Source organism: Actinocrispum sp. NPDC049592 (assembly GCF_040675465.1).
Lineage (GTDB): Bacteria > Actinomycetota > Actinomycetes > Mycobacteriales > Pseudonocardiaceae > Kibdelosporangium.
Window position 1 is genome coordinate 57,672 of the sequence record NZ_JBFAPA010000009.1, and the last position, 57,483, is coordinate 115,154.

At 65.7% G+C, this 57,483-nt stretch carries 52 protein-coding genes and 1 pseudogene (2 of these 53 running past the window's edge); 28 read left to right on the forward strand and 25 right to left on the reverse strand.

Annotated features, from left to right (window positions below; translation table 11 throughout):
• The 9 genes in view from drmD to AB0J95_RS23285 are tightly spaced (at most 60 nt apart) and all read left to right on the forward strand, a layout consistent with a single transcriptional unit that may run on beyond the window.
• A protein-coding gene (gene drmD / locus AB0J95_RS23245) for a DISARM system SNF2-like helicase DrmD (protein WP_364761277.1) crosses the window boundary here: on the forward strand, positions 1–2,695 show its 3' portion. 452 nt of this gene lie to the left of the window's left edge; only the last 2,695 of its 3,147 coding nucleotides appear in the window; its start codon lies off the left edge, out of view; the stop codon is at positions 2,693–2,695.
• Positions 2,692–6,753 (forward strand): DNA methyltransferase, encoded by a 4,062-nt coding sequence (locus AB0J95_RS23250; RefSeq protein WP_364761280.1) that lies wholly within the window; start codon positions 2,692–2,694, stop codon positions 6,751–6,753. The genes drmD and AB0J95_RS23250 overlap by 4 nt, the downstream gene beginning before the upstream one ends.
• A 52-nt stretch (positions 6,754–6,805) precedes the next feature.
• Positions 6,806–10,666, forward strand: a complete 3,861-nt coding sequence (gene drmA, locus AB0J95_RS23255) for a DISARM system helicase DrmA (protein ID WP_364761283.1) — start codon at positions 6,806–6,808, stop codon at positions 10,664–10,666.
• Positions 10,663–12,573, forward strand: coding sequence for a DUF1998 domain-containing protein (locus tag AB0J95_RS23260; protein WP_364761286.1), 1,911 nt, complete (start codon positions 10,663–10,665; stop codon positions 12,571–12,573). The genes drmA and AB0J95_RS23260 overlap by 4 nt, the downstream gene beginning before the upstream one ends.
• Positions 12,570–13,343, forward strand: a complete 774-nt coding sequence (gene drmC, locus AB0J95_RS23265) for a DISARM system phospholipase D-like protein DrmC (RefSeq protein ID WP_364761289.1) — start codon at positions 12,570–12,572, stop codon at positions 13,341–13,343. The genes AB0J95_RS23260 and drmC overlap by 4 nt, the downstream gene beginning before the upstream one ends.
• Before the next feature lie 37 nt (positions 13,344–13,380).
• On the forward strand, positions 13,381–14,961 hold the full coding sequence (locus tag AB0J95_RS23270; RefSeq protein WP_364761294.1) for a serine/threonine-protein kinase: 1,581 nt from the start codon (positions 13,381–13,383) through the stop codon (positions 14,959–14,961).
• Positions 14,962–14,971: 10 nt separating this feature from the next.
• Positions 14,972–17,062: a UvrD-helicase domain-containing protein gene (locus tag AB0J95_RS23275; RefSeq protein WP_364761299.1), complete on the forward strand. Its 2,091-nt coding sequence runs from the start codon at positions 14,972–14,974 to the stop codon at positions 17,060–17,062.
• A gap of 60 nt (positions 17,063–17,122) precedes the next feature.
• Positions 17,123–18,190 carry a hypothetical protein gene (locus AB0J95_RS23280; RefSeq protein ID WP_364761302.1) on the forward strand — a complete coding sequence of 356 codons (1,068 nt, stop codon included), beginning with the start codon at positions 17,123–17,125 and terminating at the stop codon, positions 18,188–18,190.
• Positions 18,153–19,388: a hypothetical protein gene (locus AB0J95_RS23285; protein ID WP_364761305.1), complete on the forward strand. Its 1,236-nt coding sequence runs from the start codon at positions 18,153–18,155 to the stop codon at positions 19,386–19,388. The genes AB0J95_RS23280 and AB0J95_RS23285 overlap by 38 nt, the downstream gene beginning before the upstream one ends.
• 37 nt (positions 19,389–19,425) lie before the next feature.
• On the opposite strand, the gene AB0J95_RS23290 is transcribed toward AB0J95_RS23285, so the two are convergent.
• The 4 genes from AB0J95_RS23290 to AB0J95_RS23305 form a co-directional block, all read right to left on the reverse strand.
• Positions 19,426–20,982 carry a hypothetical protein gene (locus AB0J95_RS23290; protein WP_364761308.1) on the reverse strand — a complete coding sequence of 519 codons (1,557 nt, stop codon included), beginning with the start codon at positions 20,980–20,982 and terminating at the stop codon, positions 19,426–19,428.
• On the reverse strand, positions 20,979–21,311 hold the full coding sequence (gene mobC / locus AB0J95_RS23295) for a plasmid mobilization relaxosome protein MobC (protein WP_364761311.1): 333 nt from the start codon (positions 21,309–21,311) through the stop codon (positions 20,979–20,981). The genes AB0J95_RS23290 and mobC overlap by 4 nt, the downstream gene beginning before the upstream one ends.
• Positions 21,312–21,641: 330 nt before the next feature.
• Positions 21,642–22,259, reverse strand: coding sequence for a hypothetical protein (locus AB0J95_RS23300; RefSeq protein ID WP_364761314.1), 618 nt, complete (start codon positions 22,257–22,259; stop codon positions 21,642–21,644).
• A 19-nt stretch (positions 22,260–22,278) separates the two neighbouring features.
• Positions 22,279–23,754 (reverse strand): recombinase family protein, encoded by a 1,476-nt coding sequence (locus AB0J95_RS23305; RefSeq protein ID WP_364761317.1) that lies wholly within the window; start codon positions 23,752–23,754, stop codon positions 22,279–22,281.
• Between the two features lie 34 nt (positions 23,755–23,788).
• On the opposite strand from AB0J95_RS23305, the pseudogene AB0J95_RS23310 reads away from it, so the two are divergent.
• Positions 23,789–23,980: pseudogene (locus tag AB0J95_RS23310) on the forward strand (MBL fold metallo-hydrolase); the annotation flags it as partial.
• Positions 23,981–24,018: 38 nt separating this feature from the next.
• On the opposite strand, the gene AB0J95_RS23315 reads toward AB0J95_RS23310, so the two are convergent.
• The gene (locus AB0J95_RS23315) at positions 24,019–24,273 is read right to left on the reverse strand and encodes a hypothetical protein (protein ID WP_364761320.1); all 255 of its coding nucleotides are present in this window, start codon (positions 24,271–24,273) and stop codon (positions 24,019–24,021) included.
• 29 nt (positions 24,274–24,302) lie between these two features.
• Here AB0J95_RS23315 and AB0J95_RS23320 point away from each other — a divergent pair, with 29 nt between their 5' ends.
• Positions 24,303–24,638: a hypothetical protein gene (locus AB0J95_RS23320; RefSeq protein WP_364761323.1), complete on the forward strand. Its 336-nt coding sequence runs from the start codon at positions 24,303–24,305 to the stop codon at positions 24,636–24,638.
• Between the two features lie 144 nt (positions 24,639–24,782).
• Here the strand turns inward: AB0J95_RS23320 and AB0J95_RS23325 are convergent, their stop codons facing one another.
• Positions 24,783–26,663, reverse strand: coding sequence for a Xaa-Pro dipeptidyl-peptidase (locus AB0J95_RS23325; protein ID WP_364761326.1), 1,881 nt, complete (start codon positions 26,661–26,663; stop codon positions 24,783–24,785).
• A gap of 467 nt (positions 26,664–27,130) precedes the next feature.
• Between AB0J95_RS23325 and AB0J95_RS23330 the strand changes: the two genes are divergently transcribed.
• Positions 27,131–27,334: a cold-shock protein gene (locus AB0J95_RS23330; RefSeq protein ID WP_033390714.1), complete on the forward strand. Its 204-nt coding sequence runs from the start codon at positions 27,131–27,133 to the stop codon at positions 27,332–27,334.
• Between the two features lie 219 nt (positions 27,335–27,553).
• On the forward strand, positions 27,554–28,735 hold the full coding sequence (locus AB0J95_RS23335) for a cytochrome P450 (RefSeq protein ID WP_364761329.1): 1,182 nt from the start codon (positions 27,554–27,556) through the stop codon (positions 28,733–28,735).
• Positions 28,736–29,135: 400 nt separating this feature from the next.
• On the opposite strand, the gene AB0J95_RS23340 is transcribed toward AB0J95_RS23335, so the two are convergent.
• The 5 genes from AB0J95_RS23340 to AB0J95_RS23360 all read right to left on the reverse strand — a co-directional run bounded on the left by AB0J95_RS23340 (position 29,136) and on the right by AB0J95_RS23360 (position 32,463).
• Positions 29,136–29,561: a MarR family transcriptional regulator gene (locus AB0J95_RS23340; RefSeq protein ID WP_364761332.1), complete on the reverse strand. Its 426-nt coding sequence runs from the start codon at positions 29,559–29,561 to the stop codon at positions 29,136–29,138.
• The gene (locus AB0J95_RS23345; RefSeq protein WP_364761335.1) at positions 29,558–29,971 is read right to left on the reverse strand and encodes an SRPBCC family protein; all 414 of its coding nucleotides are present in this window, start codon (positions 29,969–29,971) and stop codon (positions 29,558–29,560) included. Before AB0J95_RS23345 ends, AB0J95_RS23340 begins: the two co-directional genes overlap by 4 nt.
• A gap of 59 nt (positions 29,972–30,030) precedes the next feature.
• Positions 30,031–30,870 carry an MBL fold metallo-hydrolase gene (locus tag AB0J95_RS23350; protein WP_364761338.1) on the reverse strand — a complete coding sequence of 280 codons (840 nt, stop codon included), beginning with the start codon at positions 30,868–30,870 and terminating at the stop codon, positions 30,031–30,033.
• 65 nt (positions 30,871–30,935) lie between these two features.
• The gene (locus AB0J95_RS23355) at positions 30,936–31,367 is read right to left on the reverse strand and encodes an Rrf2 family transcriptional regulator (RefSeq protein ID WP_364761341.1); all 432 of its coding nucleotides are present in this window, start codon (positions 31,365–31,367) and stop codon (positions 30,936–30,938) included.
• Between the two features lie 28 nt (positions 31,368–31,395).
• Complete coding sequence (locus AB0J95_RS23360) at positions 31,396–32,463, reverse strand: ROK family transcriptional regulator (RefSeq protein WP_364761344.1); 1,068 nt, start codon at positions 32,461–32,463, stop codon at positions 31,396–31,398.
• Positions 32,464–32,518: 55 nt separating this feature from the next.
• On the opposite strand from AB0J95_RS23360, the gene AB0J95_RS23365 reads away from it, so the two are divergent.
• Positions 32,519–33,550 (forward strand): Gfo/Idh/MocA family oxidoreductase, encoded by a 1,032-nt coding sequence (locus tag AB0J95_RS23365; protein WP_364761347.1) that lies wholly within the window; start codon positions 32,519–32,521, stop codon positions 33,548–33,550.
• A complete protein-coding gene (locus AB0J95_RS23370) occupies positions 33,547–34,014 on the forward strand; it encodes a heme-degrading domain-containing protein (protein ID WP_364761350.1) in 468 nt (155 codons plus the stop codon). Before AB0J95_RS23365 ends, AB0J95_RS23370 begins: the two co-directional genes overlap by 4 nt.
• Here AB0J95_RS23370 and AB0J95_RS23375 read toward each other — a convergent pair whose 3' ends face one another.
• A complete protein-coding gene (locus AB0J95_RS23375) occupies positions 34,015–34,383 on the reverse strand; it encodes an excisionase (protein WP_364761353.1) in 369 nt (122 codons plus the stop codon).
• 79 nt (positions 34,384–34,462) lie between these two features.
• Between AB0J95_RS23375 and AB0J95_RS23380 the strand changes: the two genes are divergently transcribed.
• Complete coding sequence (locus AB0J95_RS23380; protein WP_364761356.1) at positions 34,463–35,440, forward strand: Clp protease N-terminal domain-containing protein; 978 nt, start codon at positions 34,463–34,465, stop codon at positions 35,438–35,440.
• On the opposite strand, the gene AB0J95_RS23385 is transcribed toward AB0J95_RS23380, so the two are convergent.
• Positions 35,437–36,024, reverse strand: coding sequence for a hypothetical protein (locus tag AB0J95_RS23385; protein WP_364761359.1), 588 nt, complete (start codon positions 36,022–36,024; stop codon positions 35,437–35,439). The two genes, AB0J95_RS23380 and AB0J95_RS23385, sit on opposite strands and share 4 nt — an antisense overlap.
• Before the next feature lie 62 nt (positions 36,025–36,086).
• Here AB0J95_RS23385 and AB0J95_RS23390 point away from each other — a divergent pair, with 62 nt between their 5' ends.
• Together AB0J95_RS23390 and AB0J95_RS23395 are read left to right on the forward strand one after the other, a co-directional pair.
• The gene (locus tag AB0J95_RS23390) at positions 36,087–36,638 is read left to right on the forward strand and encodes a hypothetical protein (protein ID WP_364761362.1); all 552 of its coding nucleotides are present in this window, start codon (positions 36,087–36,089) and stop codon (positions 36,636–36,638) included.
• Positions 36,639–36,865: 227 nt separating this feature from the next.
• Positions 36,866–37,378 carry a hypothetical protein gene (locus AB0J95_RS23395; protein ID WP_364761365.1) on the forward strand — a complete coding sequence of 171 codons (513 nt, stop codon included), beginning with the start codon at positions 36,866–36,868 and terminating at the stop codon, positions 37,376–37,378.
• A gap of 6 nt (positions 37,379–37,384) precedes the next feature.
• On the opposite strand, the gene AB0J95_RS23400 is transcribed toward AB0J95_RS23395, so the two are convergent.
• Together AB0J95_RS23400 and AB0J95_RS23405 are read right to left on the reverse strand one after the other, a co-directional pair.
• On the reverse strand, positions 37,385–37,918 hold the full coding sequence (locus AB0J95_RS23400) for a YdeI/OmpD-associated family protein (protein WP_364761368.1): 534 nt from the start codon (positions 37,916–37,918) through the stop codon (positions 37,385–37,387).
• Positions 37,915–38,310, reverse strand: coding sequence for a VOC family protein (locus AB0J95_RS23405; protein ID WP_364761371.1), 396 nt, complete (start codon positions 38,308–38,310; stop codon positions 37,915–37,917). The genes AB0J95_RS23400 and AB0J95_RS23405 overlap by 4 nt, the downstream gene beginning before the upstream one ends.
• A 256-nt stretch (positions 38,311–38,566) precedes the next feature.
• Between AB0J95_RS23405 and AB0J95_RS23410 the strand changes: the two genes are divergently transcribed.
• Positions 38,567–39,802: an MFS transporter gene (locus AB0J95_RS23410; RefSeq protein WP_364761374.1), complete on the forward strand. Its 1,236-nt coding sequence runs from the start codon at positions 38,567–38,569 to the stop codon at positions 39,800–39,802.
• Positions 39,799–41,148, forward strand: a complete 1,350-nt coding sequence (locus AB0J95_RS23415; protein ID WP_364761377.1) for an amidohydrolase family protein — start codon at positions 39,799–39,801, stop codon at positions 41,146–41,148. The genes AB0J95_RS23410 and AB0J95_RS23415 overlap by 4 nt, the downstream gene beginning before the upstream one ends.
• Here AB0J95_RS23415 and AB0J95_RS23420 read toward each other — a convergent pair.
• Positions 41,078–42,085 carry an LLM class flavin-dependent oxidoreductase gene (locus tag AB0J95_RS23420; protein WP_364761380.1) on the reverse strand — a complete coding sequence of 336 codons (1,008 nt, stop codon included), beginning with the start codon at positions 42,083–42,085 and terminating at the stop codon, positions 41,078–41,080. The two genes, AB0J95_RS23415 and AB0J95_RS23420, sit on opposite strands and share 71 nt — an antisense overlap.
• Positions 42,086–42,160: 75 nt before the next feature.
• On the opposite strand from AB0J95_RS23420, the gene AB0J95_RS23425 reads away from it, so the two are divergent.
• Together AB0J95_RS23425 and AB0J95_RS23430 are read left to right on the forward strand one after the other, a co-directional pair.
• A complete protein-coding gene (locus tag AB0J95_RS23425) occupies positions 42,161–42,508 on the forward strand; it encodes a PPOX class F420-dependent oxidoreductase (protein ID WP_364761383.1) in 348 nt (115 codons plus the stop codon).
• A gap of 289 nt (positions 42,509–42,797) precedes the next feature.
• Positions 42,798–43,985, forward strand: coding sequence for a glycoside hydrolase family 64 protein (locus AB0J95_RS23430; protein WP_364761386.1), 1,188 nt, complete (start codon positions 42,798–42,800; stop codon positions 43,983–43,985).
• Here the strand turns inward: AB0J95_RS23430 and AB0J95_RS23435 are convergent.
• Positions 43,978–46,719: an AAA domain-containing protein gene (locus AB0J95_RS23435; RefSeq protein WP_364761388.1), complete on the reverse strand. Its 2,742-nt coding sequence runs from the start codon at positions 46,717–46,719 to the stop codon at positions 43,978–43,980. The two genes, AB0J95_RS23430 and AB0J95_RS23435, sit on opposite strands and share 8 nt — an antisense overlap.
• Positions 46,720–46,812: 93 nt before the next feature.
• Here AB0J95_RS23435 and AB0J95_RS23440 point away from each other — a divergent pair, with 93 nt between their 5' ends.
• Complete coding sequence (locus AB0J95_RS23440; RefSeq protein WP_364761391.1) at positions 46,813–47,727, forward strand: aldo/keto reductase; 915 nt, start codon at positions 46,813–46,815, stop codon at positions 47,725–47,727.
• A gap of 79 nt (positions 47,728–47,806) precedes the next feature.
• On the forward strand, positions 47,807–48,169 hold the full coding sequence (locus tag AB0J95_RS23445; RefSeq protein ID WP_364761394.1) for a VOC family protein: 363 nt from the start codon (positions 47,807–47,809) through the stop codon (positions 48,167–48,169).
• On the opposite strand, the gene AB0J95_RS23450 is transcribed toward AB0J95_RS23445, so the two are convergent.
• The 7 genes from AB0J95_RS23450 to AB0J95_RS23480 all read right to left on the reverse strand — a co-directional run bounded on the left by AB0J95_RS23450 (position 48,156) and on the right by AB0J95_RS23480 (position 54,110).
• On the reverse strand, positions 48,156–50,333 hold the full coding sequence (locus tag AB0J95_RS23450; RefSeq protein WP_364762140.1) for a germacradienol/geosmin synthase: 2,178 nt from the start codon (positions 50,331–50,333) through the stop codon (positions 48,156–48,158). The genes AB0J95_RS23445 and AB0J95_RS23450 overlap by 14 nt on opposite strands.
• Before the next feature lie 108 nt (positions 50,334–50,441).
• On the reverse strand, positions 50,442–50,858 hold the full coding sequence (locus AB0J95_RS23455; protein WP_364761397.1) for an SRPBCC domain-containing protein: 417 nt from the start codon (positions 50,856–50,858) through the stop codon (positions 50,442–50,444).
• Complete coding sequence (locus tag AB0J95_RS23460; protein ID WP_364761400.1) at positions 50,855–51,175, reverse strand: metalloregulator ArsR/SmtB family transcription factor; 321 nt, start codon at positions 51,173–51,175, stop codon at positions 50,855–50,857. The genes AB0J95_RS23455 and AB0J95_RS23460 overlap by 4 nt, the downstream gene beginning before the upstream one ends.
• Positions 51,172–51,549, reverse strand: coding sequence for a VOC family protein (locus AB0J95_RS23465; RefSeq protein ID WP_364761403.1), 378 nt, complete (start codon positions 51,547–51,549; stop codon positions 51,172–51,174). The genes AB0J95_RS23460 and AB0J95_RS23465 overlap by 4 nt, the downstream gene beginning before the upstream one ends.
• Before the next feature lie 26 nt (positions 51,550–51,575).
• Positions 51,576–51,947 (reverse strand): VOC family protein, encoded by a 372-nt coding sequence (locus tag AB0J95_RS23470; RefSeq protein WP_364761406.1) that lies wholly within the window; start codon positions 51,945–51,947, stop codon positions 51,576–51,578.
• Between the two features lie 429 nt (positions 51,948–52,376).
• Positions 52,377–53,024 (reverse strand): SPFH domain-containing protein, encoded by a 648-nt coding sequence (locus AB0J95_RS23475; RefSeq protein ID WP_364761409.1) that lies wholly within the window; start codon positions 53,022–53,024, stop codon positions 52,377–52,379.
• Positions 53,025–53,276: 252 nt separating this feature from the next.
• Positions 53,277–54,110 (reverse strand): hypothetical protein, encoded by an 834-nt coding sequence (locus tag AB0J95_RS23480; protein WP_364761412.1) that lies wholly within the window; start codon positions 54,108–54,110, stop codon positions 53,277–53,279.
• A 78-nt stretch (positions 54,111–54,188) separates the two neighbouring features.
• Between AB0J95_RS23480 and AB0J95_RS23485 the strand changes: the two genes are divergently transcribed.
• From AB0J95_RS23485 to AB0J95_RS23495, 3 genes are read left to right on the forward strand one after another with little or no spacing between them, the layout of a single operon-like run.
• Positions 54,189–54,776: a TetR/AcrR family transcriptional regulator gene (locus tag AB0J95_RS23485; RefSeq protein WP_364761415.1), complete on the forward strand. Its 588-nt coding sequence runs from the start codon at positions 54,189–54,191 to the stop codon at positions 54,774–54,776.
• Positions 54,769–55,668 carry an RNA polymerase subunit sigma-70 gene (locus AB0J95_RS23490; protein WP_364761418.1) on the forward strand — a complete coding sequence of 300 codons (900 nt, stop codon included), beginning with the start codon at positions 54,769–54,771 and terminating at the stop codon, positions 55,666–55,668. Before AB0J95_RS23485 ends, AB0J95_RS23490 begins: the two co-directional genes overlap by 8 nt.
• 55 nt (positions 55,669–55,723) lie before the next feature.
• Positions 55,724–56,494 carry an alpha/beta hydrolase gene (locus AB0J95_RS23495; RefSeq protein ID WP_364761421.1) on the forward strand — a complete coding sequence of 257 codons (771 nt, stop codon included), beginning with the start codon at positions 55,724–55,726 and terminating at the stop codon, positions 56,492–56,494.
• Here the strand turns inward: AB0J95_RS23495 and AB0J95_RS23500 are convergent.
• Positions 56,390–57,274, reverse strand: coding sequence for a LysR family transcriptional regulator (locus AB0J95_RS23500; RefSeq protein WP_364761424.1), 885 nt, complete (start codon positions 57,272–57,274; stop codon positions 56,390–56,392). The two genes, AB0J95_RS23495 and AB0J95_RS23500, sit on opposite strands and share 105 nt — an antisense overlap.
• 70 nt (positions 57,275–57,344) lie before the next feature.
• Between AB0J95_RS23500 and AB0J95_RS23505 the strand changes: the two genes are divergently transcribed.
• Positions 57,345–57,483, forward strand: partial view of an SDR family oxidoreductase gene (locus tag AB0J95_RS23505; protein WP_364761427.1) — the start only. 569 nt of this gene lie beyond the right edge of the window; the window shows 139 of its 708 coding nt (coding positions 1–139); the start codon lies at positions 57,345–57,347; its stop codon lies beyond the right edge, outside the window.

Sequence of the window (57,483 nt, forward strand, 5' to 3'; positions counted from 1 at the left end):
GCTGCTGCTCCGCCACCGCACCCAGCGAATCATGGTTGTGTGCCCGGCTGGACTCGTCACGAAGTGGCAGGACGAGATGGCCGAGAAGTTCGGCCTGGATTTCACCATCATCGACTCAGAGCGGTGCGCGCAGGTCCGTCGTGACTTCGGCAGCGCAGCCAACCCGTTCAACGTCTATCCACGCACCATCATCAGCCTGCCATGGCTGCGCGGCGCCAAGGCCCAGCGTCTCTTGGACGAGGTATTGCCAGCCGACGGCCCTTCTTACCCTCGCGCATTCGACCTGCTCATCCTCGATGAGGCCCACCACGTCGCCCCAGCTGCGCCCAAACAGGTCTACGCCGTGGACTCTCAGCAGACCAAGTTGATGCGCAGGCTCGCACCGCACTTCACTCACCGGCTGTTCGTCTCTGCCACGCCGCATAACGGCTACCAGGCCTCCTTCACCGCTTTGCTGGAGATGCTGGACGACCAGCGCTTCGCTCGCGGGGTCGAACCTGGCAAGGAAGCGGTTGCCGAGACCGTGGTGCGCCGGCTCAAGGCGGACATCACGGACGCGGATGGCAATCCGCGGTTCGCGCAGCGGAAGGCCAGTGCCATTTCGGTGCTCTATCCGGAGTCCGAGCGCGAGATCCACAGTGTGCTCACCCGGTTCGCGGCACTCCGCCGTAAGAAGCTCACCACCCGTCGCGGGCAGAAGGCCACCGACCTAGTGACGCTGCTATTGAAGAAGCGCTTGTTCTCCAGCCCTGCCGCCCTGGCACACACAATCGACGTGTATCTGACAACGCTGCGCAACAGAGGCGGCGCTCCCGCGTCGGCGGAGGACGACATTCCGGAATGGATGGAAGACTTCTTCGACGACATCGCCACATACGACGATGAACGGCTGGCGGAAGCGGAGGACGATGCTCTCGACCGCGCCCGTCCGATGCAGCCGGATGCTGACGATGACGAGGTCTCCCTGCTGCAGAGCATGAGCGAGTGGGCTCTGGCGCATGAAGCGGAGCCTGACGCCAAGGCACGAGAACTGATCAAGTACCTGACAGCGGTGTGCCGGCCGGACGGCAAGCGCTGGACAAACGAGCGCGTGGTGGTGTTTACCGAGTATCGCGATACCCAGCTGTGGCTGGCCAACCTGCTGCGGCAGGAAGGCCTGGCCGGTGACCGGCTGGCAGAGCTGCATGGCGGCATCAGCCCAGACAACCGCGAGCAGCTGCGTCTCGCATTTCAGAAGCACCCCACCGAGCACCCCGTGCGCATCCTGCTCGCTACGGACGCCGCCAGCGAAGGCATCGACCTGCAACGGCACTGCCACCGGCTGGTGAACTACGACATCCCGTTCAATCCGAACAAGCTGGAGCAACGCATCGGCCGCATCGACCGCTACGGCCAAACCGAGACCCCGGACATCCGCCACTTCGTCGGCACAGGCTGGGAGGGCGCGGTTGGCACTTACGAGGCGGACCTGGAGTTCCTCTCCCGGGTCGCGAAGAAGGTCTCAGACATGGAGGCAGACCTCGGGTCAGTGAACGCTGTGCTCGCAGCCGAGGTACAGCGGCGAATGCTCGGCCTGCCACCCACGGTCGATGTTGACGCCGCAGGCCAAACCGCACAGAAGCTGGCGGCAGAGTCGAACGTGCGCGACCAGGTGCGAAGACTGCGTGCTCATCTCGACGATACGGTTCGCGAGCTGGGCATCACGCCGACCCGGGTGAAGCGCGTAGTAGACACGGCACTAAATCTCGCCAGACAGCAACCGCTGCGTTCACACCTGGACGAGAAACACTTCGCCGAGGGGCTTTACGACGTGCCGACGCTGACAGGTTCATGGGTTCGCGCGAGTGACGGGTTGTTCGAGAAGTTCCAGGGCACGAGCCAGGACAGCAGGCGCAAGCGCCACGTCGAACCCCGCCAACTACCGGTGACGTTCGATCAGGAGGTGGCGCGTGGCCGTGACGACGTCGTGCTCGCTCACCTCAACCATCCGCTGGTTGCTATGTCCACCCGACTGCTGCGAGCGGCGGTGTCCAACGACGACGTCGGCCTGCGCCGCGTCACGGCCGTGGTGAGCGACGACCCAGCGCTGGAGGACGTGCTGGTCGGTGCCTACTCTCGATTCGTGTTGGTCGGCGCGGACGGCGTGCGACTGCATGAAGAAGTGCTGTATGCGGGCGGCTGGGCGCCAGAGACTGGCCGCTTCCGAAGGCTGGAGAACCTGACCACTCTGGGCGGCATATTGGATCGAGCGCTCACCTCCGGGACACCGGCGTCCGATCCGGTATGGCGGCGCGTCGCCGCACGCTGGCCGCGCATTTCTGAAGGTCTGGTCAACGCGATCGACTGGCGCACCAAAACTCGGCTCGAGTCGCTGAAGAATCGACTAGCCCAGCGGGAGCAGGAAGAGCGCGCTCGCATCAACCATGTCATCGACCAGTTCTCTGCCACCTTGCGCGCGAAACTGACCGAAGAAGACGAGGAAGGCGTTCTGTTCAGGGAGATAGACGCCAAGTCGGCCGAGGAACTCACCCAGTACCGACGGGATCGGCAGATGTGGCAACAACGCCTAGACAGTCTGTCGGACGAACGTGACCGTGAGCTTCACGCGATCACCGCTCGCTACAGCCAGCAGGAACCGCATCGATTCCCGGTCGCTGTTGTGTTCGTCGTGCCGAAGCGGGAGGCCACCCGATGAACTCCCAGTCGATTGGCCGCGGACGTCGCCGCTCACACGCCCCGGACAGCGCCGAGCAGCACCGGGACTGGCTGAACCTGATCGAGGTCAGCGGTCCATTCCTGTCCATGCCCGTGTTGCGCAACGCCTGGCCAGCCCTGGATGCCTTGGAGAACAAACCCGCGTTGCGGTCAGCGCACGCCAACTGGCTGGCTGACCCCGTTAGCGGTCAGCGGTTGTGGGTCGAGTACGTGCTCGGTGACCTGCTCGGCTGGACGAGCGGCCCCGAACCCGCCCTGGTTTGGAACGACATATCCGACCTGGACGCCCTCTCTATGGATGTGGCCGAGCACGACGCCCGTGTGGTGCCCGACTTCGCTTTGGTTCGGCCTGGTGAGGACGCCAAGCCGGGCACCACTGAACTGCTGGGATTGTTGTGCCCACCAGGCTCATCGCCGACCGCGCGGATCAGCGGCGAGTCATGGGCGGCCACGCCTGCGGACCGCTTGGCACGGTTGTGCCGCCACCATGAGGTAGAACTCGGCCTCGCCACCGACGGACGCTGGTGGACCATGGTGTGGGCGCCGCGCAGCAAGGTCACCACCACCGCCACGTTCGACGCGGTCTCCTGGCCAGAGAAGGCCGAGGAATACGTCGTACGCGCATTCCTGTCGCTGTTGCGCCGTGAGCGATTCTTTGGGGTGCCCGACAACGAGAAGCTCGTCAACCTGTTGAAGGACAGCGAGGATTCGCAGGAGGAGATCACCGAGGCCCTCGGCGTGCAAGTGCGCCAGGCCGTCGAACTGCTAGTTGCCGCGATCGGACGCGCAGACACCACGCTCCAGGCGCGCGGTGAGCCTGGACTGTCCTACGAGGACGCACACGACGTGTACCGTGGTGCGGTCTCGGTAATGATGCGCATCGTCTTCGCGCTCTTCGCCGAAGAGCGCGGCCTGCTTCCCGCCGACAACGAGCTGTACACCAACTCGTACTCCGCCGGCCGCCTGTGTGCCTTGCTGGAACAGCAGGTGCGCGAAGGCAGTGAGGACGACCTCGAGCACAGCTCGCAGTACTGGAACAGGCTGCTCGCCCTGTTCGACGCGGTCTACTGCGGCGTCGAGCACCCCCGGCTCACGATGCACCCGCACGACGGATCGCTGTTCGACCCCATGCGGTTCCCGTGGCTGCCGAGCACCATCGACGACCGCACCGTGTTGCACATGCTGCGTGCGGTGCAGTACGTCGAGATCGGCAGCGGCAAGAGCAAGGAGCGGCGGAAGCTGTCGTTCCGCGAGCTGGACGTCGAGCAGATCGGCTACGTCTACGAGGGCTTGCTCTCCTACGACGGCTTCCGTGCAGACGAGGTGGTCGTCGGCCTCATCGGCAAGGCCGGTGAGGAAAAGGAGGTCAACCTGCGTGAGCTGGAGGGCTTCACCGCTCGCTGTGCCGATGTCCCCACGCTGGCCAAGGCCATAGCCGAGGCGTACAAGGACCACAAAATCGGCTCGGCCAAGGGCTTGGAGAGGGCACTCAAACCGCTGGCTGGCAACGACAAAGAGGAAGCCCGACGCAAACTGCTTGCCGCCTGTGGGGGTGATGCCACACTTACCGACCGGCTGCTGTCGTTCTACGGCGTGATCCGTCAGGACCTGCGCGAGCTACCGGTTGTGATCATGCCCGGTCAGTTGTACGTGACCGATTCGCCGCTGCGCAAGAACACCGGCACCCACTACACACCTCGGGACCTCGCCGAGGAGGTCGTCGAGGGGGCCCTTGAACCGGTGGTATACGAGCCAGGTCCACTTCAGACAGCGGATAAGAGTCAGTGGAAGCTGAAGTCCAGCAAGGACATTCTGTCGCTCAAGGTCGCCGACATCGCCATGGGCTCAGCCGCCTTCCTGGTTGCGGCGTCCCGCTACCTCGGCGGCAAGCTCATCGAAGCCTGGACCGAGGAAGGCGACCCACGGGCCAGCGAGTACACGTCAGCCGAGCCGCCCGGCGACACCGACGTGGACCCGGTGGTGATCGAGGCTCGTCGGCAGATCATTGAGCACTGCCTCTACGGCGCAGACATCAACGAGATGGCTGTAGAGATGGCCAAGCTGTCGCTATGGCTGGTGTCCATGGACCCCAACCGTCCATTCACATTCCTAGACGACCGCCTCGTAACGGGCGACTCACTGCTCGGCATCACCTCGCTCGACCAGCTCGCGTACCTGCACTTGGACCCGAAGAAGGGCCGCGAGATCCACGAGGCAACACTGTTCGACGAAACGGACAAGATCCGAGCACTTTTGTCGGAAGTCGCGAACCTACGCCGCGGACTCGCCGACATCGATGGGTCTACTCTGGACGGCCTCGCCCGCAAGCGCAAACTTCTCGACAGATCCGGGCACATGACCGCTCGTGCGCGTGTCTTCGCCGATCTTGTCGTCGGTGCGGCGTTGGCGCACGCGAGCCGAGGGGAGCGTGGCCTGCGCGACGGCTCTATCCTCGCCGCCGACTACGCCAAGCGCCTCAGCATCGTCGAGGCAGAGGTGCACGAGAAGGTACGCGAGTGGCTGGATAGCGACCTGCCCGTCGGGGCTTTCCGCCGAGAGACCTTGCACTGGCCGCTCGTATTTCCAGAGGTCTTCGAACAAGGCGGATTCGATGCTGTAATCGGAAACCCACCCTTTCTCGGCGGATCGAAGATAAGCGGTTCGAGCGGATCATCCTATCGCGAATACCTAATGCAAGCGATCGCCAGGGGAGTCAAGGGAAATGCGGACCTTATTGCATACTTCGCCATTCGGGTCCACAATCTCATAAGCTCACACGGGCAGAGCGGAATCATTGCAACCAACACGCTAGCTCAAGGTGACACACGAATGGTAGCCCTGGATCAGCTCGTGTCAGCTGGCATAACCATACGTCTCGCCATCAAGTCCAAGCCTTGGCCATCAAGGAGTGCAACACTCGAGTTCTGCGTTATTTGCGCAAGCCGATCGGTTGTCTCGATCGACTCCGCGAAATACCTAGATGGACAACGAGTCTCTGGAATTACTTCTAGCCTGGATCCAGTATCACGTACAACTGGTACGCCGCATCAGCTTAGGGCGAGCAAGGGAATCGCGATATACGGCACATACGTACTCGGCATGGGATTCACGATGAAACCCAGCCAGGCGCAGGATATGATCCAGCGCGATAGCCGCAACAGGGAGGTGTTGTTTCCATATCTCAACGGAGAGGACGCCAATTCCTCGCCGCGCTGTAGCGCCAGTAGATGGATAATAAACTTCCACGATTGGCCAATGTGTCGCGCACAGGAATATTCTGACTGCTTCGACCATGTTGTTCGATTTGTAAAGCCGGAGCGCAGCCAGAACAATAATGAACAAGTTCGCAGGAATTGGTGGCAATACAAGCGTCCAACGGTCGACCTATATCGATCCATTGCCGGGCTTACTCGGGTTATTGTACTCACATTGATAAGCAAGACTATGATGCCGGTAATGGTGTCGACTGGCCAGGTTTTCGCCCACAAGCTTGCAGTATTTGCGACCGATGACACGGCCATGCTGGCATTGCTGTCAAGCGCCCCTCATTACTGGTGGACTGTTCGTCGCAGTTCAACGATGAAGACGGACATCAACTACTCACCGTCGGATGTGTTTGAGACGTTTGCGATGCCGGAGTTGAACCGGGAGCTTCGGGAATTGGGTGATGCGCTCGACAAGTTTCGGCGGGATGTGATGCTGTCGCGGGATTCGGGTTTGACGAAGACCTACAACCTGGTGTTCGAGCCGGATTGTCGTGACACTGACATCGAAGAGCTGCGGCGGATTCATCGAGAGATCGACGAGGCTACTATTCGCGCTTACCATTGGGAGAATCGTATCGAGAAGGTCGGCGGGCTGAACCACGGGTTCCATAAGGTTGGACGCGAGACCCGATACACGATTGGCCCGGCTGCGCAGCAAGAGATCCTCGACAGCTTGTTGGAGCTGAACCACGAGAGCTACGCCAAGGAATTGACCAAAGGCTTGCACGACAAGAAAAGGCGCAAGGCAACCGAAGAAGGAACGCTGTTCTGATGCTCGGCCACCCTGAACTGCGATCACGCCTCTACCCTGGACAGGGGCCGTCATGACGGACAGCGATGCTCTATTTCCCAACCCGAACGGCGAGCAAGCCGCGCTGGACGTAACCGCGTCCAAAGAACCCGAACGGCCAGACACGTTCGCTGTACTGGATAGGCCACAGACGTTTCCGGAGGTTAGCTCGTATCAAGTCCGGGACCAGTTCCAGGAGCTAGTCGAGCGTGACCTACTTGGGCCGTGGGGTGACGAGCGCGAGGAGTTTCGGCCACGCGCCAGTGGTCCGCGCGACCGGTACCTCGTGGGCATGCTTGGGCCGAAACATGAGCCACGTGACATCCGGAAGGCTGCAGACTCTGTGGTAGACACGGAGTCCGGTGTGCAGGGTGAGGGCGCCGATAGCGACCTCCCCGAAGTATTGACGCCGCAAAACTTGGGGCGGATCTGGGCGTCCTCGATGGGCCTATCGTGTTGCGTGGACGGTGAAACCGACGTCGTAGCAGTCACCGCCGAATGGGGTTCGTACGGCAAGCGTGACAGCACCGATGACGACGGCAACAAGCGCACTGTATGGGCGCGTGAGCCCGTGTCGCACACGCTGGAGGTTCGACTCACTGATCGGCCTGACACCCGTATCCCACTAACCGCGGCGACCGTCGACGAGCCGGGCGTGCAACTGGCGGTGTCGGTCCGCGATCGCGGGGGCAAGCGCACCGTTGAGGTGACGCTCGTCAATGCGCAAGTTGCGCCAGATTCCTACGTCGACACGGCATGGCTGTTTCAGGCCAAGCTCACCGTCCTCGCCATGGACGGGCAGAGCCCGATTTTCCATCCCATTGATGATCCGCTGGACAGCGAGCAGTCTATTGAGGACACAGAGGAAGCGCACCTGCGACTGCTCTATCGCAATCAGCTGAAATACGCGACCGGGCACAATGTCGCCGTCCACGTGCACGTCGAGACCAACTCTCGCCGAGCGCACAAGCTGGAGACAACGTGGCTGCCGGTCTATAACGTGGCAGCCACTGTAGCGCCCAGCGGTTCCAGCACCGGGCTGGCCGGCACCGAGCTCTCCATGGATGCGCTCGCCAGCGCAAGGCCGGAGGACTTGCGAGCTGGCCTCGCACCACTCGCCAACGGATATGCCGCCTGGCTCGATAAGCGTGAAGCCGAGATCGGCGAGCTGCCCGAGAGCCTGCGATCAACCGCCGAGTCGGCTGTGTTCACCGCGCGCCGAGCATGCGAGCGCATTCGAGCAGGCATAACGCTGCTCACCGACCCGACGACAAGGGGACATGCTGACGCGCTGCGAGCGTTCCAGTTCGCCAATCAGGCCATGGCCGCCCAGCGTCGGCATACCGAGATCGGGCGCCTGCGCGAAAATCCCGACATCAGTTACGCCGAGGCGAAGGCAAAGGTAGAGGCTCGCGGTGCCGCCTCTGCGTCGTGGCGGCCATTCCAGTTGGCGTTCGTGCTGCTGAACCTGCCGTCGCTGGCCGATCCTGACCACCCTGAGCGCGCTGCTAGCAGCAACGCGATCGTTGACCTGCTGTTCTTCCCTACCGGAGGCGGCAAGACCGAGGCCTATCTCGGCCTGACCGCATTCACCTTCGCTATCCGCCGCCTGCAAGGCATCGTGGGCACCGGGGAACAGTCCCGCAACGGCGCGGCAGGCGTTGCGGTACTCATGCGCTACACCTTGCGTTTGCTTACCGCGCAGCAATTCCAGCGCGCGGCGACGTTGGTGTGCGCGGCCGAGGTGCTACGGCGAGAAGACGAGATCACCTGGGGTCGTGAGCCATTCCGCATCGGTTTGTGGGTTGGCGGCGGTGTCTCGCCCAACTGGTACGAGCAAGCTGCTGGACAAGTCGCCGAAGCTCGCGAGGCTGGCGGCCGCATCCGGGTGAACGTGCTGCAGACCCTGTCCTGCCCGTGGTGCGGTGCCGCGCTACTGGCGCATCGTGACATGCATACCGACGCCGACGCCCACCGCATCTATCTCTATTGCCCCAATGCCGAGGGCGCACAGGCATGCCCATTCTCACGAACGCAGTCCGCCGAAGGGCTGCCGATCTTCACGGTGGACGAGGAGATCTACCGCTACGCGCCCAGCCTGGTGATCGCGACGGTGGACAAACTTGCACAGCTTCCGTGGAAGGGCTACGCAGGCATGCTGTTCGGCCGCGTGCATCAGTACTGCCCACGGCACGGGTTCCGACACGAGGATCTAGACCCCAAGGTCGACTGTCGGAGCAAGCACAACAAAAAGGCCAAACACCCTGCCGTCACTAGCCAGCCGATCGTCCAGCTCCGCCCACCGGATCTGATCATCCAGGACGAGCTGCACCTCATCTCCGGCTCGCTCGGTACCACCGTGGGCCTGTTCGAGGCTGCTGTGGACGAGTTGTGCACCTGGACCACGCCTTCCGGCATTCGGGCCGCACCGAAGATCGTGGCGTCCACCGCTACTACCAAGCGGGCGGCAGAGCAGGTTCGCGGCATCTTCGCCCGCGACCTGGCAATCTTCCCGCCACAGGTCACCGACGTGGCCAACACATTCTTCTCCCGTCAGGTTCCGGTGACCGAAAAGAATCCAGGCCGCCGTTACCTCGGTCTCTGTGCCCACGGCGTGCGGCTGAAGTCTGCCGAGATCCGGCTCGCGGAGATCCTGCTGCTGGCAGGGCAGACTGTGTTCGACACCTACGGCGAGCCGGCTGACCCGTACATGACGGTCGTCGGCTACTTCAATGCCACCCGCGAGCTCGCTGGTATGCGCCGCTACCTCGACGACGACGTCACCACCCGCGTTCGCAGGCACGGCTGGATCCGGGATATCTCCAACCGTCTGATCGGCGCGGCCTCGATGCTCACGATCCAGGAGCTGACCTCTCGAATTTCCTCGGGCGAGATCAGTGACGTGCTCAAACACCTCGAGATCGGCTTCGACCCTGAGTTGGACACTTCGGCTCGGCGCCGCGCCATCGCCGACAACTGGCGTGAAGTGCTCGACGCCAATCGAGGCAAGTCGCTGCACAGCGCAAGCCGGCTGAAGGAACATCGGCTGGCCGATCGTGCCGCCGGGCGGAACAAGAGCGGCCGAACGCCTGCCGACACCGTCCTAGCGACATCAATGCTGCAGGTCGGTGTCGACGTTTCCCGGTTCGGTCTGATGGTGGTGACTGGTCAGCCTAAGAACACCGCCGAATACATCCAGGCGTCATCCCGCGTCGGCCGTGACTCCCGCCGTCCGGGGTTGGTGGTGATGCTGTACAACTGGACCCGGCCGCGGGATCTCGCGCACTACGAGGACTTCGAGCATTATCACGCGACGTTCTACCGGCAGGTCGAGGCATTGTCGGTGACGCCTTACACGCGTCGTGCGCTGGACAAAGGCACGGCTGCAACCTTCATCGCCGCCGTGCGCAACGCGGTGGAATCGAACTCACGCAACCGAGATGCCCAACAGGTCGATCTGGACGGGCCGCTTGTGCGACGCATCATCGATCGAATGCTCGCTCGCGCTGAGACCGTGTATGGCGAGCGCGGCCGCGACTACCTCAGCGAGCGACTCGCCAGGCTCATCGACGTATGGAAGCAACGAAAAGTCGGCTCCACACAGCTTGGCTATGAGAAGCAAGTCACCAAGCAACAACTGCTCACCCCGCTGCTGCGTGCGCCGAGCGAGGGAGCATGGCAGGAAACCACTGTCGGACGATCGATGCGCGAGACCGAGAACGAGATCAACCTGCTCGTTCCTGGTGGTGAGGAACTCTACGCGCCCATATATGGCGCTCCAGAGTGGACATTTGCACCACCCGACTCCATTTCGGACTCCGACGATCATGATTCTGGTGACGAGTTTGGCGAGACAGCGTGGAGCGAGCCAGTGAGAACCAGGAGCGGCCGATGAGCGCACACCACCGCCGCCGCGTTGGCTCAGTACGTCCCAGCCACTTGATGTTCACCAGTGGCGTGGGCGCACTGGTCGACATGCCGAACTTCTCCGTGCTGATCCGTGGCCTAGACGACTGGAACTTCGATCCGGTGAAGGGTCGGGAGGACTGGGGCCCAATCGACGAGCCTCGCCTGCTCGGCGCGGTACGTGCCATCGCGGGCATGAGGGTCAATGAGTTGCTGCCCGCACCGTGGCTGGACGGCATCGACAGCGACCCTGCCGGGCCTGCATCCCGCGTTGGAGTGCCGACCATGCCATTCCCGGCGTGGCTGCGCTGCACGGCGTGCAACGAACTCGCCGCCGTCGATTCACAGATTTTCTGTTTCGAGAACGACAAGGCACGGCGGCCACACGACGCCCGGTTCTTCCACGACAGCTGCACTAGAAAGAAATCCGGCCGGCGCCCTCTCGCCGTACCCGCTCGGTTCGTGCTGGCGTGCACGGCTGGGCACCTGGACGACTTCCCGTACCGGGAGTTCGTGCACCGCGGCGATGCCTGCCCGAAGGCGCCTCAGCCACGTATGCAGATGGACGATCGCGGCGGCAACCTCGGGGCAAACGTTCAGATCCGCTGCATCAGTTGCGGGCAGCAGCGCAACATGCGCGAAGCCATGGGGCAGCGAGGCGAGCAGAACCTGCCTCGTTGCCGGGCCCGCCATCCACACCTCGGGACGTTTGAGACAAGCGGATGCAGCTCGCCGCTACCTCCGAAGGTGCTGGTGACCGGCGCATCCAACCAGTGGTTCGCACAGACACTGTCCGCCCTCTCGGTACCTGCCAGTTCAGGCAGTGAGCTGGACACCCTGGTTGAGAAGCACTGGGGCGCTATCTCCCCGTTGCCAAGAGGGATGTATATGTACGCGCGGGAGCAAGTGGCTGCGTTCCGCCTGCTCGGCAAGTGGAGCGACGACCAGATCGAAGAATCAGTCCAACGCGTCCGCTCCGCTAAGGAGAAGACCGAGCAAGAACCTGACATGGGGTATCCGGACCTGCGCACGGCTGAATGGCAAGCGTTCACCGCTGCGGAGTGGAGCGAGCCGAACGATGACTTCACCCTGTACCGCGCGATAGAAGGCGTGCCTTTGCCGCTAAAGGGATACTTCGAGGATGTCATCCAGGTCGAGCGGCTGCGGGAAGTCCGTGCCCTCGTAGGTTTCACACGTCTCGATGCGCCGGATCCTGACGACCCCGACCTAATCACCGTCGCACCACTGTCTAGAGACCACCCAAGTTGGGTTCCCAGCAGCGAGGTGCGTGGTGAAGGGATCTTCCTCCGGCTTCCCGACAACCTGCTGAACCGCTGGGTCGAGCGGGTGAGCGACACAGACGCCATGCACAAGCACCGGGACGCCTACGCACAGTTCCGCAAGAACCGGTATTCAGATCGAGTGCAGGGTCCGTTCGATCCGATGATGCACTGGCCCGGAGAGCGCTACATCGCCCTGCACACGGTGTCACACTTGCTGATTCGCACCATCGCGCTGGAATGCGGCTACAGCTCTGCCAGCCTGTCCGAGCGCATATATGCAGGTACCGATGACGATCCGCGCAGCGGAATCCTGATCTACACGGCCGTCCCCGATGCCGAGGGCACTCTCGGCGGCTTGGTCTCGCAGGCTGAGCCGGAACGACTGGTCCGGCTCACCCGGCGGGCCTTGCAGGATGCCCTGCGCTGCTCGTCTGACCCTTTGTGTGCAGAGCGGCTGCCCCAGCCGCCAGCCGACTTCCTGCACGGTGCCGCGTGCCACGTCTGCCTGTTCGTGTCCGAGACGACCTGTGAACGAGGAAACCGCTTTCTTGACCGGCGGTTCGTCGTCCCCGTGGACGAGCCCGAGCTGGCGCTCTTCCCCGGAGCACCATGAGGGCGTTCGAGGCTGCTGCTACCGCAGCGGCACCCACGCTGGGTGCAGCAGGGTTACGCGCGCTCGCCGACCGGATCAGTGCGGGCTGGCCCGAAAACGCGGTGCTGTCGGGGATGGGCCGCGGTTTCGGCGAGGCCGCCCGTCCGGTCCTGCGCGTACTTGAACGCGACGGAACACCGCCCGCACAGTCTGCCGCGTTCCTGCGCGGTTTGGCCGCGGGCTGCGCGCTTCAGACGACCGCAGTCAGCGTCGAAACGGTGTGGAGTGGGCCAAGCAGCCACTCGGTGCCAGTACGCGCCACCGCCCAAGCGTTGATCCAGGTGGTCACCGAGGCCACCAGCGAATTGCTGATGATGACCTACTCGGCGAAGCGGCACGACCCGCTGCGAGAAGCGCTGGCATCGGCCATCGCGCGGGGTGTGCAAGTCACGGTCGTCGTAGAGACGTTGCAGGGTGCGGGAAGTGCGCTCGCCGGTGCCGAGCCCGCAGCAGCCTTCGCCGGCATCGGCGGGCTCCAATTGTGGCACTGGCCCGTTGAGCGGCGCGCCGAGTCCAGTTCGAAGTTGCACGCCAAGCTCGCCGTCGCCGACCGGCGCGTCCTGCTGGTCTCCAGCGCGAACCTCACCCAGTCCGGTGTCGAGAAGAACATCGAGGCGGGCGTACTGATCCGCGGTGGGAGCGCGCCTGCACGTGCCGCCGAGCACATCGTGGAGCTGAAGTCCAAGGGTGTGCTGGCTCGGTTGGCGGTCAGTGGCGGAGGTGGGCCGTGACTGCCACGCCATGCGAGTCCCCATCTCGGAGGGTCCTATGGCCCAACGCAAGTTGATCAATGACCGATACGAGCTGCAGCGGCTACCCGTCGCGCATGGCGGCATGGGTGAGGTGTGGGCAGGACGGGACACCAAGCTGGACCGCGAAGTTGCTGTCAAGTTCATCCGCTTCCCCGAAGGCGCACCGGACCAGGAGCTCATCCGAAGGTTCGTTCGAGAGTCGCGGATCACCGCGCGGTTGCGGCATCCGGGCGTCCCAGCTGTGTTCGACGTCGGCACCGACGACGGTCGCCCGTATCTGGTCATGGAATACGTCCACGGTTTGAGCATCAGTGATCTGCTAGCGCGGCACCAACGGCTGCCCGTCGGTTGGTGCGCGGCAATCGCTGCCCAGACATGCGCGGTCCTCGTCGTGGCGCACCAGGCATCGCTGATCCATCGAGATCTCAAGCCCAGCAACCTCATGCTGGAACCGGATGGCACGGTCAAGGTATTGGACTTCGGTCTGGCCGTTGGGCTGGACCTCGCGGACATGTCTCAGATCACCCGCTTGGGGCAGAACATCGGAACCCCCGCATACATGGCACCTGAGCAGGTGCTCGCCGCGATGAGCGGCCCACGGACAGACCTGTACGCACTCGGCTGCACACTGCACGAAATGCTGACTGGGCAGCAACTCTTCACCGGTGCAACGGCCTACTCGGTGATGCGCCAGCAGGTCGACGACCCACCGGTATCCGCACGATCGATCCGGTCGGACATCCCAGCTGAGCTGGACACCTTGCTCGGAGCCCTGTTGGCGAAGAAACCGGAGGACCGTCCAGACTCCGCGCTCCAGACCTATGAGTTGCTGCTGCCCTTCATCACCGCTGTGGACCTGTTGCCGGCAAACGTACAGCCGCCCTCTGTGCCCCGCCCGGTGCGCATGTACGCCCAAGCAGTCAGCCGGGTTTTCGACGTCACTGGCTCAAATGTCGTGCAACCATCGGCTGCAGCTCGTTCCGTGGATACACGAAAGCCAGATCGCACAACGCAACCAGAGCATCCGGCGACCAGGCAACGCGTAGCGCGCGTCTGGGCCGAGGCGAACGAGTTGGTCCGAAAGGACCGGCGCAGCCAGGCAGCCGAACTGCTGGCCGAGACTGTTCGCGCGGCCACAGAGGCGTTCGGGCCGCTGGATTCAGAGGTGGTGAATCTCCGGCTGGACTGGGCGACCGTACTCTTCGAGGTCGGTGACTACCGCGCTGCCAGCCCGGTCTACCACTCGCTCGCCGTAGACCTCGGCGAACGCGATGGATCAGACACGGAGGTGGTGTTCCACTGCCGACTGCACCACGCCACATGCCGGGCTTTGCTAGGTGACACACGCAATGCATTGAATGAGATGCACAATCTACTGGCCGACCAACAGCGCGTATTCGGCCTGTACGACTCGCGAACCATCGACCTGCGCAGGCAGATCGGCCTGCTCCAACTCGGGGCGGGACAGCGGAGCGCGGCCCAGAAGACCCTTCGCAAGCTACTCAACGATCTTCTCCAGATCCATGGCGCCGAACACCCCGCGGTGACCAAGGTCCAGGACTTGCTCGCCGGATTGCCGGACGACACCAACCAGTAGGAGGACGCCCGTGCCGTCGCTCGCTATTGACCGAGACTTCCTGCGCGAGTACGCAAAACTCGACAAGCCGGTGCAGGACAGAGTAACCGAGGCGTTCGCCAAATTTGAGCAGTCCTCCCATGCCGGGCAACACCTGGAGAAGGTGAACAACGCACGGGACGACCGCTTCCGCACCATCCGAATCACTCAGTTCTGGCGCGGTGTCGTGCTGGCACCTGAATCCGGCGATATCTACACGCTGCTGAAGGTGCTGCCTCACGACGACGCTTACGCCTGGGCGCAACGTCGACTCGCGTCGGTGAACAGTGCGACCGGCCGCATCGAGATTCGGGACGTCGCGGCGATCGAAAACACCCTTCCGGGACTGTCCGGAATCGCGACTAGAACGCCAACCCGGTTGTTCGATCACGTGAACGACGCCGATCTGCGTAGGCTCGGCATCGACGAGCAAACCCTTGCGTTCGCCCGGGTTCTGACGGATTCAGTGCAGCTTGACGCGGCAAGCGCGTTCCTGCCTTCAGCGCAATGGGACGTGCTGGCGGGGCTGGCGGCCGGTCTCAGTCCGGAAGAAGTGTGGGCCGAGCTCGGCGATGTCGCGACTGGTCAGGAGTTCGATCCGAATGACATCAGCGCTGCGGTGGTGCGCAGCTCAGACCGACTGGTGCTGGTGGACGGACCTGCAGAGCTGCTTGCTGTGTTCCGGCATCCGTTCGCGCTTTGGCGGATCTACCTGCACCCGGTGCAGCGCAACGTGGTGGAAGCGCACTACAAAGGCTCTGCTCGAGTAACTGGCGGGCCCGGAACCGGCAAGACAGTGGTCGCCCTGCATCGCGCCAATCACCTTGCCCAGGCCGGAAAAGGTCAGGTTCTGCTCACTACCTTCACCTCCACGCTGACCGCGTCGCTGTCAGCCGGGCTCAAGTTGCTTATCGAAGCTGATCAGGTCCGCGGTCGGATCGATGTCAAGAATGTGGATCAGCTTGCCCACCAACTGTTCCGAGACGAGCACGGCCCGCCTCGGCTGCTGGACAGCGGCCACGAAGACGACATGTGGCATTCCATCATCACCAGGAACAGTCTGCCCTTCAGCGAGTCGTTCTTGCGGAACGAGTGGCGGCAGGTGGTATTGGTGCACCAATTGGCCACAGCCGAGGAGTATCAGGCCGCCAGGCGGACCGGACGTGGCCGCCGCCTTGGGCCTCGACAGAAGACCCAGATCTGGCAGGCAATTCAGGACTTCCAGCAACAGCTCCACCATGGAGGGTGGTGGACCCACGAGACCGTGCAGGTGGAAGCAGCGCGGCTACTGGAGCAACGGACAGAAAAGCCCTACGAGCACATCGTGGTCGATGAGGCCCAGGACTTGAGCCCACTCCAGTGGCGGTTGCTGCGCTCTGCTGTTCCTCGCCAGGCAGATGACCTGTTCCTCGCTGGCGACACTCATCAGCGAATCTACTCGCACGTCGTCAGCCTCCGCGACGTCGGAATCCACGTGACGGGCCGGTCGAGCAGGCTCACCCTGAACTATCGCACTACCGCTGAGATCCTGTCGTGGAGTCTCGGGCTGCTGCACGGCGAGCCGATCGATGACATGGACGGCGGACTGGACTCGATAGCCGGCTGCCGGTCCGAAATGCACGGCATGCCACCGGCGCTGACCGGATACCGCAGCAAAGCCAACGAGTTGGACGGGGTGGTCGCGACTGTACGCACCTGGCTGGACGCGGGAGTCGCACCCAGCGAGATCGGGGTTGCCGCACGGGCAAAGTGGCTCGTTGACTCAGCAGTGGAAGCCCTCAACGCCGAATCAATCCCGGCCCAACCTCTTACCGCGTCAGAACCGCCCGACGACGCCATCGCCGTCGGCACAATGCATCGGATGAAGGGCCTTGAATTCCGGTGCCTCGCGGTGGTCGGGGTGGGCGAAAACCACGTGCCACCTCCCAACGCCATCACCCCGGCCGAAGAAGACGATGCTGCACACCGGCAGGACATGCAACGTGAACGATGCCTGGTGTTCGTAGCATGCACTCGCGCACGCGAACAACTCGCCGTGTCCTGGCACGGTGCGCGCAGTCCGCTACTGGCAGGACTCAGCTGAGAAGGAGCCATCTGGTGAGGTGAAGACATCCGCGCCTTCCACAGCGTCCACCCCGGCGCTGTGCGCGCCCTCTACCCCGTAGTCTTCCTCTTCATGTCAGGGAGAGGCACCGATCAGCCAGCCGAGGCCAGTGCATCGTCGCGGCTGTTCCACAGTCTGTTCGGACGGGCGTTCGAACACTTTGCCGCTGCTGCCCCTACTGTTCTTCGAGCCAACAGCGACGAGCAGGGATTCGGTTTAGCGGACTTCCCTACCTGGCCCGCACGGGAAGTGGCCTCAGCCGCCGACCTTCCTGTGGCTGCATCTGAACTGTTGAGTAGCGGCCCCGTGCTGCTACTCCCACCGTGGCGGCGGCTGGAAGATCCGCGCGACGATATCAGCCGCCATGAGTATGAACTCGTGCTCATAGATTGCGTACCGCCAGGCCCTGGCGCGTTGCTCGCCGCCGTGGTTCCCGCGAAAACGATGGTCACCCGGGTGTCAGAACGGTTTAGGAAGGCACTTGCCCTTCACTGGCAGCCGGTTCTCGTGCAGTACACACGTGGTGGCATCCACGGTGTAGACCGACGGTTTGAAACCGCCGCGGTTTTTCTGCGGGCACGCGCGGATGGCGAAGCGCCACCCTTGCGGATGTTCAAGTACTCGGCCGATGACGACGAATCGGCTGTGCTCGACGACTTCGACCGGCTCCTCGCACGGCAGGGGGGCCGAGGACGGTTTGGGTACGTGGTCCGTGACGTACCCAAACCCGGTGAGACTCTTGGGTTCGCGCGCCACGACCCCCAGTTGAAGGCAAGGCGGGATGCTCTGTCGGGATTTGGTGGAGCCACAACACTCCAAGAGGTGTTCGAGACTCCAACTCCGGGCTACGACCCGATAGAGAGTCGTGAACTTCTGTGCGGTGCCGACGAGCCGGGCGCCGTTCGGATCATCAGCGGCCGTGACATCAAGCGCGACGGCACCATTGGTCTTCCCGACGAGCGGACTGAGTGGGCCCTGGTGCCGCTTGACCAGCAGTTGAGGGTTGGGGACATCGTTCTCCAAACGATTATTCACCTGACTGATCGACCGAGGCCTTGCCGCAGTCGAGGTGACCAGCGCGGATCTTCCAGCGGTCGCCGCTTATAACGTCGCCGTGCTGCGTCCGAGGCCATTCATGGATCCGCCACAGCGCTTACTGATTCTTCAGTACCTGCGTTCGCCGCTGGCCAGCGAGCTACTCGCCGCAACCGAGAGCGGCGTTCGTATCACTCTCCAGGGGCTCCGTGAACTTTCACTTCCTCAGCCGGACGAGGCGCTCAGCGCTGCGCTCGCGGACCTGGCCGACGCGGCGCGGAGCTTCGAGGCCTGGCGTGCTGAAGCGGAAGCTGTTCTGCAGTCAGCCTTCCCTGACAACGAAGGTTTCGAGGCGGCCAGGGCACGACTTGTGGATCGTGGCCGAACATCGCGGCTGCGTCTGGAAGCTGCGTCTAACTTGAACGACCACGGCTACATCGTTCGGACCAGGTTTCCCTACCCGGTCGCCTACCGATGGCGCGCCGTAGAAGCGGAGAGGAGCGCAGGCTTCTCTCGTGCCGCTTACGACTCCGTACTCCAAGCTGCTGAGGTTCTGCTGTGCTACGCGGCCCACCTAGCTTTGGTGCTCGCGCGCGACACGAACCTGGAGATCGGCTACGGCGGTGTCATCCGCAGCACGTTGACGCGTGGGAAAGGGCTGGGGTTCGGGGACTGGGCAGCAATCCTCGAAGAGGTGCGCGACGGCAAGGTCTTTAGGAGCCTGCCCGATGCCCACCCGTTGAACGACCTACGCTCGCTGCTGGCCAGCCCGGAAGCCGCCGCCGCTCGGAGGCGGTTGAACGACCGCCGCAACGACGACTCGCACCTCCGGAAGGTCGACCCGACCGACTTGCCACACGCCTTTGACTCAGCCTTCACCGATCTCAACTCGCTGCTGAAGGGTGCGGACTTCCTCTCTGACCTTTCATTGGTCCACATCACCGCGGTTCGTTGGGACAGCATCCGGAGCAAAGCGACCGTGAGCTATCGCGAGCTCATGGGCGATCATCCGGTCGCTCCGACACGAACCATGACCTACGACGAACCCGGCTTGGAGGTCGACAGCCTTTACCTCGTGGACAGCCAGCGCCGTTTGCACCTCCTGCGACCGTTCCTGATTGGGGCTATCTGCCCCACGTGCCGCAACTGGTCGACGTTCCATGTCGACGGAGTCAAGCAGGATGTCGTGACCCTCAAGAGTCTCGAACACGGCCACACGATGAAGGATGTCTCACTCGTCGATCCACTCCGGCAGATCGGCCTCCTCTGACCTGAAGACGTACAAAACCAAGTCAGCAAATGGGGAGCTATCGCGAGCGACCCCCGCTTCGCGGTTGTGCAGGCGGTGTGCGAGTTGTTGATGGCCGATCAAGGCCGTGCAATCGGTTGGTGACGAAAGGCGCTCGCGACACCGACTCCATGCCGGGCTCTGGCAGGACAGGAGAGCCACATTCGACAGTTCGTCGCGCGGAACGCAGGATGGGATGGTCGGCCAGCTCGTCGGCGGCAGTCGCGATCTGCTGGCGAGTTGAGGCGGGCGGCGATGGCTGGTGTCGGTCAGCAGCGAGTTGCAGGATCTTGACAATGGACCAGATCAAGAGCACGACCGCGGCTAACACGATGGGCGCGGGGTCCTTGCAGGTGGCAGCTGCGCGGGTGGCGGCTACCAGCAACGGCAGCGCGACGCCTCGCTGGCGAGGTTGAGGGCGGCGCTGGTGTCGTTCGAGTTGCGCGGCACGGGCGAGGTGGTCGGCTGTTCGTTGCAGTCGGTCAGGCTCAGGATCGAAGCGGGCCAACACGGCAACGAGGTCAGCAACCTCGCCGGCTGTGTGGCTCCATCGGTCGCGATCGTGGGCGACGTGGTCTTCGACCGCTGGCTGAGCCGCTTCAAGGAGCCTGGTCAGCTCTCTCCATGCGGCCTGTGTTCGGTGCACATCGCCGGTACTGACCGCATGTACGCCGGTCCAGAACTGCTCCGCGATGGCATCCCAGCGCGGGCCTTCGTCCTCCCAGCGGGCGCGGAGCCGAGGCAGACTCAGGTCACGACGCAGGGTGGAGCCAGAGAACCACAATGGCTCGGTGTCCTCCTGGTCCGAGCTCAGAGCGACCGCGTAGCCGATGACCTTGCCCTCTGAGAGGCGAGGCTTGTAGCGCACGTCGGCGCGCTGCAGGTGCGCGAGAAAGTCAAGCTCACTGCCAGCCATGGCGGCGGCTTCGGCTACGAGCTGAGTCAGCCGTTGCCGATCGGTGCGATTGCCTGCCCTCGCCGCGCGTTCCAACTCGGCGCGGGAGGTGGCTTTGCGGCCAGCACCTGCTGGAGCGGTAGGTGTGAGGTCGAGGCGTTCCTCGACGGCCAGGCACCAGGACCGCCATCGTGGCCAGTCGCGGTAGGTGTTCGCGATCGTTCCATCGCCGCGTACGAGGTTGACCAGTAGGTGGACGTGGTCGTTGCCTTCGACCGATAGGCCATGGTGGACGGCCACCCAGCGGCAGCCGCCGACGCCACCCGTGTCCGGGCCGAAGCCCATGTGCTTGATCGCCTCGTCGATGAGCGCTCGCCACACCTCGTCGCCGAGTTGGCCGTCGGCTCGTGGCACAGACAGCACGACGTGGTAGACGTGGCCATCGGCGAGGTGAACATCGTGTCCGGACATGGCCGCGTCGATGTCGCGCGCCAGTCGCGGCAGCCACCCGCGTTGACCGACCAGTTGGGCGAACGCGCCGCCTTCGAGCCACTCCGGATCCCAGGCTGCGATCAGGTGTGGGTTGGTGTGCTCGTTCGCCTTGCCTTTGCCGAACAGGTAGCGCAGCAGGCCTTGGGTGTCACTGCCGCGCTTCCCGTTCTCCGGTGCCTTGGCGATCACCGTCGTGAGCGGTCGGCCGGATCGATCGCTTTGAGGATCTCCCGGTGCTGATCGAGTGTCGCCTGGAGGTAGCGCAATGGGCCAGCAAGCGCGTCCGGCAGTTCGCCCGTCGCGTTGGCCGCGGCCGCCATCTGGTTCAGGTTGGTACCGATTCTGATCAACCGTGTCTCGACGACGTCGAGACGCTCAGCCCACCAGCGTTGCTCACGCAAGCTCCAGCCGCCAGACGACCGACGCAACGCCGACTCGATCAGGTACCGCGGCAACGACAGGCGCGCTGCGGCGGCACCGACAACCAAGCGGGCGTACGTCTCGGTCGTCGTCCGCACGTTGATCCGGTGCGGCGAGCCTCCCGGCACTCGCCGCTGACGACGCGCCTCCTTCCGGTTACTCATGACGCTCGCTCCTGGCGTCGTCGTGAGTGGACACCCGGTCGGGTGTCCTGTTCTCTAACTTGCTGCCCGACCTCACCTACGGCGTCCTCGCCGTTGAGAATCGCGGCAATTCGCACTCGCTGCCGCGCACTGAACGGCGGCGCGGCACGAATGATCTCGTCTACGTACTCATCGATGTCGTCTCGTTTGGACGGCCTCGATGTCCCCCTTTTCTCTGCCACAGCGTGGCCCTTCCGATGACGGAGGACCGTGGCGGCTGCGTGATTACAGCGCTCCCCCGAGGCGAACGCAGCCCGGCACGGTCCTCGCCGCACACGGCGACGAGGGACGCGCAAGGTTGGGGGCACGGGCCAGCCGAGGCTCGGCGAGCACCAGTTGGCCGGGCGGCTTCACCACGCGAGCGGGGCGGTGCTGGGGCCCAGGCCAAGTCGCCGAGTTCTGCGGCGTTTGCTTCGCTTCGAGGAGCTGGCTCAGCACCAGCAACACCATGAACGGATGAGTTCGACTGGCAGCCAAGACCAGCAGAGCCAGGAACCTGACAAGCAATAAGGCCACTTCCGCTTGCTTGGCCATGCTTCTGCGGTCTGGTGGCTCCAAGTGCCATTCGTGGCACAGCACGTCACGGGCGTCGGGCATGAGTGCGCCTTCAGGGCCGAGCCGCATCAAATCCTGGTGCACCGTGAACGGTAAATCTTCAGCGCGATCCAGCAGTCTCCGACGCTTCGGATGATTGCCCGCAAGGCGCGCTCTCGCAGTCTTGTCGCTCGCGACGAAGGCCTTGAATCCTTCGATCAGACCGCGCGGCGCGTCCTCCGGGCTGCTCTCCCGGAGCGCCTTGCGAATGTCGCGCGCTGAGTAGCAGAAGCGCTGGTCATCCCCCATGAGACCAGAGTAGACAAACTCAAGCCGCGGTGCCGTCATCCCGCACGAACCAGATCTTGACCGACCCAGGCTTGAAACCCGGCCCACCACGCATGCCCGCCACCAGCTCCAGCTGAAACCCCATTGCTGCCAACAACGACCGCCGCTGCGCCGGCTGCAACTTGGCCCAGCACTCCTCAGCATCGGGTCCGGTCATCTCGGCCACGAGCGAGATGGGCATGCCAGGCACCGACTTCTCCACCTGCTTCTCCAACTCCGCCAACCGTGCCCGGTGCCGCGCGGTCGAGCGATGGAACTGCTCGCGGGTGATGAGGTCCGCGTCGTGGTCGTCGGTCAGTTCAAGGAGCTTCGTCTCGATGGAACGAATCTCGTCCCGAGCCTCCTGCGTAGCGGTGTCGTCACGCCGAAAGAGATCACGCGCGTCGGGCTGGGCGAGCCGCTTGAGTACAACTCGCTCCACCAGATCATCAACCCATACCTTCCGTCGCCCGGTGCAGCCGTTCGGATCACAGACGTAAGTGGGGTGTCCGCTCTTCTGCACGACTCGCATCCGCGCGCCGCACTTTCCGCATCGGGCGATGTCCGGTGCGAACGTGAGGTAGTGCTGCCTCGCGCCGGACTTACTGGTGGCCCGAGCGGGATCGCTGAGCAACGTTCGCAGCTCGATCTGCTGTGCCTCCGTGACGATCGGCGGCCAGGCGGCTGGAAGGAGCTGCTCATCTTCCCTGCCGCGGTGGTGAATGCGCTGGCCGCAGTTGGCCCATCGCATCGCGATCGAGCGCACGGACGACGAACTCCATACGTCTGGACGTCCCCGCTTCGGCTCGCGGCCGGCGGCAACCCTCGGCGGCGGAACCTTGCGCTCGTTCAAGTCGGCGGCGACCTTCGTCAAGCTGTCTCGCGCCAGCAGCCGTTCGACGATTTCCTTCACGATCGCGGCCTGGTCGGGGTCGAGCTCGTCCTCGAACTTGATTCGCTTGCCACCACGGCCGAACTCATTAACCCTTCGCCAGCCGTAGAGCACATGACCAGACGCCTGCCCGGCCTGAGCACGTTCCAGCGCGGCCGAAGCGACGCGCTCGCTCTTCAGCTCAGATTCGAGCGTGTCGGCCTCGCCCATCTGCGCGGCGAAAGACCGGCCCATCGGTGTCGTGAGGTCGATGTCGTTACCCTTGATCAGCGTGATGGACACCCGTCGCTTCGACAGTAGCTCGATCGCCTCTGCGCGTTCGCGCCGGTTCCGCCACAGCCGGGAGAGCTGGTAGGCGACGATGCGAGTGAACTGGCCTTGCTGCGCGTCCTCCAGGAGAGCTTGGTATCTGGGCCGGTAGGCGCCGTGCAGGGCCGAGATGTCGTTGTCGGCGTACTCCGCCGCGACCGTCCAGCCACGCTGTTCGACCAGGTCATGGGCCTCGCGAAGCTGCCGCTCGACACCCTTCTCCAGCCCGAGCACGTCCTCCGAGATCCGCGCGTAGACAGCCACCCTCTCCTGCATGGCTTCAGGCTACCGTTTTCTTCACCGCTGACGTGATACTCTGTTCCCCGGCGGCGTGGGCAAGACCACATCCCCGGAGAACTTCACGTCACTGATCAACGACGTGAAGTCGCGGATCTTCGACGTCCTGCCGGACGACACCTGGTTCTATCCGGGCCACGGCGACGACTCGACCCTCGGCGAGCAAAAGCCGCACATCGACGAATGGCGTTCCCGCGGCTGGTGATCAAGGAAGTGCTTCGGCGAGAAAGCTCGCCGAAGCACTCAAATGGCGACTACGGTCAGCATGTCTTGCAGGCCTTTGAAGTCATCGGCGTTGCGGGTGTAGAGCGGCAGGCTGTGAGCCGATGCGATCGCCGCGATCATGAGGGCCGTCCGTCGCGGTTTGGGATCACGGTTCGCGGCCAAGGTCAGTGCGGCCAAGGAACCGAACCGGGTGGCCGCGTCGCCGTCGAAGGGCAAAGGATCGAAGTCGAGCTTCTCTGTTCGCGCCGCCCTGACAGCCGGATTCCTGGCCATTTGCAACGCCCTGATGTAGTTCGGCCATCGTGATCGCGGTGATCTCCGGGATCACGGGCAACTGCTCTGGGTCAAGCAAGTCGAGATCGATGTACGCGCAGGTATCCAACACACCCGACTCAGGACGCTCAGCCACGACGACGATCCCACGGATCGTCGTCACCGATGCGGTCTTCCGCGCCGAAGAACTCGTCAGCTTCCTGCCGCATCACCTCGTGATCGACCCGTGGCAACCGTCGATGACGCTCTACGAGCTCGTCGGCCGTCAGCCGTCGTCGGCAGGAAACTCGGCACTGGTGACCGTGCTCAGATGGTCGCGCCGACGTGATCAAGTGACAACGGGAGTTCGACGGCCGAACCCGTGAACTGGCCGTGCGGCAGTGACCAGAACCCGCGGCATGACCCAGTCCAGATCCGTCCCGGTCTGATGGGACGGATCTGGACTGTTCGCCGTGGCTGGGTTCGTCGCCGTTGACGAAGGTTGGGTAAGGGACTCGCTTACGAGTCCCTTACCCCACTACCGGAATCCGCACCGCGCTCTCACCAAGCACCATCGACACCCGAGTCCCGGCCGGATACCGCAGCGTGTACTCGCGGTCGGTCACGAGCAGCACCACGCCGAGCCGGTGCCCGGCCTTGAGCTGGTACTGCCGCGGCTGCAACGGCCAGTTGAACGTGTACGTCTTTCCTGCCTGGATCGGCTCCGTCACGCTGTCCGAATGCCGGTTGCGCACGTCCAACCAACCGCGGCTGACGACCTCGTACGACGTCTGCGCGGTCGTGTACGCGTACCGTGTACGGCAACCCGAGTCGGATCCGAACGTGTCGCCGAAACACCAGGACTGCGCCGTCGGCCCGAACGCGGTGATCCGCTCGTCGGTGCCGTAGTCGATGAGCAACGCGCTCAGATACGGCGACGGCCCGTTCACCGAGGCCCGCACCGAGATCGTCGGCGTGCCGGAGATCCGCACGTCCTTCGGCTGCGGGTCGGAGACGTACAGCAACCGCCCCGGATCCGCTTGGTCCCGGGCCGCGACAAGACTGTCGGTCGTTCGCGACGGATCATCCGTCAGTCCTTGCCGCTGACCGAAACCGGGCGCAAGGAATCCCAGAACACCCGGCTGCGCACCATGATTCGCGCCGAGCCGCAGAGTGACCTCACGGGCACCCGGCTCCGGCCAGTCGCGGTAGTCCGTCCACTTGCCCGGCGAGGTCTCGAAGTGCACCCGTGGTTCGCGAAGCACGTTGTTGCGCACTCCGTAGAGTTCGTGGTCGACCCACTTGTGCATGGCGTCGAGCCACGACTGCTCGGCCACCAGCAGCGGGTCGTCGTGCCCGGCCTGGTGCAGCCACAGCTTGCGGGTGATCCCGTTACGCGCCAACGCGTCCCACAGGTCCGTGAAGTTGCGCGGCTTGACGTTCCAGTCGTTGATGCCCGCCACCTGGAACACGCTGCCGTGGTAGTTGCCGAGGTCCTTCGCGAAGTTCCGCTCGTCCCAGAAAGCGTTGTAGTCACCCGAAACCCGGTCCATATCCTGCTCCATCCGATGGATGGGACCGGCGCAGACCTCGGGATTCTTCCGTGACAGCACGACTTTCGCGTGCAGGTCCGCGTCCTCGCCGACGAACCCGCCGGGCGCGACGACGCCTCCACCCCCGCGGTAGTAGTCGTACCAGCTCGCGATGCCCGAGATCGACACGATCGTCTTCAGCCCCGCGACACCGGTGCTCGCCACTGCGACCGGCAGGGTGCCGTCGTAGCTCTTGCCCGCCAGCGCGACGTTCCCGGTGGACCAGGAGGCCTTGATCTCCTTGCCGTCCGCGCCGAATGCCTTCGCCTTGCCGGTCAGCCACTCGACGACCGTCTTCATCCCGATCTTCTCGTCGGTGCCGATGGCGCTCGGGCACCCGTCCGAGTCGCCGGTGCCGAGCGTGCTCGCCGCGAGCACCGCGTACCCGCGCGAGACGAAGTAGTTGTCGTAGTAGACACGGTTGTAGCTGACCGGCGGCTGTGGTCCGGTCGGCGGCGACCACGGCGAGATCCTCGGGATGTCCGTGACGTCCGCAGGGTGGTACGGGGCGTCGACCGTTCCGCCGTAGTACGGGCTCGGCTCGACGATGCTCGCCACCTTCAGCGCGCCCTGCGTCTCCAGCGGCCGCGTGACGTAGACCGAGATCCGATCACGCTTGCCGTCGTGATCGGAGTCCACCGGTGTCTCGACGTAGACCTGCTCGCGTACCGCCTTCGCATAGTCGTACACCGGCTGCGTCCCACCGTCGGCGATCACCACCTCCCGAGCCTTGCCGGGCGCGGCTGACGCGGGTACCGCCGTCGCGAACAGGGCCATCGCCGCCAGCCCCAGTGCGGCGAATGCGCCTGGTTTGCGCATGATCCCCTCCAAGATTCACCCCATGTGATGACTCGACGATGCCGCCACCGACCCGGCGGCGCAACCGCCTTACGTCCGGTGAGTCCATCCGGTGGGAAGTCCACAAGCCCGAGACACCACCATCCTGACCTCGCGCCGCCGGATCAACCCCCGCCGACTCCCGGACGGGATGACCACCAACGCCATCACCCGGGCAAGTTGTTCGCCGCCCCAGGTCGACGAGTGGCGTTCACGCGGCTGGTGAACTTCACCTGCACGGGCCTCCTCACGCAGGTAGCCCCGTCGGCGTGCTATCGTTGGCGACGGTCTTAGGTTTTTTGTTCGTGGTATTCAATACGCGCTCGCGAAACCTTTGTTTGCGGGCAATGCGTATTTCCTCCGGGCTTCGGCCGGAGAAGGTCCCCGTCGCAGACAGGCCCGGTTCGCCGCACCAGTGGCGTGCCGTATCCGCTGTACAAGGAGACAACATGGCAGAAGGCACCGTGAAGTGGTTCAACTCCGAGAAGGGCTTCGGCTTCATCGCCCCCGAGGACGGTAGCGCCGACGTGTTCGTGCACTACTCGGAGATCCAGGGCGGCGGCTTCAAGTCGCTCGAGGAGAACCAGCGCGTGCGCTTCGACGTCGGCCAGGGCCAGAAGGGCCCGCAGGCCACCAGCGTCACCCTGATCTGATCAAGGTTCGAGCAGGCAGGCCCCGCCGCACGGCGGGGCCTGCCTGCGTTCGACGTCGAACTTCGCGTCTTTGATCAACGCCGTGTCCTGGCGGTTCGACCGCGTTACGCAACGTTACAGGTGGCTTTACGGGTCGAGGACCGGCCAGCAGGCTACAAGCGTTGTCGCGCAATCCATCTCAGGGAGGCGGGGGCTATGGCCACGGAAGGAGTCGCGACCGTGCGGACTTATCCCTTCAACGTCGCCGATCGCCTCACAGCCGACCCCATGTACGCGTACGTGCGAGAACACGAGCCGCTGTGCCGGGTGCGTCTGGCATACGGTGAAGACGCGTGGCTCGTGACCCGTCACCAGGATGTCCGGACCGTGTACGTCGATCCCCGGTTCAGTCGCGCCGCCGGTATCGGCAGGGACGAGCCTCGGCTCTCCGAGTACATCGCGCCGCGCGGAATGATGGACATGGACCCGCCGGACCTGACCCGGTTACGCAAGCTGGTCACGGGCGCGTTCACGCCGCGGCGGATCGAACAGTTACGCGCAAGGGCGTTGACGGTCGCCGGCGATCTCGTCGACAAGATAGTCGAGAAGGGCCCAGCTGCCGACCTCGTCGCGGACTTCGGCGAGCAGCTGCCGATGATCATGATCTGCGAGATGCTCGGCGTGCCCGTCGCGGACCGCGAAGAGTTCCAGGTCCTTTCGGAGGCCTTGGTCTCGGGCACCTGGATGGACGGCGAACAGCGAGCCTCGTACATCGCCAAGTTGATGGAGTACTTCGCGGGCCTGGTACACCAGCGCCGCAGGGAGCCGACCGACGACCTGCTCGGCGCGCTGGTGGCGGCGCGGGACGAGGAGGGCCGGCTCACCGAGCAGGAGTTGCTGTTCCTCGCCGCCGGGCTGCACGGTGCCGGGTTCGAGACGACGACCACCCAGATCCCGAACTTCGTCTACACCCTGCTCACCCACCCCGGCCAGCTTTCCTTGCTGCTGTCGCGGCGCGAGCTGATCCCGTCCGCGGTCGAGGAGATGATGCGGTTCGTCTCGTTGTTCTCCGGACCGGCGATCCCTCGCTGGGCGCTGGAGGACATCGAACTGTCAGGCGGCACAGTCCCGGCGGGTTCCGCGGTATTCGCATCCGTGGCTGCGGCCAACAACGATCCGCGCGTGTTCCAGGATCCCGAACGGCTGGACATCACTCGGCAACCAAATCCGCACGTGGGATTCGGCTACGGCATTCACCACTGTCTCGGTGCGCAGCTCGCCCGGCTGGAACTGGCTGTCGCGCTGAGCACGTTGCTCGATCGCCTGCCCGGGCTGGAACTCGCGATCCCGGAGGAGGACCTGTCCTGGCGCAGCGGCAGCGCCCTTCGTGGACTGATCAGCCTCCCGGTGAACTTCACCTGAACCTGCCAGTGCCGGGCCGCCCGGTGCGAGCGCTGTGCCGGTCGTCAGACGCCGTGCTGTCCGAGAGCCGTGCGGGCGGCCGCGGCGACTTCACGGCCGGGGTTGCCGTTCGAAGATCGTGGTCAGCAGGTCGCACCGGTCGGGGCGGTCAGTAATTGGTCTCATCGGCCATCGCCACGGCGAACGCGTCAGCATTCTGTTCGACCGCCGCCTGCAGAGCTGCCGGATCAGTCGGCTGACCGGTCGACGCCGCAGCCATCCTCCGAACATCCCCAGGTTCCCACCGGGACGGGATCACGACCCTCCTGGAGCCGCCACTCCAGCACGGCGTCGACGACGAACCAGTCGACATCGACGCGGTGGTCTCAGGGCCAGGCATCGGTGAACCGCGAAGGTCCGATCAGGATCGCCGCTCGGAAATGGTGCGCAACTCGTCCCGGAGGTCGTCGTGGTCGGCGCCGAAGAAGTGGGTGTCGACCTGGTGGGCGATGGTGATCGCCGAGTGGGTGAGTTCGCGTCCTTCGGAGGTCAGGGTCAGGCGGAACGCGCGGGTGTTCGACTCGTGGGGCAGCCTTGTGACCAGGCCGCGTTCCTCGAGGGTGCGGATCACGCGTGAGGTCATCTGGCGGTCGGCGCCCGCGCCCTCGGCCACTTCCTGCTGGCCGGGTGGTGCGCCGGTGCTCCGCTCCAGCCAGCCGGTGGTGGCGAGGAGGATGAACTGCGTGTGGGTGAGACCGAGGGCCTTCAGGGCGTTGTCCAGCTCGGCCTTCCACGCCAGCGCCGCCTGGTGCAGCCAGTAGCCGGGCGAGGCCAACGGTCCGGTCATGCCACCCGGCTCTCGAGCGCTTTCCACGTCTTCTGCATGTCCTTGCGCATCTTGCGGCCGAAGTAGACACGGAACAACGGCACCAGCGGACCGGTGACGCGCACGGTCTTCGTGCACCGCACCTGCCCGTCGCCGATGGGCTCGAACGTGTTCACCCCGGTGATCTTCCCGCCCGGCAGCGCGCACTCCGATGCCCAGCGGGACAACGGCACCACGTCCGTGATCGTCCAGTCGGTCGCCGGGCCGCCGTTCGGCTTCGACCACCCGACGGCGCCCACCTCGAACGGCCCGTCCAGTCGCGCGGCCTGTTCGTGTGGGTCCCACGACGGCCAATTCGCCACGTCGGTGACCACCGACCAGACGTTCTCGACCGAAGCCCTGATGACACTCGACGAGCGAATCTCGTACATGACGCCTCCTTGGTGTCGCGACACCAAGGTAGATGGTGTCGCAACACCAGTCAAGGCGATCACTCGCCGAGCAGGCCGAGGGCGCCGTACCAAAGTGGGCCCGGGTTGAGCCGGTCTGGGTGCAGAGCGAGCATTTGGTCGTACAGATCACGGGCGGTCGGATGTGTGCCGAGGATGCGGATGACGTCCTCGAGGTAGCGCCGCGTCGCGTCCAGAATGGACGGAGTGTCGGGGAGTTCGCGGTTCTTGTGGCCCGCTACGACGGTGCGCGGCGCGAGGGCGGCGACCTTGTCGATGGCGGTCAGCCATTGGCGCAGGCCGTCGTTGCCACCTTCCAACAGGTATTGGTGGACGCCGTTGTAGACGACGTCACCTGCGACGACGAGTCCGATGGACGGCACGTGCAGCACCGTGGTGTTGTCGGTGTCGCTGTGGCCGACCTCCACCGCTTGCAGCGCCTCACCTTCCAGTTCGAACCCGGTTGCCGGCACCGGAACCGCATGGATGGTGGTATCCGGGATCTGGCCGGGGAAGTCGAGGTCCCACAACTGTTCGCGGCCGGTGGTGGCCTGCTGGCGCATCACCTCGATCGTGCCCGGAGCGGCGTAGACGACCGCGTCGGGAAAGGCCTTGAGCACCTCGCTGGTGCCGAACCAGTGATCGCCATGGCCGTGGGTGGCGTAGATGTGCGTAAGCCGCTTGCCGCTGGCTTTGAGCCAGTCGACGACCCGCTCGGTCTGGCTGATGGTCAGCGGAGGGTCGACCAGGACGGCGTCGCGCGTGCCCTGGATCAACGTGGAGGTCACCGGCGAGGAGATGATCGGCTCCCCGGTGGGCAGCCGCTGGCCGCGGGCGCGAGGCGAACCATCGGTGACGATGGTGGCGTAGCTCAAAGACACGAGACACTCCTTTTGTAACCACTCTTGTTACATCAATAGGTACGCGAAAAACCCGTCACGCGTTGTCAGCGAACGGCGATGCTGTCGCGCAACACATCCGCGACAGTGGTGCGGGCCAGCTCGGCCCGAAGCGCCTTCTCGGCGTTGCCGTAGACAGGGTCCAGTGCGGCCTGAATGCCATGCCCCACCGGGCATTTCTCGTTCGGCGGCGCCGGGTGCAGCGCGAACACCGGGCCACCGTTCACCGCGTCGTACACGTCGGCAAGAGTGATCGACTCGAGCGCCCGCGCCAGCCGCCAGCCCGCCCCAGCCCCACGCCGGGACTCGACCAGTCCAGCATCCCGCAGTTCGCCGAGCATCCGCCGGATGACCACGGGATTGGTGTTGACGCTGTTGGCAATCTGGTCCGAAGTAGACAGATCACCGCCCATCCGCTCGTTCAACCCCATCCACGCCAACGCATGCGCGGCGACAGTCACCCTGCTGTTCGCGCCCATCACCACCTCCTGGTTGTAACTGTATCTGTTACAACAGGGAGGCGTCCAGCACCGGAGCGAAGAAGTCGTTCAGCACGAGCATGGCCGCGCCCGCGGCGACCACGTCCGGACCGAGCGCGGTGACGCTGACCTCGACCGCAAGCCAGCCGGTGCCGGGGAGGTGGGCGCGGAGGCCGTCGAGGTACCGGTCCGGGGCGGCCAGGACAGATCGTCCACTGAGGACGATCTGCTCCACGTCCAGCAACCGTGCCAAACCGGCCGTGGCGATGCCAAGGACATTGCTGGCGCGGGCAAGATCTCCTGAGGAAACCGCCTGGTTGTGCAGGACTTCGGCGCAGCCTCGACGTCCACATGCGCACAGTGGCCCATCGAGCTGGATGGTGGTGTGGCCGAACTCGCCCGCGCCGGAGCGGGCGCCGCGGTGGACCCGGCCGTCGAGCAGGAGGCCCGCGCCGAGGCCGGTGCCCGCGAAGATGACGGCCGCGTGCCGGAAGTCCGGGCCGCGGCGCCACGACTCGGCGAGTACCGCCACGTTGGTGTCCTTGTCCACGCGCACAGGCACACCGAGCCGTTTGGTCGCGAGGTCGCGCAGCGGAACGTCGTGCCAGCCCGGAAGTCCGGTGGCGTCGTGCACAACACCGGCGCGATGGTCAAGCGGCCCAACGATTCCGATGCCGACGCCGAGCAGCCGATCCATGGCCACCGCCCGCATCGCGGCGATGACGCGGGCGAGTTCGTCGATCAGCGTCGACGGGCCGAACCCGGCGGATAGCGGCGTGATCACGCGGTCGAGCACGGTCCCAGCCAGATCGACCAGCACGACCCGCAGCTCGTCCCGCTCGACGTGAACGCCGAACGCGAGGCCGCCCTCGGGCACGAGGCGGAGCAACGTCCGCGGCTTGCCCACCCCCACGTTCCGCGTCCCGGCCGACTCCAGGACGCCCGCGTCCGTCAGCCTCGCGACGATCTTCGACACCGCCTGCGGGGTCAGCCCGCTCCGTTCGGCCAGCTCCACCCTGGTCAGCGACTCGCCGCTGCGTACGAGCCCGAGGATGACGGCGTCGTTGTAACCGCGCAGGAATCCCAGGTCCGCCACGAGACCATGCTCTCACAGTCTCGCAATTACGCTACAGTGTTGCTTTAATACCCGCATGTCATCCGATATCCGTGTCGGCATCCTCGGCTACGGCATCGCCGGCCGGGTGTTCCACGCGCCGCTGGTCTCGGCCACACCCGGCATGACGGTCGCCGCGATCGTGACCCGCGCGCCCGAGCGGCAGGCGCAGGCCAAGGCCGAGAACCCCGGCGCGACCATCCTGAGCAGCGCCGACGAGCTGTTCCGGCTTCCGCTCGACCTGGTCGTCGTGGCGACGCCGAACCGGACCCACGTGTCACTGGCGCTGGCCGCGATCGACGCGGGCATCGCCGTGGTGGTCGACAAGCCGTTCGCGCCGACCGCCGACGAGGCCCGCCGGATCCGCGATGCCGCCAACGAACGCGGTGTTCGGCTCACGGTGTTCCAGAACCGCCGGTGGGACAGCGATTTCCGGACCGTCAGCAAGGTCATCGCCGAAGGCGCCCTCGGCGACGTGCACCGTTTCGAGTCACGGTACGAACGCTGGGTCCCGGAGATCTGGGACAACTGGCGCGAGTCGGGCGCCCCGGAGGAAGCCGGTGGTGTGCTGTACGACCTCGGCGCGCACCTGGTGGACCAGGCGCTGCACCTGTTCGGCCCGGTGTCCACGGTCTACGCGGAAACAGACCTGCGTCGGCCGGGTGTCGCGGTCGACGATGACGCTTTCGTCGCGTTGACGCACGCCAACGGCGTTCGCTCGCACCTCTGGATGAGCTTGACCGCGGCACAGCACGGGCCACGATTCCGCGTGCTGGGCAGCAAAGCGGCGTTCACGATCCACGGCCTGGACAGCCAGGAAGACGCGCTTGCCGCTGGGCAGCGACCCGGGGATCCCGGCTGGGGCAAGGAACCCGAGACAACCTGGGGCGCCCTTGGAGTGTTGGACGACACCCAGCCCGTCCCCACCGAACTCGGGGCCTACCAACAGTTCTACGAGTCCGTTCGGGACGGTGAGGTGCCGGTCGGCCCGGAGTCCGCCGAATACGCGTTGCACATCATCGAAGCCGCGTTCACCTCAGCCCGCACCGGAAAGGTCGTGTCACCGTGACAACGAGCCAAGAGCTTGCCGCCCAGGAGGAACAGCTCCAGTTCGACCGGTTCGACAACGAGACCGCACTCGCCCTGGGCCAGCACCTCCTTGCAGTGGCCCAACAACGCGCGCTTCCAATCGTGATCTCCGTCCGCCGCAACGGCCAACGCCTCTTCCACGCCGCACTCCCCGGCACCTCCCCCGACAACGACGCCTGGATCGACCGCAAGAGCCGCGTCGTCGACCGCTACGGCCACAGCTCGTTCTACATCGGAACGCAGCACCGCGAGGTCGGCACCACGTTCGAGGAGAACTCCAGGCTGGACCCCGACCTGTACGCCGCGCACGGCGGCGTGTTCCCGGTCATCGTCCGCAACGTCGGTCCCATTGGGACAGTCGGCGTCTCCGGTCTTCCCCAAGCCGAGGACCATGCGTTCGTCGTCGAACAGCTCACGTCGTTCCTGGCTTCCCGGCAACGCTAGTCACTCGATACCGCGGCGTTCCAGCGCCGCCAGCCGCAGCTCGAGCTGGTCGATCCGATGGCGCAGCAAGGTGACCTGTGCCTCGAGGCTGATCTCGCGCTCGGCGCGGCGCTGGATGCGGGGGGATTGAGCGGCGCGGGCGACGACGGCGTCGAGGGGGACGAGGCGCTGGGGGCCGTTGGGACCGTCGACGAGGCGGGACTCGATCTCGCCGTTGCGGTACCACGAGCGCAGCGCCGAACGCGACACCCCGGTCTCCGCCTCGGCCTGCGCGAGCGGCACCCATGGGGTCTCGTCGAGCTGCGCGAACAGTTCCAGCTCGTCCCGCCATTTGGCGAGGCGGTCGTCCCAGTCGACTGACACTGGCACCCTCCCATCGTCAAATGCACCCCTACCCTATCATTGACACTGCATTGACAGGGTTAATCACAGCCTGGACCCTGGGGTCATGTTCGAGCGATTCACCAGCGAAGCCCGTCAGGTCGTGGTCCAGGCGCAGGTCGCGGCCGGGGAACTGCGACACGACTTCATCGGCACCGAGCACCTGCTGATCGCCCTGTTCGACGCACCGGACAGCGTCGCGACACGGGCACTGCGACGGCTCGGGATGACCAAGGACTCGGTCCGCACCGACGTCGAAACGATCATCGGCCGCGGCGAGGAGGCCTCGCCCGGCCGCCACATCCCGTTCACCCAACGGGCGAAGAAGGTTCTCGAGCTGGCCCTGCGCGAGGCCCGGCGGCTCGACCGCAACCACATCGGGCCCGAGCACATCCTGCTCGCGCTCGTGCGGGAAGGTGAGGGGGTCGCGGCGCGGATCCTGGTGGAACGGGCCGGCACGCTCGCCCGCGTGCGGCAGGTCCTGATGGGGGAACTCGCCGGCGAGACCGTCGGCGCGCAAGGCGGCAAGCACAAGGCGACGTCCGCGGCGGAAGACGCCTACTCGGCGGCGGAGGCGCTGGCCGGTGCCGCGCCGGTCGGCAGCCACCACCTGCTGGAGGCGCTGGTCCGGTCCGAGGGCAGCATGGCCGCGCGCGTGCTGGCCGACCTCGGCGTCGACGCGGAGGTGCTCGCCGCCAAGCTCGACGAACTGGACCCGGAGACCACCACCGACGCCACCCCGGAGGAGGCCGCGGCCCGCAAGATGGAGCTACGTATGGGGACGGACGAGGCGCACCTGGTGTTCCGCGACGAGCAAACGCTTGAGCTGGTCCAGAAGATCATCGACCTGACCGGTGGGCCGGTCCGCGGCACCGGACCGGTCGCGGGCGCGTTCGTTCCACTGTGGACATCCACGAACGAGCTGCTGGCCAAGCTTCTGGAGTACCTGGAGAGCGAACCGGCCGCCGAGGAGTCGCCCAAGGGCTTGTCGCACATGATGCGCCGGGTGATGCGCAGCAGGCTCCGCCGCGCACCGGATGCCTAGCGCCGCATGGCATCCAGGAGGTCCAGGTAGCCGTCGGCGGCGCGCCACAACGCATCGGCCGCCGCCATCACCTTGCCGGGACCCCAACGGCTTTCGTCGTAACCGCGGGTCTGCTCCCGCAGGGATCGCAGGCTGAGGGCCATCTCTTCGTCGAGCCGTTCGCGCAGCTCGCCGGGACTCGGCGCGGGAAGCCGGATTTCGGGACCCTTCCCGTCCCGGATGGCCTCCAGCGCGGACTGGGCCACACCGTCCTCGACACTCCAGATGCGGGCGGGACGGTCCACGAAGTGGTTCCAGACCAGGGCGTCCGCCGACCGCCACACCGGGGCGATCGGGTTCTTCGCCATCCGGGTCGCGTTGGCCCAGTGCTCGGCCCCGTGCGGCGCGCTCAGCCACGGAACCTCGGGCAGGTCGACCACAAGGGCGACCCGCACCACCTCGACCTCCCGCGGTTCACCGAGAACATCGCCGAACGTCCACAGCTCCACCACCGGCAGCCCGCGGATGCTCTCCGGCAACTCCGCCCGCTCGGCACACTTCTGCGCCAAGTCCGCCAGGTAATGCACCGCCCGCGCCCATTTCACCCATGCAGCCTACGAAATCACCCATCACCGACCGTCATGCGCCCCTCGTCATGGTGATGACGGTGTCGTCCGGGGTCAGCAGGCGGCCGTCAGCGGAGCGGATCTCCACTTTCGGCACGGGTTCACCGTTCTCGCGGTCGACCAGGCGCGCTGGGCGCGGTCATCAGCTTGACGGCGCTCGTGTTCTGGGCAGTTACCGCGAAGGAGTCACCCTGACGCACTACCGGACGACCGAGATCGACGGCCTTTCGATCTTCTACCGTGAGGCGGGCGATCCCGTGCATCCGACTATTCTGTTGCTGCACGGGTTTCCAGCTTCGTCCTTTGTGTACCGCGAGCTGATCGGCCTGCTGACCGGGCGAGTTCCATGTGATCGCCCCAGACTATCCCGGGTTCGGGCACAGCTCGGCCCCGTCGCCCACCGAGTTCACCTACACGTGCGCGAGCTGTGGAACTTCCGAACCCACGAGCCCCCGACCCTCATCGTCTGGGGCCGCAACGACACCATCTTCCCCGAATCCGGAGCCCACCCCTTCACCAGAGACCTGACCGACATCGACCTCAACCTCCTGAACACCGGCCACTTCGCCCTAGAAGACCACGCCAAGAGATAGCCACCCACATCAAACGCTTCGCGCACACCATTCCCCCCGCACACCAGTTCGGAAACCAAGGAAATGTCCGCTAAGTAGTTGGAGGCCAACCAACGTCGACGAATTGTGAACCATCGGGATGAAGTCAATCGGGTAACGCCTTGACATATGTCCATGTTCGACAGTAACGGCGTTCGGCCGACCGCGGATGGGCAGGCAGATGAGCGGGCACATTCGAAGGAGAATCAATGTCCACGCCGAGTTACTCCCCGGCCGAGCCCCAGCCAATCCCCGTTCCGCCTACGGCCGTGCCCAAACCCCGGACCTGGAGCTGGCTTTCCTGCGCAATCGGCGCCGTGGCCGGTGCGGCGGTGATCGGCGGAATCTGGGGAGTCACGTCCCTGACCGGCGGCGACAACAAGGAGTCCATCAAGCCGGGGACGTTCATCCTCCGAGGCACTTTCCAGCTCACTGACGGCGTGACCTCGTCCGGGACCGGCTGCGCCGGCTATCGCGGTTACAACGACATCGCCGAAGGCGCGGGTGTGACCGTTTACAACGCGGCCGGCGCAGTCGTCGCCACCGGCGAGCTCGGCGATTCGACGTACAACGGAAGTGTGTGCACGTTCAAGCTGGTCATCGTGAACGTGCCGGATGGCGAGAAGTTCTACCAGGTGGAGGTGACTCACCGGGGAAAGATCTCCGTTCCCGAGGCGGACGCCAAGGCCGGTCTGGTCGCATTGACGTTGGGCAACAAATAGGTCTCGCTAACGCGCGCGGATGTTCTGGGCGGCGAGTTCTGCTGTTTGGGTCATTCGGCGGAGGCGGGTCGGGGGTTTCTTGGCGGTGGCGATCCATTCGAGGATCAGGCGGCGGGTGGAGGGTGGGAACTTGGCGAAGTTGGTGGCTGCGGGTGGGTTCGCGGTCAGGAGAGCGTTGAGGTCGGGTGGGATGGTGGAGTCGAGGTCCCAGGTTCCTTGGGATTTGGCGAGGTCGATGGCGGCCTGGCCGGCCGGGGTCATCAGGCCGGCGGCGGTCATGGTGGCCGCGCGGGTGCGGTTGAGGCTGCTCCAGGTGCTGCGCGGGGCCCGGGGCGTGAAACGCAGGCGGGAGCTGGACTCCGTGTGTTTGTGGTGGTGGCTGTCGATCCAGCCGAAGCACAGGGCGTGCTCGACGGCCTCGTGAAGGCGGATGCTCGGGGCGGCGCGGTGCAGGATGAGCCAGATCTCGGGCGTCGACTGGCTGTGGGTGGCCAGCCAGTCGCGCCATTCGGCGATGGTGCGGGCATGGAACGTGTTCATCCCAGGATCTCCAGGTAGTGCTTGTTGAACATGACGCCGAGCAGGTTGCCGAACGGGTCGACCACGGACGCGGTGACGAACCCGGGTCCCCGCTCGGTGACCTTCCCGTGCACGGTGGCGCCCATGGCGATCAGCCGCTCGAAAGCGCCCTCGACGTCATCGACGTGCCAGTAGGTGACGGGGCCGCCGGCTGACGGCGTTCCGGGCGCGAACCGGCGGTCGATGATGCCCAGTTCATGCTGGTAGTCGCCGATCCGGAACTCGGCGTACGCGGTGGTGCCCTCGACCTGGCGGACGAAGTACGGCTCGATGCCCAGCAGTTCGGTGTACCAGGCGACGGCGGCGGGCAGGTCGTCGGCGAAAAAGGTGACGGTGCTCAGTCCTCGCAACATCGGTGGGTCCTTCCCTCGGTCGGTGCTGGAACCCATCCTCCGGCCCAAAGTGCTCACCAACTGAGCACTTTTCCATCGAAGTGCACAGGAGAAGTGACAGTCACTTTCACTGACTAACCTGGCGAACCCACCAAGCACCAACGAAACCCCAGCGCCAGGCCATGGATAACGTTTGTCGTTCAGACACCATTGACATCACTAACCACCAGCTCTAGCGTATGCAATCGTTCGCATTCCGCGTGCCGAGGAGGTCGCGATGACCAGCCAGCCCTTACCGGCCACGTCCAAACCCCCGGTCCCGCCGCTGGTGATCGCCGCCGGGTTCACCCTGCTGGCGATCTCCTTCGTGATCAACGCGATGGACCGGCAGGTGTTCTACCCGCTGCTGCCGGAAATCCGCGCCACGTATGGGTTCTCGCTGTCCGAGGGTGGCCTGCTGGCGACCGGGTTCACGCTCGGCATGGCCCTGGCCGGGCTGCCCGCCGGTTACCTCGCCGACCGCGTCACACGCAAAACCGTGCTGCTCGTCAGCATCCTGGTCTACACGGTGGGCACGCTGCTGACGCCCGCGGCCACCGGTTTCGCGGACATGGCCGTCTACCGCCTGGTCTCCGGGATCGGCGAAGGCATGCAGGCCACCGCCCTCTACGCCGCCGTCGGCGCGTTCTTCTTCACCCGGCGCTCACTTCTGTTGGGCGCCTTCGGGTTCGCGTTCGGACTGGGTGTCTTCTTCGGACCGATCATCGGCACCAGCCTCGCCACCTCCTACGGCACCTGGCACGCACCCTTCATCGCCTTCGGCAGCGCGGGCCTGGCCATTACTATCCTCATAGGACTCCTGGTCAGCCGCAGGCTCACCGAAACGGTTGTGGGCAGCCAGACGAGCACCGCCACCTACGACCACATCCCGGCGTCGCCGTTCAACCACAACACCAAACTCCTCGCCATCGCCACCTCCGCGGGCGGCCTGACGGTGTACGGGTTCCTCGGCCTCTACCCCACCTATCTGCGCAGCGAACTGCATTTCACCGCCGGACAGACCGCGTTGGCCACCAGTCTTGTCGGCGCGGGCGCGGCGACCTCGCTGTTCTCCGGCTGGCTGGCCGACCGGTTCGACGCGCGCAAGGTGCTGCTCGTGACCTACGCCGGCCTGGCCGTCTCCGCGTGGATCGTGTTCAACGGCGGCACAACCCCGCTGTACCACTACATCACCGCGTTCATCATGGCCACGTTCGGCCTCGGCTCGTTGTTCACCAACTGCAACAGCGTGATGCAGCGATCCGTGCGCCCTGAACACATCGGCCGGGCTGCTGGCCTGTTCGTCACGACCTACTATGTGACGGCCGCGGTCTCCGGATACGTCTTCGGCGAACTGGTGGACGCCCTGGGCTGGACTCAGGCGGCGCTCTGGCAGTTCACCATCGTCCCGGTCGCCGCGCTGATCCCGTTGTACCTCATGGACTCCAGCAAGATCATAAGGGCTGTCCGATGAGGACGTTACTCACCGGCGGCGCGGTTTTCGTCAAGGACCGGCCGGACTTGCTGGGAGGTGGTGATGTCCTGGTGGACGGCACGAAGATCGCCGCGGTGGGCCGGCTCACGGACGAACCGGCGGACAAGGTCATCGACACAACGGGATGCCTGGTACTGCCCGGGCTGGTCAACACGCACCAGCACGATTGGTACATCTACGGCAAGGGCTTGGGCGGCAGCATGCTGCTGGAACAGTGGATCACCGACTGCCTGTTCCCGCTCAAGTCCAGCCTGACCGTCGACGATCTCCGGCTCGCCAGCGAGGTCTCGTCGCTGGACATGCTCCGCGGCGGCACGACGACCGCGGTCAACCACCAGGTCAACGAAACCACGGCCGCCGACGAGGACGCGATCCTGCGGCCGGCGGCCGAGACCGGGATCCGCCAGTTCTTCGGGAAAGTGATCCGCCCCAAGGACATTCTGGATGACTACTTGAGTGCGCGCGCCTGCCACGAAACCTGGGACGGCCAAGCGGGCGGACGGGTGCGGGTCGGGTTCGTTCTCGAAGCGACCGCGCACTGGGTCCACATGGGCACGAGCTCCGAGGAAATGATCGTCGGCGGCCACAAACTCGCCGTTGAGAAAGACACGTTCGTCTCGTCGCACATCGCCGGTGGGACACTGTCCCGGGACTCCGGGTACCTGAAGTTCGTGCTGGAGACCGGTCGCACGGATCCCCAGTTCCTGCACCGGATCGGCGTGCTCGACGACCGTTGGATCCTCGCGCACACCATCTACCCTCGTGACAACGACATGGATCTGATCGCCGCGGCGGGCAGCACCGTGGCGCACACACCCAGTTCGGAGGCCGCGCGAGGTGGTGGGATCACACCAGTGAAGACCATGCTGTCCAACGGGATTCGCGTGGCCATCGGCACCGACGGGCCGATGGTGGACCTCACCAACGACATGATCGAGCAGCTCAAGTGGACTCGCCTGATGCAGAACCAGGTTCACCTCGACGCCGACTCGATCCCGTTGGAACACCTCATCGCCATGGGCACAGCAGAAGGAGCTCGGGCGGTTCGCGCGGAGAACCTGTTCGGCACGCTGGAAGTCGGCAAGGCCGCGGACATCGCGGTGTTCGACCTGATGACGTTGCACGCCGGGCCGGTGCACAATCCACTGAGCACATTCGTGCACGCGGCGCGTGGCCGGGATGCCAAGCACGTCATGGTGGAGGGCGACCTGCTCATCGAGGACGGCCGGTTCACCCGCGTCGACGATCTCTACATCACCGAACTGTTGCGGCAGGCCGGGGACCGCGGCCGGGCGCTGGCGCGGCGGGCCGGTCTGGCCGAATGACGCCGGCCAGGCGGCGGTAGGAGTCGAGCATCTGACCACGGTCGAAGGTGCTCATGGTTACCAGGATCTCGTCGGCGCCAGATCGCTCGACGAGATCCTGCACCGCTTTGGCCACTTCCTCCTCGGTGCCGTAGATCTGCCCGCGCAGCGATTTCTCGAGCATGTCTCGTTCGCGGGCGGTCATGTCCGGCGAAAGGATGTCCTCTGTGGACCGAAGCGGTGGGAAGACACCGTGCAGCCGGGAGTACGCCATTGACCACGCCTCCGGTATGAGCAAGCGGTAGGCCTCTTCGGTGCTCTCCGCGACCGCGATGTTCGCTGACACCACAACGTACGGCTGCTCCGCCCGCTCCCAGTAGCGTGTCGCCGCATCCACCGCCTTCGGCCCGCCCACAACCACCGGCAGCCCCAACTCGGCCGCGATCTCGGCACCTTCGCCGGTTGCGAGAATGAACGCGGGAACGCTCAGGCCTTCGGCGGGCCAGGCGTGCACTCCCTGGTGCGCCTGTTGGTCTCCGGCGAAGTAGCCCAGCAACTCCTTGACCTGAGCGCGGAAGTCCCCGGCGTCGTCACGCCCGAGTGCTCGCCGGACACCGTTCGTAAACCCCAGCGACCGGCCGAGCCCCATGTCGATCCGGCCGGGATACAACGACTCCAGCACCCCGAACTGCTCCGCCACCACCAGCGGCCGATGGTTGGGCAGCATCACCCCGCCGGTCCCCACCCGGATCGTCGACGTCGCCGCGGCCACCCCCGCCGCCAGCACCGTCGGCGCCGACCCCGCGATCCCCGGCACACTGTGGTGCTCCGCGACCCAGAACCGCCGATACCCCAACACCTCCACCTGCCGCGCGAACCACACCGTGTCCCGCAGCACTCGCGCGTTCTCCTGCCCCGCACGAGCGTTCGACCGATCCAGAACCGACAACCACGTCACCCCAGAGTCAACGCCCGCAGGCCTCCAGGATTCCCGAGTTGACCTCAACTGCGGTTGAGGTCTCATGCTGGCGGTATGGCGTTGAGTGACGTGGAGATCGGGTACCTTGCCGGGCAGCGGCTGGGGCGGTTGGCGACGGTGCAGCCCAACGGGACGTTGCAGGCGAGCCCGGTGGGGTTCCGGTACAACGCGGACCTGGGGACCGTCGACATCCGCGGGTACAACATGGCGGCGAGCCGGAAGTACCGCAATGTCGCCGCGAATGGGCGGGCGGCGTTCGTGGTGGACGACATCGCGTCGGTGCAGCCGTGGCGGGTGAGGTGTGTGGAGATCCGCGGGACGGCGGAGGCGATCGACGACCCCGCGGGGGCGATCATCCGCATCCACCCGGACCGGGTGATCAGCTTCGGGCTCGAGACCTGACGATCACCGGTCTGGCCCTGCCGGGCGCCTCGACCTGGTCATGTCCGCGAACACCCGCCGGCCGCACCTCAAGAGCATCTCCGGCAAGACCGGCGTCCGGCCGGGGCGCGGATGGCGAAACATTGACAGTTCTGAATCGTGCAGCGATAGTGAGAGCGCTCTCATCTCACCCAGGCGCGGGGTGGTTGGGGTACCGGATGGACGGCGCGGCTGTCCGGTGACCGACGAAGGACCCGCCCTGCCCGGCGTCGGGACTTCACATGGCGACCTACCTGTGAAGGAGAGACACGTGTCCTGGAAGCGAAAGGTGCTGGCGCTCGCCGCCGCGCTGGTGAGCGGCGCCGCTGGTGTCGTCGCCGTCGCGTCGAGCGCCGAAGCGGTGCCCGCCACGATTCCCTTGCGCATCACCAACAACTCGGGCCGCAGCGACCCGGTGTTCATCTATGACCTCGGTACCGAGCTGAGCACAGGCCGGCAAGGCTGGGCCGACCGCAACGGTGGTTTCCACCCGTGGCCGCCGGGCGGCAACCCGCCCTCGCCCGCGCCGGACGCCTCGATCCCCGGCCCGGCCAACGGCCAGTCGATCACCATCCAGATCCCGAAGTTCTCCGGCCGGATCTACTTCTCCTACGGCCAGAAGATCATCTTCAAGGTGACCACCGGCGGCCTGGTGCAGCCCGCCGTGCAGAACCCCAGTGATCCCAACGTGAACATCCTGTTCAACTGGTCGGAGTACACGCTCAACGACTCCGGTATCTGGATCAACAGCACCCAGGTGGACTTCTTCTCCGCGCCGTACGCGGTCGGCGTGCAGCCGTCGAGCGGTGCCACGCTCACCACAGGGCACCTGAAGCCCGGTGGCTACAACGGGTTCTTCAACGCCCTGCGCGGCCAGCCGGGTGGCTGGGCCAACCTGATCCGGACCCGTCCGGACGGCACGATCGTCCGTGCTCTCGCCCCCGGGCACGGCATCGAGGGCGGCCTGCTGCCGGCGAACGTGCTGAGCGACTACGTGAACCGGGTGTGGGCCAAGTACTCCACGTCGACGCTCACCGTGACACCGTTCGCGAACCAGCCGAACACCAAGTACTTCGGCCGGGTCTCGGGCAACGTCATGACCTTCACCAACACGTCCGGCCAGGTCGTGACATCGTTCCAGAAACCAGACTCGGACAGCATCTTCGGCTGCTACAAGCTGCTGGACGCGCCGAACGACCTGGTCCGCGGGCCGATCTCGCGGACGTTGTGCGCCGGGTTCAACCGCTCGACCCTGCTGACGAATGCCAACCAGCCGGGCAGCGGCTGCTCTGGTTTCTACACCGATGTCGTCACCAACCACTACGCACGCAAGATTCACGCGCAGATGGTGGACGGGAAGGCTTACGGGTTCGCGTTCGACGACGTGAACAACTGTGAGTCCCTTGTCCACGACGGCAACCCGGTGCAGGCGTTCATGACGCTGGACCCGTTCAGCTAGGGACCTCACCGGCCAGTTCGACCGCGGCCCGCACCGGGTCGTGGTCGAACCGGCTGGCGAAGGCGTCGACGACGCCCCAGCCCGCGCCGCGCAAAGCCCGCCACCGGGCGAGATGCGCGGCCGGGCCGTCCGGGTGTGGCCGGGTTTCCAAGGCCACGCCCCGGATCACGATGTCCACCCGCCAGTGCCCGACGGGATAACCGGTCCGCACTTGGATGCCAAGGTTGGTCAGCTCCGCGGCGAGCTTCGCGGTCCACTCGTCGGACGGCTCAACACCGGCGGTCTCAGTCGGCGGGACGTCGGCGTGCTTGAGGTAGTCGGCCATCAAGCCGAGCGGGGTACGCGCGGAGGTGATCACGTGCACGAGCCGGCGTGCGCGGGTTGTCAACACTGCCAACAGGTTCTGGTCGTTGACGAACCGCCACGCCGACGCCTTGTCCTCGTCGCTCAGCGCCAGGCTGATCACGACCTCGTCGAACTCCGAGCCCTGCACGCCATGAACGGTCCCGACCCGCACCCCGCCGCTCGTGATCTCGTTGAGGCTCAACGAGGACAGCAGGGCCTGCTCCAAAGCGTCCGCCTGGGCGCGGAACGGCGTGATGACTCCGATCGACTTCACCCCAGCGGCGATCCGGCGACGCAGATGGGCAAGCACCGCGTCGATCTCCACCTGGTTGACGCCTTTGCTGTCCCGCGTCCCGGAGACCTGTTCGGTGTCAATGCAGTCGATGTCCGCGATCGACGGATGCGTTGTCAGCAGCTCGATCCGGCCGTCGTAGAACCGCTCCGCCGCGAACCCGATCAAGTGGGGCGCACACCGGTGATGTTCGGTCAGCCAGTGCACACCAGCCGCTGCGGTCGCCGCGTCGAACAGGCTCACCTTGGGCACGTCGAGCCGGTCCCCCAACGCTTCCGTGCCCTCAGCGGCCAAAGCCTCCCGCACCGCCTGGTCGCTGACGAACGACACATGCCGCAGCTGACGGGGATCCCCGCCGATCACGGCCCGTTTCCCACGCACCAAGGCGGGAGCGGACAGGGGTTGGTCGACGTGACTGGCTTCGTCGATGATCACGAGGTCGAACATCCCCGGCACCGCCGGCAGAATGTCCTCCACATCGGACAACGTGCCCACCCACAACGGCAAAGCCGCCAACAGGTCTCCGCTGTCGATATCGGACAGTGCCCGCCGACGAGCCGCCCGTCCCGACCGCAACGCCATAGCCAATGCAGCGACCGCACGCCGAGGTCCCGAACCGCGGCGACTCACCGCGAGCGCGCCGACATACGAAGCGACAGCAGCCTGCTGCTCCGCATCAGCGTCAGCAAGCAAATCCCGCAACGAAGCCAGATTCGTACCACCCGCGGTCGCTATCCGAACCTGAGCCGCACTCTCCCGAGCCGCCTGAACGGCAGCGATCAGATCCTCCGGCGACACGGACCGATCAGCCCCGGCCATCCGCCGCGCCCGCCATCGAGCGAACAGGCCGCCTCCGTTCACCAAGTCCCACAACCGGTCCAGGTCAACATCAGCGCCGAACGCCTTCGGTGCCACCGCTCGGTGCGCGGGAATGAGCGCCTCCTGGCGCAGCGCCGACAAAGCCCACTCCTCGTCCCGCAGCGCCGCACCGACCGCACTCTCAACCCTGGCAACGCCGGCGATCGCGGCCCGCAGAGCGCGATCCTTGGCGTCCAGGTCGCCCTTGGCCGGTGTCGCAGTCAGTCCGTCGCCAAGCTCACGAGCCATCCCTTGGCGCAACTCGGAATCACCGAACAACACCGGCGTCGGCCCACCGGCCCGCTGCAGAGCCTCGCCCAGGACATCAGCCGCATTGCGCGTCCGGCTCGCCAGCAACACCGACCAGCCCGCGGCGACAGCGTCCAAAGCTATGGCCGCCAACGTATGCGTCTTCCCACTCCCGGGCGGCCCGCCGACCACGGTGATCGGCGCGACCCGCGCCGACCGCACAGCGCCCTGCTGGTTCGGGCTCAGTGGCAGTGCCGCAACTACAGGTTCCTCGGGAACCGCGACGTCCTCAGGCCAGTACAGCGACGCAAGTGCGGTGTCCTCAATGCCTTTCACCTGCGACCACGCCAGCAACACCGCCCCGCGTTCAGTGCTGACAACGGGTTCCCCCGCATGTAGCCCGGTTCCGAGCACCACAGTCAAGGAATCGCCACGGATCAGCTGTTGCGGATCGTTGTCCGGCCCGGCAATCGACACATCGCCGACCCCGGCCGCGGTCAGAACGGCTTTGACCCATTCCTCCCGATCTGCCGTGCGCAGTCCGTTCTCCAGGTCCGCCGCCGCCGACCAGTCCGTCAGCAAGGGGAACATCGCCAGGTCACCGGCGATGTGGAAGGCGTACCGGTGTGAACCAGCGGGGTGCAGCCGGACCGGACGCGAGACCAGCGGAATGCACAACCGCCGCCGCTGCCCCTCGATCGTCGCGGGCCCGCACAGGAACGCCCAGCCCAACCGGAGCAAACGGTCTTCCTGGTGCAACGCGTCGAAACCGGCCAACCGCCGCACCGCGGCCCGCTGACTCGCGTGCGGCGACCACGGCACGGGTGTCCAGTGCGGCGCGGTCTGTTCCTGGGTCAGTGTGGCCCACCCCGCGGGCTGGTCGCCGAGCCAGGCCAGCCCGGCGGTCTTGCTCAGGTCGAGCTGGACCCGGTTCTGCTGCTCGGCGCCGTTGAGCCGGGCCAGGGTGCGCAGGACGGCGGGCACTGTCACACGTCGATCCTGCCATCGGGTTAGTGTCGGGGTATGGACGAGATCCGGTTGGGACAGTCGGGACTGCAGATTTCACGGATTGTCTTGGGGTGCATGAGCTTCGGTGACGCGTCCGCGGGACGCGCGTGGGCGCTGGGCATTGACGAGTCGCGGCCGCTGGTCAAACAGGCGGTCGAGGCCGGGATCACGACCTACGACACGGCCAACGTGTACTCGCAGGGCACGAGCGAGGAGATCACCGGCCAGCTGCTGCGGGAGTTCACCAAACGCGAAGAGGTGATCATCGCGACCAAGGTGAACGGCCGGATGGGTCCCGGTCCCAAGGGCGCCGGGCTGTCGCGCGCCGCGATCTTCAGCCAGATCGACGCCAGCCTGCAGCGGCTGGGCACGGACTACGTCGACCTGTACCAGATCCACCGGTTCGACCCGAACGTCCCGGTCGAGGAGACCATGGAGGCGCTGCACGACCTGGTGCGCTCCGGCAAGGTCCGCTACATAGGCGCGTCCTCGATGTGGACCTGGCAGTTCGCGCAGATGCAGCACGCCGCCGACCTCAACGGCTGGACCCGGTTCGTGTCCATGCAGGACCAGTACAACCTGCTCATGCGCGAGGAGGAGCGGGAGATGCTGCCGTACTGCCTGGACCAGGGCGTCGGCGTGATCCCGTGGAGCCCGCTGGCACGCGGCAAGCTGACCCGCGACTGGGACGCGACCACGCTGCGCAGCGAGAACGACCAGTACGGCGCCCGGCTGTACAAGCAGACCGAGGAGTCCGACCGCCAGATCGTGGCGGCGGTGGCCGCTATCGCCGAGGAACGCGGGGTGCCGCGGGCGCAGGTCGCGCTCGCCTGGGTGTTGCACCAGCCTGCCGTCACCGCGCCGATCGTGGGCGTCACCAAGCCCGGCCACGTGTCCGACGCCGTCGCCGCCGCCGAACTCGAGCTGTCCGGCGAGGAGCTGGAGCGGCTCGGCGCACACTACGTCCCGCATCTTCCGGAAGGTTTCTGATTCCGGCCCAAAACTGGCCGCAATTGCTCCTAGAGTGGGTCCCATCAGCGAGAACGAAGGGAAGGCCACAGCCATGGAGATGAAGCTCGAGCTCGTGTTCCTGCCGGTGTCCGACGTCGACCGGTCGATCGACTTCTACGTCAACAAGATCGGCTTCAACCTCGACTACGACCACAAGGTGAACGACACGCTCCGGTTCGTGCAGCTGACCCCGCCGGGCTCGGCATGCTCCATCTCCATCGGCACCGGGCTGATGGACCCGGACACTCCGCTGGTCAAGGGCCTGCAGGTGGTCGTCAAGGACGCCCGCGCCGCGCACGCGGAACTGTCCGGGCGCGGCGTGGACGTCACCGACGTCGACGTTCAGCCGTGGGGCACGTTCGTCCGGTTCACCGACCCGGACGGCAACGGCTGGGCCCTGCAGGAGATCACGAACCGATAGCCGCCGGCAGCCACGCGGCGGACGTCCCCAGACCGGTGGGCAACATCGCGGCGGCCGGGTACCGGTTGCGCCGGAGCTCGGCTTCGGTGTACCTGGCGCTGTGGCGGTGCCACTCCAGCGCCCCGGACATCCAGTTCTGGAAGTTCGTGGCGTAGCGGGTGAGCGCCGCACGGGCCTCCTCGTCGAGGCCGAACTCGTCGAACATCAGCTGCAGGTCGTTGGCGAGGATGTGCTCGTACTGCCGCATGCGTGCGGCCATCAGGTCGTTGACGATGTCGCGGGCCTGCCAGCGGTCGACGTTCAGGAACTTCTCCGTGACCAGGACGATGTTGTTCGGCTCGCCCTCGAACTCGATCTCTTTCTGGTACGAGAACACGTCGTTGGTGAAGCAGGCGTAGTCCTGCGCGGCCGTCTCCAGTTCGCGCATCACCCGGTTGTGGTGGATCTCCGCCGGAACGACGTCCCAGTTGGACAACCGGGCCAGGCCGACGAACAGGTCCGAGCCGAACGTCTTGCGGCGCATCTCGACGTAGTCGATCGGGTCCGGGATGCGGTTCGCGGCGATGTTGCCCAGTTCCCACAGCCAGCTGTCGATCATGTCGGTGACCGTTCGGCGGAAGCCCTCACGCGCCGGCTCGGTCAGTGTGCTCACGGTGCGTGGCCACAGGTCGGCCAGGCCTCGTTCGATCGGGCCCACCGGTTCCGGCGTCGGGCCGAGATCGAGGGGCATGAACAGCCGCAGGCGGTCGTTGGCGAGTTTGGCGGTGGCGAGGTTCTTGCCGTACACGATCGGGTAGTAGTCGTCGGCGTAGATCCCCCAAGCGAGCCACGCCGACGACAGCTTGAGTTGCTCCAAGTCGACATCCGGGTAGAGCACGGCGGCACAGTGCGCCATGTCGGCGGCGTGCAGTCGCTGTTCGTCCCAGTGTCCACCGTCATACAGGCCGATCTGCCGGGCCCACTCGATCAGGTACTCCCGGGCCTCTGCGAGATGTGGGTTCGTGTGGACCGGATACGGCATGTAGAAGTCCGGCAACGGCAGATGACCCACAGGGGTGAAAGGTGTGTGCGAGTAGGACCGCGCTCGGGTCCGCAGACCGAGCCGTCCCGGCGTCAGGCTCGCCGTGCCCAGACCACTCGGACCGCCGAGCACGTCCGAGGTTCCGGAGACCACGCCCTCGTTCATGTACCGGCTGGACCGGGCGTGCCACTCGTGCCCACCCGACTGCCAGTCCTGCAACCCCTTGACGTACGAGCCGACCCGCGCCTGCTCGTCCGGCAAAGCCTTGTGTTCCAGGAGAACCGCGGGCACCTCGGTCAGCGCCGTGTTCTCGAACTGCTGCACGCGCGAGGTCAGCAGATCGTTGACCAACTCGGCCGCGTCCTGCGTCTCACACCCGAAGAACTTCTCGAACACCAGCACGGCGTTGGAGTTCTCGCCCTCCTCGCGGACCTCCCGCTGGTAGGAGAACAGGTCGTTGCGCAGGTGCACGGCGTCGGAGAACGTGTCCGACAGCACCACCATCGGCCGCGTGTCCGCGAAACGGTCGGGGATCTCCGCCTGTGCGGCGAACTCCACCAGGTTCGCCGACCAGGGCGCGCCACCGACCCGGCGGCGCATCTGCAGGTACTCGATCGGGTTGGCGATCCGGCCGATATCGATGTTGATCAGTTCCCACATCGACTCGACCATCAGGTTGTGCGTGCTGGTGATGAACCGCCGCCGCCAGCCCTCGGACATCGACGGAACCGTGCGGGCCCACAGGTCCTTGAGCCCCTCCTCGGCCGGGTTCGTCGGCTCGGGCGGGTCGTCGCTCATGAACAGTTCGAGGTGGTCGAGATACCCCTTCGCGCCGGTGCGGTCGCGCGAATGCTTGAACTCCTCCAGGAAGTGGTCGTCGAAGAAGAAGACCCAGACATACCAGTCGGTGATCAGGTCGAGCGTCGGCCCGTCGCAGTCGGGATGGGTGTACGCGCACATCAACGCGTAGTCCATCCGGGCCAGCTGGTCCTCGGTCCACACCACGCCGCCGCCGGGTTTCGGGGCGTCCAGCATCCCCATGTCCTTGGCCCAGGCCATGCTGTGCGCCCGGGTGGTCTCGAGGTTCGGGTTCAACCGGGCCGGGTAGGGCATGTAGAACTCGGGCAACGTGAATGCCTGCATGTTCCCCTCGCGCTTAGTGGTGGGCACCGCCGTCCGACGGTGCCACCTCAGGGCCGGTTGGGGGTACGGCCGACCGGGCGGATGTCGGCGCCGATTGGATGAACCTGCCTAGTCGGCGTTGGTCCGTTCGAGTGCCTGGGTCAGCCGCCGGAGCACCCCCGACCGCCACCCACCCGCCATGATCGTGCGTATCCGCAGCTCATCCGGCCCGAACCCATCATGCGTGAGCAACAGCCGGGTCCCCGTGCCCTCCGGTTCCAGCCGCCACGTCACCGTCCACCGCTCGCCCCAGCTGAACCGCAGCAACCGCTCCGGCTCCACCTCGAGAACCTCACACGCCACCGGCCCACCCCCGAACCCGACACTCGGCTTTGGCTCGGCCACGAGGTGAAACCGATGCCCCACAACGGGTTTGATGTCGTTGGGCATGAACCACCGAGCGAGCAGATCGGGTTCGGTGAGCACCCGCCACACCTTCCGCGGCGGGTGCCCGAGGAACTGGTCGACCTGGATCCGTTCGGTCACAGGTCATCCTCCTCGTCAAGGAGGTCACGCAGACCACGGAGTTTCTGCCGCCAGAACTGCTCATAAGGCGAAAGCCACTCGGTCAGATCGTGCAGTGGCGCCGCCTCCAGCGAGTAGTACCGAAACCGCCCCTGCTTCTGCTCCGAAACAAGCCCCGCGTCCTTCAAAACCTTCAGGTGCTCGGACAAACTGGGCCGCCGCATCTCAAAATGCTCGGCCAACGCCTGCACCGGCTGCGCCCCGCCCACCAACAGGATCCGCAGCACCTCCCGCCGCACCGGACTGGCCAGCGCGGCGAAGACCTCGTCATCACTCAAGGCCTGTCACCGAGTTTGGACGGCGTCAAAAGGGAAATCGGGTTGCCATCCACATCCACAAAGGACGCCGTCCGCCCCCACGGCATCTCCTGAGCATCGGACACCTCAACCCCCTTCTCCCGCAACGCAAGGATGTCCCCATCCACATCCTCGGTATGGAACTGAAGGTGCACCGTCCCCCGCCCCTCCCACTTCACATCGGCGAGCACCACCCCAGTCTCCGCCCCCTTGGGAGCCACCATCAGAAACTGCTCCCCACCAGGCCCACGCCGGTCAACGAGAACGTCAAACCCCAACGTCCCCACATAGAACTCACGAGCCCGCCCATGATCAGCCACAGGCACCGTCACGAACTGCAACTTGGTCACGTTCATACCCCCAACCATAGGTAGGATATCTCCTACCCGTCAACCCCACCCATCCGATGCCCAACAACATTGACCACCACCCCATCCGGATCCCGCACAAAGAACCGCCGCACACCCCACTCCTCATCCCGGATGGGATACACAACCTCACCCCCACCCTCCACAACAGACGCATACACCGCATCGACATCCCCGACCTCAACAGAGACATCAGGATGCAACCCAGAAGGATCAGCCCCCAGGAAGGTCACCTGAGCAGTCGGATTCCCAGGCGCCGCAACGGTAACAACCCACCCAAGGTCCATCACGACCTCAAACCCCAACCCAACATAAAACGCGGTCTTGGCCGCAACACCACCATCATCACCAACCCGAAGATTGGGAACAGCCCGACGAATACCCATACCCAACCCAACCACACCCCACACCCAACCGCACCATCCCCGCACACGCACCCACCCCAAGCCATCCCCCGCACGCACAAACGCACCACCCGGGCCATCCCCTCGCGCGCAAGCGCATAGGCGCTCTTCGTGTCCTCGCCCTCCGGTATGGCCTGGCGCTTGCGCAACCGCATCTGTCAAGTGGGGCCAAAAAGAACTCGCCGGTCCGCCAACGCAACGCAACCAGCCACGTAAGCCATACGGACCGGCACAACGCTGGAAGCCAGGCCCCACTTGACAGATGTGGTTCCCTTGGGCAGGTCATACCGGAGGGCGAGGACACGGTCCCTCCCCTCTGGGTGGCGCTGCCGCGCGGCGAGCGCTCTTTCCACCCAGCCAATGCTCAAGGTGTCCAGCCCGCCGCAGACAACCCCAGAAGCGAAGCGACAACTACCGAGGCCGCTCAAAAACCACAGTGGCCCCAGGCAACTGAGCCGCCTGAACCATCCGCAACTGCAACAGCGCCGGATGCTCCTCCGCCAACCGCGCAGCATTCAAAAGCGACCGCAAAGCGGCAGTCTCAGCCCGCGCCCGCTCAAGCGCAGCCGCCCCCTCCCGCTTGGCGACCAACTCCCCCAAGAGCGCCCGCCGCAACTCAACCGGCAGCACAACATCCCGAACGTCAACGGAGTCCACCCGAACCCCCAACTCCGAAGCCCGGGAGGCAACGGAAGAAGCGACCTCCCCAGCCACCTCCCGCCGCTGAGCGTCCACAACGTCATGCGCACGAGACAAGACCGCCCCACGCAACCCCAACTGCAGCGCGTAGTGCATCTCCTCCCGAACATTCGCCGCCGACCGCACATACAGCGCAGCGTCCACAACAGACACTCTCACCGTCAGCCCAACCCGCAGCAGAACGCCGTCAGCAGAAGGAACCTCCTGCCCCGCAAGCGGATACGAAGAAGGCCGGATGTCGACACCCCGGATCGACTCACCCTTGCGCACCCGATACCGCCCCGGCCCCAGGACATCGACCAGCGCACCATCGCGGAAGCGAACCCCGCGCTCCCACTCCCACACCGTCACGTAAGCCATGACGCATCACTCCACTACTCCAGCATGCTGACAGCCCTGGCCCGGGCCCGGCGGCGGGGAGTCCGCAACTCCGCAAAGCCGGGAAGGCCCACAGTGGACCAGGGCTGCCAGTTCGGGGAATCGAACCCAGAACGCTTGTCAGGCGTACCAATCCCGGCGCCGGATCACGGAACGCGGGACCTGCATCGCCGCCCGCGCCGTTAACGCCGAGGGTTGCCACCGTAGAGCGAAACGTCCTGCCACGCAACGGACTTAACGCCCGATGCCGAGCGTGCTCTGCATCGGCAGCAGTCCGGACTGGACGATTGTCATCGTCACCGGCCCGGCCAGCTGAGCCAGCCGCCCCATCTGCGGCCCGAGCACCCGCCACGGCGCCGCGGCCAGCGAGTCGGTCACCTTCTCGACGTTCTCCCGGCCTTCCTTACCCAGAGGTGTGGCGTTTCCGTCGGCGTCGACCCACCCACGCTCCTGCAACCTCGCCTGCGCGGCTGCCCACTCCGAGTCGCTCCACTGCCGGCTGGCGAACACCTCGACCGGCGCGGCGCCGACCGCGGCGAACGACACCAGCGCCTCGACCCCGTCGAGACCGGCGGTGAGCAGCGCGGCGATGTGCCCGTCACCTCGGTGTTCCCGGATGATCGTGGCCGCCTGCCACAACACGAGGTGCGGCTCAGCAGGCCAAGGCAGTGCGGCGTTGGCCGCGGCGAGCGGACGCCCGACGGTGTCGACAGCTTCGGCGACCTTTCGGGCCAGCTCAGCCGCCTCGGCGAGGTCCCGGCTGTCGATCCGGTCGCCCAGCAACCGCCGCAGCGCGCGGTCCACGCCCCGCAACCGGGCCGCGAGGATGTCCCCCTGGCTGGCGATGGTCGGGATGTGTTCGGCGACCATCTTGGGGTTGAAGCTGTAGAAGGCCGACGCGACCAGCTCGGCGCTCGGCGTGCCCAACGGCGCCGACCGCAGGGCGAAGTAGCTGGGCCAGCGGGTCTCCACGTCGTAGCCGAGCTTCGCGAACTCCTCGAAGACTTCCGGCGCGTAGTAGACGATCGCGTGGATCGGCTCCAGCAGCTGCCACATCTGACGTTCCATCACTGCCTCCCAGGTCGGATCTTGACAGTGACTAGATAACCAGGCAAGGCTAATCTTGTCAATGACAAGATTCCGGGTATGGTGCACATCATGGCCTACCACCACGGCGACCTGCGCCGAGCCGTCCTGGACGCCGCCCTCGAGGTGATCGCGACGTCCGGCCCGGGTGCCATCAGCCTCCGCGACCTCGCGCGCCGTGCCGGCGTGTCGCACGCCGCGCCCGCGCACCACTTCAAGGATAAGGCCGGGCTGCTGACGGCGATCGCGGTCGAGGGCAACGAGCTGCTCGCGGACTCGCTGACCGAGGCGCTGGACGAGGACCGGACCGGGCTGATCGACCTCGGCGTCCGCTACGTCCGGTTCGCCCTGGAGCATCCCGCGCACTTCGAGGTGATGTACCGGCCGGACCTGTACCACCGCCGGGCGCCCGAGCTGGTGGCCGCGCGGGAGCGGACCGGCAAGCTGATGCGCAGGACGGTGGAGCTGATGCCCGAGGAGAAGCGCGGCCCGGACGCCGCGCTGGCCCAGCTGGCCGCGTGGTCGGCGGCGCACGGGTTCGCCAATCTGGTCCGCGGCGGCAACCTGGACCGCACGCTCGGCGACCGCGACCCAGGCGAGGTGTTTCGCGGCATGGCTCGTGTCCTGTTCGGACAGTCCGATGACTGAGTTCGAGGCCCACCGCGTAGGTTTGACTGGGTACTGCTACCGGATGCTCGGCGCGGCCCTGGAGGCCGAGGACGCCGTTCAGGAGACGTTCCTGCGCGCGTGGCGCGGCACGTTCGACCCGGACCGCGGTTCGGTCAAGACCTGGCTCTACTCGATCGCCACCAACGTCTGCCTGGACATGCTGCGCAGTGCCCAGCGCCGCGCCATCGCCATGGACCTCGCCGAGCCCGTCACTCCGGGCATGCCGCTCGGTACTCCACTGCCCGACTCGGCGTGGGTACACCCCATGCCGGACAACAGGATCCTCGATCCAGCCGACCTCATGGTGACCGCCGAGTCGGTCCGGCTGGCGTTCGTCGCCGCCCTGCAACACCTGCCGCCCAAGCAACGCGCCGTCCTGATCCTGCGGGAAGTGTTGTGCTGGAAGGCAGACGAGGTCGCCCAGCTGCTCGACACCACCACGGCCTCGGTCAACAGCGCCCTCCAACGAGCCCGCGCCACCATGGCGTCACGCCCGTCAGTGTCCCCTGTGGACAGGGATCACGCGGACGTCCTGGACCGCTACATGAAGGCGTTCCAGAGCTACGACATCGATACCCTCGTCTCGTTGCTGCACGAGGACGCGACCATGACCATGCCGCCGTTCACCTGGTGGCTGCGGGGTCGTTCGCATATACACCAGGTGCTGCTGGCCGCGGGCGCGGAGGCGACCTGCCAGTCGACGACGTTCGTCCCCGCCGGATCCGCCAACGGCGCACCCGCGTTCGGCCAGTACCTGCACGGCAAGCCGTTCGCGTTGCTGGTATTGACCGTCGAGGGTGGACTGGTCACGCAGTCGACCACCCACCTCAACGCCACGGGCTTGTTCTCGCTGTTCGGCCTGGACCGATGAGTTTCGCGGGGCTGTCCCGTATCAGTACGTGACAGCCCTCTCGGAAAGGACTCACATGTACGTCACGGTCAACGGCGTGAAGACGTGGCACTCGGTCAGCGGCTCCGGCGAGCCCGTGCTGTTGCTGCACGGCGGGTTCTCCGACTCCCGCGAGTTCGAGCCGAACCTGGCCACGCTGGACGGGTTCACGCTGTACCGGATGGACCGGCGCGGGCACGGACGCACCCCGGACGTCGACGGCCCGATCACGTTCGGCCTGATGGCGGCGGACGCGATCGCGTTCATCGAGGAGGTGATCGGCGGTCCGGCGCATGTGGTGGGCTACAGCGCGGGCGGCTTCGTGGCCGGCACGATCGCGATGCGACGGCCGGACCTGATCCGCAAGCTCGTGCTGATCAGCACCGCGGTGACCAAGGAGGGCTGGCTGTTCCTGCCGCAGGAGGGCGGCGAGATGCCCGCGCAGGTGGTGGACGCGTACGCCGAGGTCTCGCCGGACGGCCGCGACCACTTCCCGGTGATGATGGCGAAGGTGATCCACGGCGACGGCACGGATCCGGACCCGGTCGAACCGGGCAGGATCGCCAATCCCACGCTGGTCATGACCGCCGACGACGACATCGTCCACTTGGGACACATGATCGAGACGTACCGGGCGATCCCGCACGGTCAGCTGGCCGTGATCCCTGGTGCGTCACACCTGCTGATGGTTGAGAAGCCCACGCTATGCACGCAGCTCGTCGCCGACTTCCTCACCAACGAGCCCCAGCCGCTGATGCCAGTCCGTCGCGCGCTGAGCGGCCCGCACGAAGGCGGCCACGGCTCGTGACCGCGACCGCTCCGGCCAGCCGAGCATGAGCGTGGTGACGGGCCCGTCGAGCACCGGGACCGTCACCACGCCCTCCGGCAGGTCCTCCTTGGCCGACTCGGGCAGCACCGCGACGACCTTGCCCAGCCCGATCAGGTACTTGAGCTGCCCGGTCTCGCGCACCTCCGGGCCGCTCGCCTCGTCCTCGGTCATGCCGGGCCAGCGCGGCAACGGCTCGCCTGCCAGGTCGGCCATCATCAGGCTCTCCCGGCCCGCCAGCCGGTGCGTGGCCGGGAGGGCGGCGACCGCGCTCTCCACCCGCAGCACCTCGGTGTCGAACCCGGCCGTGTCGTCGTACGGCATGTGCAGCAGAGCCAGGTCGGCGCGGCCGTCGCGCAGGATGCCCGCCTGTTCGCCGAATCCGCAGATCATCAGCTCGACCGGAACCGCGTCGGGTTCCTCGGCATAGGCCGCCAGCAGCCGGTCCATGAAGGTGTAGCTCACCGCGGGTTTCATCACGATCACGAGCTTTGGCTCAGTCTGCCCCGCTCGTCGCGTCCGCCGCGCCGCGGCCGCCAACGCGTCCAGGGCGTGCCGTCCCTCGTGCAGCAGCACCTCACCGGCCGGGGTGAGCACCACTTTCCGGCTGGTGCGCTCGAAAAGCTCCACACCCAGGCGACGTTCGAGCTGCTTGATCGCACGGGACAACGGCGGCTGTGCCATGCCCAGCCGCTCGGCCGCACGGCCGAAGTGCAGTTCCTCCGCCACCGCGACGAAGTAGCCCAGCTCCCGCGAATCCATACCGTCAGGGTATCGCTCCGGACCGAACCGGTGTTGGCCGCCGGTGCCCGGCCGATGGTGGGCTTGACCCATGACAGAGACAATCGCGCTGGTCACCGGGGCCAACAAAGGAATCGGCTACGAAACCGTCAAACAGCTCACCGCCCTCGGCATGACCACCTTCCTGGCGGCCCGGGACGTCGAACGCGGAACCGTGGCCGCCAAGGAAC

Excerpts from the sequence above, each read along its gene's own strand:
- AB0J95_RS23250 (WP_364761280.1), top strand. The coding sequence starts at position 2,692 with ATGAACTCCCAGTCGATTGGCCGCGGACGTCGCCGCTCACACGCCCCG.
- drmA (WP_364761283.1), top strand. The coding sequence starts at position 6,806 with ATGACGGACAGCGATGCTCTATTTCCCAACCCGAACGGCGAGCAAGCC.
- AB0J95_RS23260 (WP_364761286.1), top strand. The coding sequence starts at position 10,663 with ATGAGCGCACACCACCGCCGCCGCGTTGGCTCAGTACGTCCCAGCCAC.
- drmC (WP_364761289.1), top strand. The coding sequence starts at position 12,570 with ATGAGGGCGTTCGAGGCTGCTGCTACCGCAGCGGCACCCACGCTGGGT.
- AB0J95_RS23270 (WP_364761294.1), top strand. The coding sequence starts at position 13,381 with ATGGCCCAACGCAAGTTGATCAATGACCGATACGAGCTGCAGCGGCTA.
- AB0J95_RS23300 (WP_364761314.1), bottom strand. The coding sequence starts at position 22,259 with ATGGGGGATGACCAGCGCTTCTGCTACTCAGCGCGCGACATTCGCAAG.
- AB0J95_RS23305 (WP_364761317.1), bottom strand. The coding sequence starts at position 23,754 with ATGCAGGAGAGGGTGGCTGTCTACGCGCGGATCTCGGAGGACGTGCTC.
- AB0J95_RS23315 (WP_364761320.1), bottom strand. The coding sequence starts at position 24,273 with ATGGCCAGGAATCCGGCTGTCAGGGCGGCGCGAACAGAGAAGCTCGAC.
- AB0J95_RS23325 (WP_364761326.1), bottom strand. The coding sequence starts at position 26,663 with ATGCGCAAACCAGGCGCATTCGCCGCACTGGGGCTGGCGGCGATGGCC.
- AB0J95_RS23330 (WP_033390714.1), top strand. The coding sequence starts at position 27,131 with ATGGCAGAAGGCACCGTGAAGTGGTTCAACTCCGAGAAGGGCTTCGGC.
- AB0J95_RS23340 (WP_364761332.1), bottom strand. The coding sequence starts at position 29,561 with ATGACCGGACCGTTGGCCTCGCCCGGCTACTGGCTGCACCAGGCGGCG.
- AB0J95_RS23345 (WP_364761335.1), bottom strand. The coding sequence starts at position 29,971 with ATGTACGAGATTCGCTCGTCGAGTGTCATCAGGGCTTCGGTCGAGAAC.
- AB0J95_RS23355 (WP_364761341.1), bottom strand. The coding sequence starts at position 31,367 with ATGGGCGCGAACAGCAGGGTGACTGTCGCCGCGCATGCGTTGGCGTGG.
- AB0J95_RS23365 (WP_364761347.1), top strand. The coding sequence starts at position 32,519 with ATGTCATCCGATATCCGTGTCGGCATCCTCGGCTACGGCATCGCCGGC.
- AB0J95_RS23380 (WP_364761356.1), top strand. The coding sequence starts at position 34,463 with ATGTTCGAGCGATTCACCAGCGAAGCCCGTCAGGTCGTGGTCCAGGCG.
- AB0J95_RS23395 (WP_364761365.1), top strand. The coding sequence starts at position 36,866 with ATGTCCACGCCGAGTTACTCCCCGGCCGAGCCCCAGCCAATCCCCGTT.
- AB0J95_RS23400 (WP_364761368.1), bottom strand. The coding sequence starts at position 37,918 with ATGAACACGTTCCATGCCCGCACCATCGCCGAATGGCGCGACTGGCTG.
- AB0J95_RS23405 (WP_364761371.1), bottom strand. The coding sequence starts at position 38,310 with ATGTTGCGAGGACTGAGCACCGTCACCTTTTTCGCCGACGACCTGCCC.
- AB0J95_RS23410 (WP_364761374.1), top strand. The coding sequence starts at position 38,567 with ATGACCAGCCAGCCCTTACCGGCCACGTCCAAACCCCCGGTCCCGCCG.
- AB0J95_RS23415 (WP_364761377.1), top strand. The coding sequence starts at position 39,799 with ATGAGGACGTTACTCACCGGCGGCGCGGTTTTCGTCAAGGACCGGCCG.
- AB0J95_RS23425 (WP_364761383.1), top strand. The coding sequence starts at position 42,161 with ATGGCGTTGAGTGACGTGGAGATCGGGTACCTTGCCGGGCAGCGGCTG.
- AB0J95_RS23440 (WP_364761391.1), top strand. The coding sequence starts at position 46,813 with ATGAGCTTCGGTGACGCGTCCGCGGGACGCGCGTGGGCGCTGGGCATT.
- AB0J95_RS23445 (WP_364761394.1), top strand. The coding sequence starts at position 47,807 with ATGAAGCTCGAGCTCGTGTTCCTGCCGGTGTCCGACGTCGACCGGTCG.
- AB0J95_RS23450 (WP_364762140.1), bottom strand. The coding sequence starts at position 50,333 with ATGCAGGCATTCACGTTGCCCGAGTTCTACATGCCCTACCCGGCCCGG.
- AB0J95_RS23465 (WP_364761403.1), bottom strand. The coding sequence starts at position 51,549 with ATGAACGTGACCAAGTTGCAGTTCGTGACGGTGCCTGTGGCTGATCAT.
- AB0J95_RS23470 (WP_364761406.1), bottom strand. The coding sequence starts at position 51,947 with ATGGGTATTCGTCGGGCTGTTCCCAATCTTCGGGTTGGTGATGATGGT.
- AB0J95_RS23475 (WP_364761409.1), bottom strand. The coding sequence starts at position 53,024 with ATGGCTTACGTGACGGTGTGGGAGTGGGAGCGCGGGGTTCGCTTCCGC.
- AB0J95_RS23480 (WP_364761412.1), bottom strand. The coding sequence starts at position 54,110 with ATGGAACGTCAGATGTGGCAGCTGCTGGAGCCGATCCACGCGATCGTC.
- AB0J95_RS23485 (WP_364761415.1), top strand. The coding sequence starts at position 54,189 with ATGGTGCACATCATGGCCTACCACCACGGCGACCTGCGCCGAGCCGTC.
- AB0J95_RS23490 (WP_364761418.1), top strand. The coding sequence starts at position 54,769 with ATGACTGAGTTCGAGGCCCACCGCGTAGGTTTGACTGGGTACTGCTAC.
- AB0J95_RS23495 (WP_364761421.1), top strand. The coding sequence starts at position 55,724 with ATGTACGTCACGGTCAACGGCGTGAAGACGTGGCACTCGGTCAGCGGC.
- AB0J95_RS23500 (WP_364761424.1), bottom strand. The coding sequence starts at position 57,274 with ATGGATTCGCGGGAGCTGGGCTACTTCGTCGCGGTGGCGGAGGAACTG.